The sequence below is a fragment of the Streptomyces sp. NPDC004065 genome (assembly GCF_044903565.1).
Classification (GTDB): Bacteria; Actinomycetota; Actinomycetes; order Streptomycetales; family Streptomycetaceae; genus Streptomyces.
Genome location: NZ_JBJDQT010000039.1, coordinates 1 through 57,671 on the forward strand (window position 1 = coordinate 1; position 57,671 = coordinate 57,671).

Genomic DNA, 57,671 nt, shown 5'->3' on the forward strand with positions numbered 1-57,671 from the left:
TCGACCACGTACTGGATCGCCGGCTTGTCCACGACCGGCAGCATCTCCTTGGGAGTGGCCTTGGTGGCCGGCAGGAACCGGGTGCCCAGGCCCGCTGCGGGAATGACGGCCTTGGAGGGTCGGAAGCCCATGTGATAGCTGGTTTCTCTCGTCGCTGGTGTGAGGGGTCAGGCGCCGATCAGGCCGCGCTCGTCCGCGCTCTCGCCGGTGCGCTGGCGCACGATGCGGGCCTTGAGCGCGCCGGGCGCGGGGGCCGGGGTCCGCTCGTCCAGCGGCAGCACCGCGGGGCTGGGCTCCTCGCCGAGGAACAGCCTGCGCACCACACGCTCCGCCGCGTGCCCGTCGTCGAACTGCACGAACCGCTCGCGGAACGCCGCTCGGAGCTCCGCGGACCGCTCGCTGTTCCAGGCGCCGGAACGGAACACCTCGATGAGTTCGTCCTCGCTGGTCGCGGTCGCCCCGGGGGTCTCGCCCGGCTGCCCGGAGAGGATGTCGAAGTAGACACCACGGGCCCGGCTGTAGACCTCCCAGTCGTCCGCGTAGGTGACGATCGGCCGGTCCAGGCAGGCGTAGTCGAACATGATGGACGAGTAGTCCGTGACCAGCACGTCCGCGGCGAGGCACAGATCCTCCACCACCGGGTAACGCGACACGTCCTTGATCAGGCCGCGCTCCTGCAGCGCCTCGAGCTCGGGGTCCGCGCCGTAGAAGTAGTGGGTGCGCACCAGCACGACGTGGTTCGGACCCAGTTCGCGGCAGAAGCGCTCCAGGTCGATGCGGGGCACGTAGCCCTTCTGGTAGTCGCGCACCGTGGGGCAGTAGAGGATCGCCGTCTTGCCCTCTTCGATGCCGAGCTCACCGCGGATCCGGACGACGTCCTCGGCGGTGGCCCGGAAGTACACGTCGTTGCGCGGGTAGCCGTACTCGATCGCCTCGAAGGCACAGGGGTAGACCCGCTCCCAGATCTCCGTGGAGTGCTGGTTGGAGGTCAGGCTGAGGTCCCACTTGTCGGCTCGCTCCAGCATCTTGCCGAAGCTCATGTTCTTCGCCGCGGCGGGGAACCTCTGCTGGTCGATTCCCATCTGCTTCAGTGGAGTGCCGTGGTGGGTCTGGAGGTGGACCTGCTCCCGGCGCTTGACGAAGTCGTTCGGGAAGTTGACGTTGTTGATGAGGTACTTGGCGCGGGCCAGGACCTCCCAGTAGCGAGGGGAGTTGGCCACGACGTAGTCCACGCCCGCGGGAACGGTGTCCACCGCGTCGGGCTTGACGACCCACACGCCGTGCACGTGCGGGGCGAGTTCCTTCGCCTTGTAGTAGACCGCCGCCGGATTGCAGGCGACACCGCGGTTCCAGTACGCCGCGTAGACGGCGAGGTTCTCGTCGACGGGGCGGCGCAGGTGCAGCCGGTACAGCCGGTTGTACGCGGTCTTGCCGAGCTTGGTCTTGGCCTTCCGGACCCGCTGGACCACCTCGCGGCGGGTGCTGGTGGCGTACGTCACCGCCGCGTACGCCGCGTAGGAACCCCGGTCCAGGAGCTGGAACCGGATGCCCTGGGGGCCCTCGGGAACCACGAAGCCCTGAGGCTTGAACCGCTTGTACTGCGCGGCCGACAGCTTGAAGAACTCGGCCCGGTCCTTCGGGACGATGCGGTCCTCGCGGGCCAGGGTGAACAGGAAGTGGCTGGCCATGCGCTCGAACAGCAGCGCCCGGACCGGTTCGAGGTGGGGGCGCTCGTCGAGGAACTCGAAGAGCCGCGCGTACTGCTCGAAGATGCCGAAGTGCTTGCGCCCGGGGGTGCGCATGGAGTTGCCCTGGCGGCGCTGGCGGTACTCGACGCAGACGTGGTCGGTGGCGGCGATGCGCTCCGCCGTCAGCATGGTCTTGTAGACCATGAGGGCGTCTTCGTAGATGCCGTCGGTGAACGTGAAGTTGTGCTCGTCGACGTAGAACGCGCGGCGGTAGGCGCGGTTCCACACCACGGCGAACATGTTCAGGTACTCGGGGCGCTCGAGCGCCGTGAAGACGTCGGTGCCGGCCGCGCTGAGCATCTCGCCGGCCGCGCTCGCCTGCACCCGGTTGTTCCAGTACGTGCGGACGTGGTTGAGCAGGAGTATGTCCGGGTTTCCGGTGACTTCGAGACGGTCGGCTATCGCCTGCAGGGCGCCCTCGGCCAGGGTGTCGTCGCTGTCCAGGAAGAGGATGTACTCGCCCCGCGACTTCAGCGCACCGGCGTCGCGCGCCTTGCCTATGCCCCTGTTCTCCTCGAAGTGCACGGGTATCACCCGGCTGTCCTGGGCCGCGTATTCGTCGAGTATGCGGCCGCAGGAGTCGGGGGAGTGGTCGTCGATGGCCACGATCTCGAAGTCGCCGAACGACTGCGAGAGGATGGAATCCAAGCATGCGCGTAGGTATCCCTGGACCTTGTAAACGGGGACCACAACGCTGATTTTCGGCGAAGCGCTTCCATTCGCGACGGACATGCTTGGGGCTCCTGGACTGGTGGTCAGACTCGACCGCGCCCCGCGGCGGCGAACCGAGCGGGTTGCGAGAGGCACAAGGAGTGCAGGTTAACGTGTGGAGAAGCGTAGCGTACGCCTCTGGGGAGCGGTCCGGACCAGTCGTTGCCCACTGCACGGACGTGGTGCGCGGTCTTCCGCCGAGGCGCTGGGCAGAGGCTCCGCGGTGCGCCGCGGGGTGCCCGACGGGTCTCCCGGACGCGTGATTCACCCCATACTGTCGCCGTTGTTCAGGTCCGCGGTCGGTTCCACAACCGTGACGCAGGCGTTGCGGCCCGGAGACGGTGCGCCGGGCGTGGTGCGCCCGCGGGCCCCGGCCGGGCCGGCGGGGCGGGCGGTGCCGGACCCGGCGGCCGGAAGCGGGGCCGCGGCGAATTCGCCGGTTCGCCCGCCGGTTTACCGGCAGTTCATTCCGTGGACACGCTCGGAAATGAATAGAGGGCAGAATTGCCCACCGCTTTGCGGCGGCCTTTTCCCTTTCCCGCCGGGTGGATTCGGTGGCGCTCCGGCCCCTGGGGGCCAGGGTCCCGCCAGGTGGACGGCCGGGCGCCCGGGGACCCTCTTGGCGTAGATTCGACCGGTCAGCGGACTCGGGCAAGGAGCGGACGGCAAGGTGGCAGAGGCGGCAGAGGCAAGGCGGGCCGTGCGCGAGGCCCGCAGGATCGTCGTCAAGGTGGGGTCCTCCTCGCTGACCACCGCCGCCGGCGGGCTCGACGCCGACCGGGTGGACGCGCTCGTGGACGTACTCGCCAAGAGCCGGGCCGCGGGGGACCGGGAGATCGTCCTGGTGTCCTCCGGCGCCATCGCCGCCGGCCTCGCCCCGCTGGGCCTGCGCCGCCGGCCCAAGGACCTCGCCCGTCAGCAGGCGGCGGCCAGCGTCGGCCAGGGCCTGCTCGTGGCCCGCTACACCGCCTCCTTCGCCCGCTACGGCGTCCGCGTCGGCCAGATCCTGCTGACCGGCGACGACACCAGCCGCCGCGCCCACCACCGCAACGCCTCCCGCACCCTGGACAAGCTCCTCGCGATGGGCGCCCTGCCCGTCGTCAACGAGAACGACACCGTCGCCACGGACGAGATCCGCTTCGGCGACAACGACCGCCTGGCCGCCCTCGTCGCGCACCTCGTCCGCGCCGACCTGCTGGTGCTGCTGTCCGACGTGGACGGCGTCTACGACGGCGACCCGAGCCGGCCGGGCACCTCCCGGATAGCGGAGGTCCGGGCGCCCGAGGACCTCGCACACGTCGAGATCGGCAGCGCGGGCAAGGCGGGCGTCGGCACCGGCGGCATGGTCACCAAGGTCGAGGCGGCCCGGATCGCCGCCGCCGCCGGCATCCCCGTCGTCCTCACCAGCGCCGTCCACGCGGCCGACGCCCTGTCCGGCGGGGACACCGGCACGTACTTCCACCCCACCGGCAGGCGCTCCGCCGACCGGCTGCTGTGGCTGCAGCACGCCTCCACCCCGCAGGGCTCGCTCACCCTCGACGACGGGGCGGTGCGCGCCGTCGTCGAGCGCCGCAAGTCGCTGCTGCCGGCCGGCATCGCCGGCGTCGACGGCGACTTCTCCGCGGGCGACCCGGTCGAACTGCGCGACGTCCGGGGACGCGCGGTCGCCCGCGGGCTGGTCAACTTCGACGCCAGGGAGATCCCCCGGCTGATCGGCCGCTCGACCCGCGAACTCGCGCGCGAACTGGGGCCGGCGTACGAACGCGAGGTCGTACACAGGGACGACCTGGTGCTCCTGGAGCCGTAATGGCCCGAAACGTCCGTGCGGCACGGTGCTGAAGGCGGGGGACGTTCCGTAAAACGGCCCCACGGAGCCGTGCGGCCTGCTCCACTTTGTTCCAGGGACCGATTCCGCAGGAGCACTGGGTAAAGGAGGCCGTCGTGAGACGAGTGCGCCCGGGGACGGGGTCCCGCGGTGCCCTGACCAGCGTCGCGGCCGGGGACGGCTACGAGGAGTCGCGGGACCTGCCCCGGCTGTGGCACGTCACCCTCAGCGTCTCCGGCGACGAGGCCCCGCTGCAGGAGGTGCGGCGCGGCCTGGAACAGCTCGCCCACGACCATCCCTTCCTGCTCACCAGTCGCTACGCGCGTGACCACGCGGAGATCCGCTACTGGGAGGAGGCCCGCGACCTGCACGACGCCGCCGCCGTCGCGCTGCGCCTGTGGGGCGAGCACCGGCAGAGCGCCAAGCTGCCGCCGTGGGAGATCGTCGGCCTGGAGGTCATCGACCGCGAGACCTACCACCAGCGCCTCGCCGCCGGCTACGGCCCCGCCCCCGCCACCCCGGTCGGCGTCCACCCGTTCTGACCTGCGGCCGGGCGCAACGGGTGGCGGGAAGTTTGGCCGATAACGCGGTTGCCGTCCGTTTTTGATCACCCATAGGGTCTGCGGCGTATTCGTACGTGTGTGTCAGGTGATGACCAGACGCCCGGCGCACAGCAGATCTCGCATGGGGGGAACACCAATGCGTTCGCGCACCTTCATCGCGGCCTGCCCCGACCAAGGAGTGCCCATGAAGCGCAGCACCATGAGGACGGCGGCCAAGGTCCTCACGGCCTCCGCCGCGGCCGTCGGTCTGGCCGTCGGTTTCACCGGCCAGGCCGCCGCGTCCAGCAGCGTGGAGATGACCGCCTACAGCCCCGACGGCTCCGTGGGCGGCTACGGCTACTTCAACGCCGACCCGAGCGGTTCGATCCCCGGCGACGCCATCCAGGCCTGCGACGTCAAGGCGGACGGCATCGGCATCGAGGTCCGGATGGACATCGACCCGGGCAGCAGCTGGCACACCGACCGCACCGCCAGCACCCGCGGGCACGACTCGCCGTACTGCTCACCGTGGAAGAGCGGCAACATCGCCGAGAACACCCTGGTCGGCCTGAAGATCTGTGTGGTCAAGGGCAGCTGGGAGGACTGTTCCCCGGTGCGCTACGCCCGCGCCTGACCGGCGGGACCGGGGCGGTTCCGGCGCCGGGCGGCCCGGCGACCGGAACCGCCCGCGGGCCGGCGCCCGGGCACGGTCCGACCGTGCCCGGGCCCGGGCGCCGGGCCGCCTTGAGCGCCGGTCCGGCCGGGACGCCGGTCGTCCCGGGTGTCAGGCCGTCTCGGGTGTCAGGCCGTCTCGGGTATCGGGACAATTGCCACCCCCGCCCCCGGGCGGACTAATCTGCGCACATGACGACGCTCTCGCCGTACGACTCGATGTCCCCGGTGGCCCGAGCCGCCTACCGCGCCAAGGCCGCCGCCGCCGACCTCGCGCCGCTGCCGCGTGCCGAGAAGGACGACGCCCTGCTGGCCGTCGCCGACGCCCTCGAGGTCCGTACCGGCGAGATCGTCGAGGCCAACGCCAAGGACGTCGCCAAGGCCCGCGAGGCCGGCACCGGAGAGGCCATCGTCGACCGCCTCACCCTCACCCCGGAGCGGGTCCGCGCCATCGCCTCCGACGTGCGCGACGTGGTCGCGCTGCCCGACCCGGTCGGCGAGGTCGTCCGCGGCAGCACCCTCCCCAACGGACTGGACCTGCGCCAGGTCCGCGTCCCGCTCGGCGTGGTCGGCATCATCTACGAGGCCCGCCCCAACGTCACCGTCGACGCCGCCGCGCTCTGCCTGAAGTCCGGCAACGCGGTGCTGCTGCGCGGCTCGGCCTCCGCCTACGAGTCCAACACCGCCCTGGTCCGGGTCATCCGCGACGCCGTGGGCGGCGCCGGGCTGCCCGCCGACGCCGTGCAGCTGGTGCCCGGGGAGAGCCGCGACAGCGTGCGCGAGCTGATGCGCGCCCGCGGCCTGGTCGACGTGCTCATCCCGCGCGGCGGCGCCTCCCTGATCCGCACGGTGGTCAACGAGTCCACCGTCCCGGTGATCGAGACCGGCACCGGCAACTGCCACGTCTACGTCGACGCCCACGCCGACCTCGACATGGCCGTCGACATCCTGGTCAACTCCAAGGCGCAGCGGCCCAGCGTCTGCAACGCCGCCGAGACGCTGCTGGTCCACCAGGACATCGCCGCCGACTTCCTGCCGCGCGCCCTGAACGCGCTCGCCCAGGCCGGTGTGACCGTGCACGCCGACGAGCGGGTCATGGCCTACGCCAAGGACTCCCGCGCGACCGTCGTCGAGGCCACCCCGGACGACTGGGACACCGAGTACCTCTCGTACGACATCGCCGCCGCCGTCGTCGACTCCCTCGACAAGGCCGTGGCGCACATCCGGCTGTGGAGCTCCGGCCACACCGAGGCGATCGTCACCACCTCCCAGCAGGCGGCCCGCCGGTTCACCCAGCTGGTCGACTCCACCACCGTCGCCGTGAACGCCTCCACCCGCTTCACGGACGGCGGCCAGTTCGGCTTCGGCGCGGAGATCGGCATCTCCACGCAGAAGCTGCACGCCCGCGGGCCGATGGGCCTGCCCGAGCTGACCAGCACCAAGTACATCCTCACCGGCGACGGCCACATCCGGCGCTGAGCCCACCGCACGGCGCGCCCGCCGCCTGCGCGGCGGCGGGACGGCGGGGGACGGCGGTGGAACCGGCGGCGGAACGGGTGTCTCACCAGGCGGATGAATTTCCATACCGTCTGCCCAAATTGACCCCCCGGGACTACTCTGGACCCGTGCCGGAGGACGTGGGGGGCACGCCGTTCCCTGACGGCTGGGAGCCCGACGACGACCACGACCGCGGGGTGTCGGACGAAGAGTTCGCCTCCGTGGTCTTCGACGAGGCCTTCGTACGGGCGGCCGTGATCCACGAGCCGACCGCGGTGGAGCGCCTCCTGGCCGCCGCGCAGGCCAGAGCCGAGGCCTCCGAGGCCGAGGCCCGCCGTGCCCATGCCAGAGGCGAGCGCTACGAGGACGCGTACGGCCCCGAGGCCCGCGGCTTCCGCGCCGGCCGCGACCCCGACGACCTGGACGACGCCGAGGTCCTGGAGGGCCGCTACGGCGCTCCCGGCGCGTTCGGCAGGCAGGTCCGCTGGCACCGGCCCGTCGCCTGGGTGCTCGCCCTGGTGATGGGCATCGGGATGGTCGCGCTGGCCTTCGCGGCCGTCTACCGGGGCGGCTCCTCGGGCAACCGCGAGCAGGTCCCCGCGCCCGCCTCCACGGGGCTCGGACAGGGCAGCGCCGCCGCCCCCTCCACGTCCGCCGACTACTCCCACCCACCGGTCCCGGCGGCTCCGCGCACCCCCTGAGAGCCCGCCCGCCGTCGTGGTGAGAACCTGTCAGAACTTGTCGTGCGGCCGGGCGTTTACCCGGGCTCCGGGAGACCTACCCTGAAGGTATGGGAGGGCCTGGAGACCCGCCTGAGGGGACACCCGAGGGAGCCCCTTCAGGAGCGGAGGACGAGTACCGATCCGTCGTCTTCGACGAGTCGTTCGTCCGCGCTGCCCGCCTCCAGGAGTACTCCGCGCAGGAGCGCATGACCGACCACACCCCGGCCGTACGGCGGCGCCCGCCGCTGCGCCGGAGCCTGTCCCGGCAGGCGCTGGTACTGGTGCTGCTGATCGTGCTGGCCTTCGGCACGGCGATCTACATGGGCGTACGGAACCCCTACCAGGCCCCCCGCGCCACACCGCCGCCCGAACCAGTGCGGATGACCGTCATCCCGCTCGCCCCCTCCGGCAAGGTGCCCGGGGCGACGGACCCCGGGCACCTGTACGCGCGCAGCCCCGCCGCCCAGTTCGAGGTCGGCGCCGAGGGCATCCCGCTGCCTGCCGTGCGGCGCACCGCGCACTTCAGCGAGAGCCAGGTCGTCGCCGCCCTGAGCACCGCGAAGGACTACATCGTCGCGTCCTCCCTCTACCCCGAGGTGCTCACCGGTGAGCAGGTCCACCCGGTGCGGGCGCTGCTGGACCCCGCCCAGTTCGACCAGTTCGACCGGAGCTTCGACCGCCCGGCCGCCGACGGCCGGCACGCGCCGACCGGATGGCTCGTCCGCTTCGACGCCGGCCGGACCCGGCTGGCCGACCGCGGGATCCGGGTGCGGGGCGACCTGCGGGCCACCGAGGCCGACGCGGCCACCCTCGAGGTCAGCGCCGACCACACCTTCGTCTACGCCCTGAAGCCCGCCGGCTCCGCCGCCAAGCCCGCGGCCTCGCTGTCCTCGCTGTTCACCGTGCGGCGCGAACTGCAGTTCCGCTTCAGCCGCGACGACCTGCGGCTGCACCAGGTGCAGCTCGTCGTCTCCTACGTCCAGGCAGGCCCGCTCTCCTGCACCGAGGACTCCGCCAACCGGTTCCGCCCGCTGCTGGCCGGCCAGACCGCCAAGGCGGGCGGCCCCGCCGGGACCGACCCGTACGCCACGGACGGCGCCACGGCCCTGTGCGGGTCGCTGGCACCGGGGGCCCAGCCGAGGATTTGACTCCCGGGTGGTGTGACCTCCGAGGGGTGGTGTGACCTCCGAGGGGTGGTGTGACCTCCGAGGGGTGGTGTGACCTCCGAGGGGTGGTGTGACCTCCGAGGGGTGGTGTGACCTACCGGGTGTTTCCGGGGTCAGTCCGTTTCGGGGGTGTCCGTCGGCGGGCGGTCCTTCGGCGAAGTGGGGGCGGTGAAGCCGTCGAAGCCGCGCCGGACCCGGCCGCCCAGACCGCCCGCGCTGTCCGCCAGGTCGCTGACCAGCTTCATCAGCGGGTCCTTGGAGCTCTTCACATGGTTGGCGTAGTGCGCCGCCGACTCGCGGAAGGAGTCGCCGACCGAGGTGTCCTTGTCCTCGGAGCGGCGCGGGTAGTGGCCGTCCATGATCCGCTGGTAGTCGCGGGAGGCGGCCCACTTCTTCAGCTCGGCCGCCCGCACGGTGGCGAAGGGGTGGGTGCGCGGCAGCACGTTCAGGATCTTCAGCACGGAGTCGCGCAGGTCGCCCCCGGCCTCGTACTCCTCGGCCTGCTCCAGGAACGCGTCCACGTTCATCTCGTGGAGGTGGTTGCCGCCCGCCATCTTCATCAGCCCGCGCATGGACGCCTTCAGGTCCTGCCCGGCCAGCAGTCCGGCCCGGTCGGCCGACAGCTCCGACTTGCGGAACCACTCGCGCAGGGCGGTCACGATCGCCATGACCGCCAGGTTGCCCAGCGGGATCCAGGCCACCCGGACCGCCAGAGAGGTCAGGAACAGCAGGATCGTGCGGTACACCGCGTGGCCGGACAGGGCGTGGCCCACCTCGTGGCCGACGACCGCCCGCATCTCCTCCTCGTCGAGCAGTTCGACCAGGCCCGTGGTGACGACGATGATCGGCTCGTCCAGGCCGATGCACATCGCGTTGGGCTGGGGGTCCTGGGTGACGTACATCGGCGGGACCTTCTCCAGGTCCAGGATGTAGCAGGCGTCCCGCAGCATGTCGTTGAGATGCGCGAACTGCTGGTCCGAGACGCGCACCGAGTCGGACAGGAACAGCAGCCGCAGGCTGCGCTCGGGCAGCAGGCCGCTGAGGGCCTTGAACACCGTGTCGAAGCCGCTCAGCTTGCGCAGCGCGACCAGGGCCGAGCGGTCGGCGGGGTGCTCGTAGGCGCGCGAGGAGATGCCGGGGAAGCGCCTGCGCTGCCGGCTCGGCACGCGCGCGTGCCCGTCGTGCTCGTTGCCGTCGTCGGACATTGGTCCCCCAGGTGCGTCTGTGTCGCCTGCGCGTCTGCGTGTGCGTGTACGTCTGCGTGTGCGTGTACGTCTGCGTGTGCGTTGCGTCTGCGTGCTTCCGTGCCCCCGAAACAAGGCCCAGCCTAGAGGCGATCGTGGGCTGTGCTGGCGGGCTGGGTTTTGCTTCGGGGATACAAGCGGAACGACGAGTGAGGGTGCGGGAAGGTTCCCGTTCCTTCGGGGCTGTGCCACCCGTCCCCCCTTTCGCCCACCCGCCCGCCCGACTCGGTGGGGTGAGGCGGCACCGTCCCCCGGGGCTCCGCCCCGGGACCCCGGCAGGGGGCTGCGCCCCCTGCACCCCCCTTGCCCCATCCGGCCCACCCGACTCGGTCGGCTGAGACGGCACCGCCACGGGGCTCCGCCCCGGACCCCATGCGGGGCTCCGCCCCTGCACCCCGGCGGGGCTGCGCCCCAGACCCCGGGCGGGGGCTGCGCCCCCTGCCCCCCTTCGCCCCATCCGGCCCGCCCGTCTCGGTGGGGAGAGGAGTGGCCGCCACGGGGCTCCGCCCCGGACCCCATGCGGGGCTCCGCCCCAGACCCCGCGCGGGGGCTGCGCCCCCACCCACCCTTCGCCCCATCCGGCCCGCCCGTCTCGGCGGGGAGAGGAGTGGCCGCCACGGGGCTCCGCCCCGGACCCCATGCGGGGCTCCGCCCCGAACCCTCCCGCAGGACTGCGCCCCTTCACCCCGCGCGGGGCTCGCCCCGGACTCCGCGGGGTCCGCCCGGCACCCGGGCCCGCCCCGCGCCCCGCACCCGGGCCGTACCCCCGCCCCCCTCGACGTCGTGCCTCCGTCCGCTTTGCCCCGGACTGCCGTCGTCGGTGGGTGTTCCGGTGGGGAACGTGCCGGCGGGGCTTGGGGCAACCGGCCTCTTCAACGGTGGAGTCGGGGTGAGGGCGGGGTGGGGTGGCCCTTACGATGGGCCGACGTCGTTGTCCCGCCCACACCTGGATAGGTTCAGCCGAAGATGAGCTTCCACAGCACCGCTGCCCAGTTGGTCAACCTCGCCGAGGCCGAGGGCGGCAGCCACGAGAGTCTCAACCCCGCGGTCACCGGAGGCAGCGCGCTGCTCATCCTGCTGCTCCTGCTGTGGATCACCACCCGCTTCAACCGCGACCGCTGAACCCCGCCGGGCCCCGTCCCGGGGCCGTGACGGGATCTGTGGGCCGGTGCCCTCAGGCCGGGCCGGTAGGGTCTGCACGCATGGGAGAGCAGGACATGCCTACCGGTCCGGCGAGCGAGACGGCGAAGCGCCCCGCGAACGGGCCCGGTCACGGACCCTCGGCGCGGGGCAAGCGCCGCCTCGGCGTCATGGGCGGAACGTTTGATCCGATCCACCACGGGCACCTCGTGGCGGCCAGCGAGGTCGCCGCGCAGTTCCACCTGGACGAGGTGGTGTTCGTGCCGACCGGCCAGCCGTGGCAGAAGAGCCACCGCCATGTCTCCTCGGCCGAGGACCGCTATCTGATGACGGTCATCGCGACCGCCGAGAACCCGCAGTTCTCCGTGAGCCGTATCGACATCGACCGCGGCGGCCCCACCTACACCGTGGACACGCTGCGCGACCTGCGCGCCCTCAACCCCGACACCGACCTCTTCTTCATCACCGGCGCCGACGCGCTCGGCCAGATCCTGACCTGGCGCGACTCCGAGGAGCTGTTCTCCCTCGCGCACTTCATCGGCGTCACCCGGCCCGGCCACCACCTGAGCGACCAGGGCCTGCCCGAGGGCGGTGTCTCGCTGGTGGAGGTTCCCGCCCTCGCCATCTCCTCGACGGACTGCCGTGCGAGAGTCGCCAAGGGGGACCCCATCTGGTACATGGTGCCGGACGGAGTCGTGCGCTACATCGACAAGCGCGAGCTGTACCGCGGCGAGTGAGCCGAGAGGGGCACCGGTGAACGACCGATACGACGCTGGGTACGGGGACGACCAGTACGAGCTCGTCGGGTACGACGAGTACGGGCGGCCTGTGTACCGGCAGGCGCCGGCGCAGCAGACTCCGCAGCAGAGCTATGACGCCTACGGGCAGCAGGACGGCGGCTACAGCCAGCAGCAGGACGGCGGGTACGGGCAGCGGGACGGCGGCTACAGCCAGCAGCAGGACGGCGGGTACGGACAGCAGGGGTACGGTCGCGGTCCGTACGGGCAGGAGGGGGCCCCGGGGTCCGCTCCGTCGTCGTACGGCGGTTACGACACCGGCCGGCAGCCGCCCGCCGCCCCCGCGTACGACCCGTACGGCACCGGTTCCTACGCCGCCTCCCAGGGCCCGTACGAGTCCTATGAGTCCTACGACCCCTACGGCTCGGGGGGCGCCGGTGACGGCGGTGGTCCGTCGGGGTCGTACGACGGCCACGGGCGGGCCGCGGCCGGCGGGCAGCGGCCGCGGGTCGCGGAGCAGACCGCCTACATCCCGCAGCAGACCGGACCCGCGGAGGCCGGCCGGGCGGAGTCCGCCCGCGCCGAGCAGCCCGCGCAGGGGACCGAGCCGGAGGAACGCGACTACCACACCGGGCAGTTCGCCTTCGTCGAGGAGCCGACCGACGACTCCGAGGACGTCATCGACTGGCTGAAGTTCACCGAGAACCGCACCGAGCGCCGCGAGGAGGCCAAGCGCCGCGCCCGCAGCCGGATCGTGGCCCTCGTCGTCGTGCTGGCGCTGGTCGCGGCCGGCGGCGTCGGCTACCTGTGGTACGCCGGGAAGCTGCCCGGACTGTCGTCGTCCGGCTCGAAGACGGACACCGCGACCCCCGTGGGAGCCCAGAAGCGCGACGTGATCGTCGTCCACCTGCACAACACCGCCAAGGGCGGCACCTCCACCGCGCTGCTGGTCGACAACACCACCACCAAGCAGGGCACCACCGTCCTGCTGCCCAACTCCCTCGCGCTGACCGCCGACGACGGCTCCACGACCACGCTGGCCAAGTCCGTCGGCGACGACGGCTCCTCCGGCACCCGCGACCAGCTCGACACCGTCCTCGGCACCAGCATCCAGGGCACCTGGCGCCTGGACACCCCCTACCTGCAGAACCTGGTCGACCTGGTCGGCAACATCGACGTCGACACCGACGCCGACGTGCCCGACCCGGACGCGAAGGACGGGAAGGACGGGAAGGACGCGAAGGGCGCGAAGAAGCAGGGCGCCCCGCTCCTCGTCCACCGGGGCGACGACCAGACCCTCAGCGGGAAGATGGCCGTCGCCTACGCCACCTACCGCGCCCCGGGCGAAGGGCAGAACGCCCAGCTCCAGCGGTTCGGCCAGGTGATGCAGGCCGTGCTGCGCAAGATCTCCAGCGACCCCCAGGCCGCCACCGTCACCGTGCAGACGCTCGCGCAGATCCTCGACCCCTCGCTCACCGACAAGGACCTCGGCGCCTTCCTGGCCAAGCTCGCCGACCTGGCCAAGGGCGGGGACTACCGGACGGCCCTGCTGCCCGTGCAGCCCGACGGCACGCTGTCCACCCGGACCAGCGCGAGCGTGGTCAAGGACATCCTGGGCGGCACCGCGAAGAGCCCCGACCAGGGAGCGGCCGTACGCGTCTCGGTGCAGAACGCCTCCGGCACCAAGGACAACACCGAGAAGGCCCGCGTCGTGCTCCTCAACGGCGGCTTCACCTTCCTGGAGGGCGGCACGGCGCCCACCCCGCGGGCGACGTCCGAGGTCGTCTACGCCGACGCCGCCGGCAAGCGGAACGCCACCGAGGTCGCCAAGACCCTCGGCCTGCCCGCGGGCTCCGTGAGGAAGGGCACGCCCACCTCCAACGCCGATGTCTCGGTCGTCCTCGGCCAGGACTACAGGCCCGCGTCGGCGCGGTGATCCCGTAATCGCGTGGGGGGCCGTCGGCGGTCCGTGAGACCCTTGGTGTCAAGTGACCGCCGACGGAAAGCCATGCAGTGACCGCGACCGACCGTTCCCTCGAGCTCGTCAGGACCGCCGCCCAGGCCGCGGCCGACAAGCTCGCGCACGACATCATCGCCTACGACGTGAGCGACGTGCTGTCGATCACGGACGCCTTCCTCCTGGCGTCCGCGCCCAACGACCGCCAGGTCAAGTCGATCGTCGACGAGATCGAGGAGCGCCTCCTCAAGGAGCTCGGCGCCAAGCCGGTGCGCCGTGAGGGCGACCGCGAGGCCCGCTGGGTGCTGCTCGACTACGTCGACATCGTCGTGCACGTCCAGCACAGCGAGGAGCGGGTCTTCTACGCCCTGGAGCGGCTGTGGAAGGACTGTCCCGAGCTGGAGCTGCCCCCGGACGCCAAGGCCACCCGGGGGCGGGCCGAGGAGCACGCCAGGCTGCAGGCCGCCGAGGGGCCGGTGGAGCCGGACGGTGAGTGGCGATGAGCGCCACCGTCCACGGCGGCGGCGCCAGGACGCCGGGCCGGGGCCGCCGCATCATCCTGTGGCGGCACGGACAGACCTCGTGGAACGTGGAGCGCCGCTTCCAGGGGTCCACGGACGTCGAGCTCACCGAGACGGGCGTGGGCCAGGCCCGCCGCGCGGCCCGGCTGCTGGCCTCCCTGGGCCCCGACGCCATCATCTCCTCGGACCTGCGCCGGGCCGCGCGCACGGCCGCCGAGCTGGCCGCCCTCACCGGCCTCGAGGTCGTCCAGGACGAGGGCCTGCGCGAGACCTACGCGGGCGTCTGGCAGGGCCTGACGCACGAGGAGATCATCGCCCGTCACGGCGAGGAGTACGCCGCCTGGAAGCGCGGTGAGCCGGTGCGCCGCGGCGGCGGCGAGCTGGAGACGGAGGTCGCCGACCGGGCCGCCCCCGTGGTGCTGCGGCACGCCGACAAGCTGCCCGAGGACGGCACGCTGGTCGTGGTCAGCCACGGCGGGACCATCCGCACCACCATCGGCCGGCTGCTGGGCCTCCAGGCGCGCGACTGGGAGAGCCTGGGCGGCCTGTCCAACTGCTGCTGGTCCGTCCTCGGCGAGGGCGCGCGCGGCTGGCGGCTGCTGGAGCACAACGCCGGCACCCTGCCCGAGCCGGTCCTGGGCGACGACGACTGAGCCGCGACGACCGAGCCGCGACGACCGAGTCCCGGCGGCGCACCGGCCCCGGATTCCGGCGCACGGACCCCGGATTTCACTTTCCGGCAGGTCGCAGGCTAAAGTTCTTCTTGTTCGCCCCGCCGGGCGGAGCGAACACCACGCGGCCGGGCCGTGTGGGACGAGGGGCTATAGCTCAGTTGGTAGAGCGCCTGCATGGCATGCAGGAGGTCAGGAGTTCAATTCTCCTTAGCTCCACGGACCGGCACTCGACGAAGTCGCCGAAGATCGGTCGGAGGATCCCGTTCCCACCAGGGGGCGGGATCTTCTGCGTTGCGGGCGGCGTCCTGTGCGTTCGCCGCCCCGCGTCCGTCCGGGGGCCGGGTGCGCCGCCCGGGTCGTTCCGGCCGACTGCCGACTGCCGACTGCCGACTGCCGACTGCCGTCGGTCGCCCGCCGACGGTCGACCGGCGATTGCGGCGGACCCGCTTGAGTCACTTGGGCCCCGCAGGCGTATACCTCTGCGAGGACGCCCTCGGCGTGCGGGTACGCGGCGGCCGGCCCGGCCGGCGGGGTGCCGTGGCCGGACTGGTACCGAGGCGTCGCTGACCGTATTGGCCCGGCCGTGGCAGAATCAAACGGCCGGAAGGGGGCGCGGCCCGACGGGAGGGAGTAGCGATGCCTGCGAGCATCCTCGAGGAGGTCGGCCACCTCCTCGATGCGGCGTTGATACGGGACACGGTCACCCGCCTCGTCTGCCCTTCCTGCGGTTCCCTCCACGTGGCCCAAGTCCTCGGCGACAACGGCGGGATCTCCTACGTGTGCACGGCCTGCGGCCACAGCTGGAGCTGATCGATGGGTGCACACAGGCGGAAGTGCGACTGGTGCGGCAGCGGTACGCCGATCGTCCGCGACATGGAACCGATCAACCCCGACTACCAGTACTGGTGCGAGGAGTGCGCCCGGGCGCTGATCATAAAGGGCGACCCCATCGAGACGTACCGCGAGCTGGAGGGCGAGCCGATCTACGGCCGGCTCCTGGAGGAGCACTGCACGCTCAAGCGGTTCTACTCGTTCGTCACCGCATAATTCCGGCATACAGTGCGAATCGGGCGCATGAAAAACCGATTTGGTGCTGCGCCGCCGGGGCCTGTAATGTTGGCGTCGCCGCCGGGGAAACCGGGCGGACACCGACGACATGCGGCTCGGCCGCGTGACGCACGGGGCTATAGCTCAGTTGGTAGAGCGCCTGCATGGCATGCAGGAGGTCAGGAGTTCAATTCTCCTTAGCTCCACAGAACAGAAGTCGAAGGGCGGTCATCCGGACGGATGACCGCCCTTCGGCGTATTCCGACCGCCCGGCCGGGCGTTACCGGCCGGGCGTTCCCGGCCGGGCGTTCTTCGCGGCCGGTTCCTCGATTCCGATTCCGTGAAAAGGCGCGCGGAGGACAGCAGGGAAAGCAGGGAAAGCAGGGAAAGCAGGGGGAAGCAGGGGGAAGCAGGGGGAAGCAGGGGAAAGCCGCCGAATGCGGGGGCGGGGCGGGAGCGGGAGAGAGCCGGGCGGAAACGGGGCGGCGGGCCACCCGGAACGGGCGGCCCGCCGTGCCTGCGGCTCAGCCGTGAGTGCGGCTCAGCGGCCCAGGGCGCGGCGTCCGCGGCCCTGGGAGAGCACCGGCAGGTTGCGCTGGGCGCCGCGGTCCCGGGCGGCCCCCTCCTCGATGCGCAGGGCCAGCGCCGGGCAGCGGCGCACGGCGCGCAGCGCCTTGGCCTCGGCGTACCGCGGCACCTGGGCCTGGGCGACGGTCGGGAAGCCGTCCGCGCCCAGTTCGAAGACCTCCGGCAGGATGTCCGCGCACAGGCCGTGCCCCCGGCACAGCGTCCAGTCGACGAAGATCTTCTGCCGGCTCGCGCCGGTCTCCTCCTGCGCCTCGCCGCCGCCCGGGATGCCCGTCGGGGCCCTGCCCCCCTCGAAGAGCGGCAGCACGCCCTCCACGGGCCGTCCGCAGCCGTTGCCGAGGACGTGGGCGGCCAGGTCGTCGGTGAACGCCTTGATGGTCGACTCGAGGAACATCGCCGAGCCGTCGGGGTGCGAGCAGGCGCCGCGCCGCTTGACGTTCTTGGCGACCTGCTTCAGCGCCTCCAGCGCGGCCGGCCCGCCGCCGTTGAGGATGTCCTCCATGCCGCGCGCCGCGGCCGGCAGCCCGAGGTAGCAGGGGCCGCACTGCCCGGCGCTCTCCTCCGCCAGCCACTTGGCCACCTGGAGCGACTCGCCCAGCGGGCAGGTCTCCTGGCTGATCGGCAGGATGGCGCCCGCGCCGAGCGAACCGCCCACCGCGTCCAGCGAGTTGCGGGAGACGATCGCCTCGTTGACGGTCGCCGCGTCGATCCACTTGCCGTGGTAGCCGCCGGTCAGCACGCCCTGCGGCACCGGCGGTGCGCCGGCCAGCTGCAGGACGTAGCGCAGCGGCACGCCCGTGGGGACCTCGATCACCATCGGGCGGGCGACGGCGCCGGAGACCGTCAGCATGACGGTGCCCGGCTCGTCGTACAGGCCGGTGTTGCCGTAGCGCTCGGGGCCGATCCGGGCGGCGATCGCGAGCTGGGCGAACGTCTCGGCGTTGGACAGCAGCGTGGGCGCGCCGCCCACGCCGTTCTGCGAGGCGCTGACCTTGCGGCCCGGCGGGATGGCCGGGCCGCCGTCGATGGAGCGGATCAGCGAGGCCGCGGCGCCGGTGACCATGCGCACCGGATTGCGCTGCACACTGGCGCGCAGCGCCGAGCGCCGGCTGTTGCTCAGGCCGCGCTCGGCGAGCGCGGCCTCCATCGAGCGCTGGGTGGACTCCCGGGTGACCCCCACCACGAGCGTGCGGGCACCGAGGGCCTCCGCGCACAGCAGCGCGCCGTCCAGGATGAGGTGCGGGGCACGGTTGATGAGCACCGTGTCCTTGCGGCAGGCCGGTTCGTCCTCGCTTCCGTTGACCACGACCACCGGCCGGACGCCGCGCTTGATCGCCGCCTCGGCGACCGAGCGCAGCTTCTTGTGGAAGGGGAAGCCCGCGCCGCCGCGGCCCTTCAGGTTGATGGCCTCGGAGAGCTGCGCGAGCTGCTCCCCGCCCATCGGTTCAAGCGGCCCGTGCACCTTCAGATGCATGGGCAGATCGAGTCGTTCGACAAGGTCGAAGCCAGACGTGAGCTGGGGAAGCCCGACCACGCGGACTTCCGGGACGTCGGGCAGGGCCTCGTTCACCTATAGCCTCCGGAAGGCATGTTCCAAGGTTCGCCCGAACCCGGGGCGTCGTAGGGCGCACCGGGGTTTGTTTCATTGGCGGGACCGCTCGTGTTGTACGTGTCGTTGGAGTTGTACGTGCCGTAGAGCGTGTTCGTCTCACCGGTGTCGTACACATCACGTCCGCCGTACCCGCCCGTGCCGGAATTGTTGTAGGCCGGGATGTTGTATCCCGTGTCGTTCAGCGGGTCGTAGGCCGACGGCGGCGCCTCGCCGACCGGCGGCGGGGAGGGGATCGGCCAGCTGCCCGAGGTGCTGGCGGAGCCCTCCACCCGGGGCATCGCCGCGGTGGCCTGGGCGTCGAAGGGCACGTCCATGCGCGCGGTCTGGTCGGCGGCGAAGGGCTGCCGGCCGTTCTGCGGGGTGGACACGGTCCGGTAGGCGGCGGCGAAGCCGGCGGGCTCGGCGCCCGCGGCCGCGGCGGTGTCGTACAGGGGGGAGGAGGGGCGCGGGACGCGGGGCAGGGAGCCCGTCGTGGCCGCGGCGGCCGGCCGGTCGGCGCGGGCGCCCTCGTAGCCGGGCAGCGCGGACTCGGTCCTCGCCCGGCTCGCGTCCAGGTCCTCCAGCTCGGGCCGCTCCCCGGAGCCGAAGACGGAGACCAGCCGGTCGGCGATCTTCCGCTTGACCGGGCGCGGAGCCGCGCGCAGGGCCAGGGCGGCCATGACCCCGAGCACGCACAGCTCGTAGGAGACCATGAAGAAGGTCTTCGCCGGGCGCCCGGCGAACAGGCCGTGGATCAGCGCGGCGCACCAGGCGGGGTAGGCGAGCATGTGCATCGCGCGCCAGCGCGCGGCGACCGGCGCGGGGGAGGCGAACTGGTTGCGCAGCGCCCCCGTGACGCCCACGAAGATCATCAGCAGGCCCGCCAGGGACCCGAGGCCGATGAGGCCGGCGCTGCCCGTGACGCCGAGCCCGAAGGGGATCACGGCAGCGAGGAAGACGGTGTGCGCCAGGGCCAGCTTGATGGTGATGTGCACCAGCAGGAAGGCGATGGAGGCCACGGCGGTCACCCGGTGGATGCCCTGGGCCACGATGCGCTGCCGGATGTTGAGGAAGATCCGGTCCTGGGCGACCAGACCCCAGATCACCGAGCAGGTCAGGCAGACCAGCGACAGAACGCCGGCTCCGAAGTTGAGGAACTCCTGGAGCCAGTTGCCGCCGAACAGCACGACCACGGGTATCAGGAGCAGGACGACAGCGGACGCGATCCCGTAGGCCGAGCGGCCGGGTTTGGGAAGCGAGCTGTTACTGCGACGAGGGTTCATGGGGGCGACTCCGAGCGGTTCGGGAAAGCGGTCCCGACGACGAACTCTAAGTGGAGTCGAACCAGGCAGTAGCCCGTTTGAGTTATTGCGTTGTTATCAAAGCGAGTCTCGGGGTTCACGATGTCCGCAAAGGGTCCGTTACGCCGGGTAACATTTGAACTTCGGTCAAGTTTTCGGAACCTCCACAACCGGATCCGGGCGCGCCAGGCCGCTCCGGCGGCCGCCGGGGATGTCCGTCGCGGCGCGTGCGGCGGCTGCGGTACCCTGACGCCATGCGTGCCGTACGCCTTCTGCTTAGCGAGCCGCGCTGATCAGTCCCGACCTCCGGACGACTCGGACGGTCGGCATCGGCGCGGCGTCCCCTCCTGTGCGAGGGGATTTTTCATTTCCGGAAGTCGCAGCGTCGGCGAAGACGATCGATGGAGCTTTGAGGATCATGAGCGAGACGAACCCCGCTGCCGCCGCCACCCCGGCGGAGGCAGCGCCGCACCGCTACACGGCCGCCATGGCGGCCGAGATCGAGGCACGCTGGCAGGACTTCTGGGACGCCGAGGGCACCTACGCCGCGCCCAACCCCACCGGGGACCTGGCCGGCGACCCGGAGCTGGCGGCCCGGCCCAAGAAGTTCATCATGGACATGTTCCCGTACCCGTCCGGTGCGGGCCTGCACGTCGGCCACCCGCTGGGCTACATCGCCACCGACGTCTACGCCCGGTTCCAGCGCATGACCGGCCACAACGTGCTGCACACCCTGGGCTTCGACGCCTTCGGCCTGCCCGCCGAGCAGTACGCCGTGCAGACCGGCACGCACCCGCGCGTGTCCACCGAGGCCAACATCGAGAACATGAAGTCCCAGCTGCGCCGGCTGGGCCTGGGCCACGACAAGCGCCGGTCGTTCGCCACGATCGACCCGGACTACTACAAGTGGACCCAGTGGATCTTCCTGCAGATCTTCAACTCCTGGTACGACGAGGAGGCCGGGAAGGCCCGGCCGATCTCCGAGCTGGTCGCCCAGTTCGAGTCCGGCGAGCGCGCCGTGCCCGGGCACACGCGCGGGTGGCACGAGCTGAGCGCCGCCGAGCGCGCCGACGTCCTGGGCGAGTTCCGCCTGGCCTACGCCTCCGACGCGCCCGTCAACTGGTGCCCCGGACTGGGCACCGTGCTGGCCAACGAGGAGGTCACCGCCGACGGCCGCTCCGAGCGCGGCAACTTCCCCGTCTTCAAGGCCAAGCTGCGCCAGTGGAACATGCGCATCACGGCCTACGCCGACCGGCTGCTGGAGGACCTGGAGGAGCTGGACTGGCCCGAGGCCATCAAGCTGCAGCAGCGCAACTGGATCGGCCGCTCCGAGGGCGCCCGCGTCGACTTCCCGATCGACGGCGAGCGGATCACCGTGTTCACCACGCGCCCGGACACCCTGTTCGGCGCGACGTACATGGTGCTGGCGCCCGAGCACCCGCTGGTGGAGAAGTTCACCCCCGAGGCCTGGCCCGAGGGCACCCACGAGGTGTGGACCGGCGGCCACGCGACCCCGGCGGAGGCCGTCGCCGCCTACCGCGCGCAGGCCGCGTCCAAGTCGGACGTCGAGCGCCAGGCCGAGGCCAAGGACAAGACCGGTGTCTTCATCGGCGCCTACGCCACCAACCCGGTCAACGGCGAGCGGATCCCCGTGTTCATCGCCGACTACGTCCTGATGGGCTACGGCACCGGCGCGATCATGGCCGTCCCGGCGCACGACACGCGCGACTTCGAGTTCGCGCGCGCCTTCGAGCTGCCGATCGCCTGCGTGGTCGAGCCGACCGACGGCCGGGGCACCGACACCTCGACGTGGGACGAGGCCTTCGTGTCGTACGACGCGAAGATCGTCAACTCCAGCGGCGAGGGCGTCAGCCTGGACGGCCTGGGCGTCGTCGAGGCCAAGGCGCGCGTCACCGAGTGGCTGGAGCGCAAGGGCATCGGCGAGGGCACCGTCAACTTCCGCCTGCGTGACTGGCTGTTCAGCCGACAGCGCTACTGGGGCGAGCCCTTCCCGATCGTCTACGACGAGGAGGGCGTCGCCCACGCGCTGCCCGAGTCGATGCTGCCGCTGGAGCTGCCCGAGGTCGAGGACTACAGCCCGCGCACCTTCGACCCGGACGACGCCGACACCCAGCCCGAGACCCCGCTGTCGCGCAACGAGGAGTGGGTCAACGTCACCCTGGACCTGGGCGACGGGCCGAAGAAGTACCGGCGCGAGACCAACACCATGCCCAACTGGGCCGGTTCCTGCTGGTACGAGTTCCGCTACCTGGACCCGCACAACACCGAGCGGCTGGTCGACCCGGAGATCGAGCGCTACTGGATGGGCCCGCGCGAGGGCATGCCGCACGGCGGCGTCGACCTGTACGTCGGCGGCGCCGAGCACGCCGTGCTGCACCTGCTGTACGCCCGCTTCTGGTCCAAGGTCCTGTACGACCTGGGGCACGTCTCCTCCGCGGAGCCGTTCCACAAGCTGTTCAACCAGGGCATGATCCAGGCCTACGTCTACCGGGACAGCCGCGGCATCGCGGTGCCGGCCGCCGAGGTGGAGGAGCGCGACGGCGCCTACTGGTACCAGGGCGAGAAGGTCACCCGGCTGCTGGGCAAGATGGGCAAGTCCCTGAAGAACGCGGTCACACCGGACGAGATCTGCGCCGAGTACGGCGCCGACACGCTGCGCCTGTACGAGATGGCGATGGGCCCGCTGGACGTGTCCCGGCCGTGGGACACCCGCGCGGTGGTCGGCCAGTACCGGCTGCTGCAGCGGCTGTGGCGCAACATCGTCGACGAGACCACCGGCGAGGTCACCGTCTCGGACGCCGAGCCCGACGAGGAGACGCTGCGCGCCCTGCACAAGGCGATCGACGGCGTGCGCCAGGACCTGGAGGGCCTGCGCTTCAACACCGCCATCGCCAAGGTCACCGAGCTGAACAACCACCTGACCAAGGCGGGCGGCCCGGTGCCCCGCTCGGTCGCCGAGCCGCTGGTGCTGATGATCGCGCCGCTGGCCCCGCACGTCGCCGAGGAACTGTGGCACCGGCTGGGCCGCACCGGCTCGGTCGTCCACCAGGACTTCCCGGTCGCCGACCCGGCGTACGTCGTGGACGAGACCGTGACCTGCGTGGTGCAGGTCAAGGGCAAGGTCAAGGCCCGCCTGGAGGTCCCGCCGTCCATCTCCGAGGAGGAGCTGGAGAAGGCCGCGCTGGCCGACGAGAAGGTCGTCGCGGCGCTGGGCGGCGCGGGGATCCGGAAGGTGATCGTGCGGGCGCCGAAGCTGGTGAACATCGTGCCGGCGTGAGGGTGTGACGGTTCGACGACCGGGGCCGGACACTTTTTCGGCTGGTCCGGGTGGTGCGGCCGTCTCCGGGTGGTCCCCTACGGGCAGGTTCGGGGTTTTTCTGGAACCCCGGCCTGCCCGCCGTCGTTTACCGTGGGGAAGCGGAGCGGCCCGTGCCGCCGGGACCGGAGGAGGAGCGCCGTGGAAGCAGTTCTCGCAGTGTTCGTGGTGCTCTTCGTGCTCTGCCTGGTGCTCGGTGTGTACGCGACCGTGAAGGCGGTGGGCGCCGCCAAGCGCGGCGTGGACCGCACCATCGAGCAGGCCCGCCGCACGGTGGAGGACCACACACTGCGGGCCCGGTCCCTCGTCCAGACCGGTCCCGCGGGCGAGCTCGCCCAGCTGCGGCTGTCGCTGCGCACCTCCATGCGCGCCACCCAGGACGCCCTGTACGCGGGGGCGCGCGAGGACGAGTCCCTGAAGGAGTCCGTGGCCCTGTTCGAGCGCCTCAGCGCGCACGGGCGGGAACTGGACGGCGAGCTCAGGCGCCTGGAGGCCGAGCCGGACCGGGCCACGCTCGCCGAGCGGCTTCCGGGGCTGCGCGAACGCACCCGGCGCATCACGGGGTCGGCCGACGCGCTGCGCTGGGCGGCCCGCGACCGCGCCCGCCGCTTCGCCGACGACGACCTGGACTCGCTGAGCGCCCAGATCGACCTGGAGGCCGGCGCCCTGCGCCACTGGACCGGCGTCGAGACCCCGGGCGCTACCCGGGCCGCCGCACCGCCGTGGCCCGAGGCCCCGGCCGGTGACCAGGCCGGGGCCGACGACCGGCGGTCCTGGCCCGAGGGCTCCCGTGCGGGCGCCGCCCCGGAGCAGCCCCGGCCCGCCATCACCCCGCCCGGACCCCGTTCCGCGTACCCCTGGCAGAAGAAGGCCCGCCCCGAGAGCACGACTTGATCCGGCCACCGGACCACCCGGTGGGCGGGGCTGGGCTGCCGCCGGGGCACTACGGCAGGTAACCTCCAGCTCATGTCCCGCCATGTCGCGATCGTCACCGATTCAACGGCCTACCTGCCGCCACGGACGATGGAGCGGCACGGCATCACCGCGGTACCCCTGACCGTGGTCCTCGGCGACCGGGCGCTCGAGGAGGGCACCGAGATCTCGACCCGCTCGCTGGCCCAGGCACTGCAGAAGCGCCGGCCCGTCACCACCTCGCGCCCCAGCCCCGAGCTCTTCGCCGAGACCTACCGCAGGGTCGCGGAGTCCGGAGCGAGCGGCATCGTCTCCCTGCACCTGTCCGCCGAGCTGTCGGGGACCTACGACGCGGCGGTCCTCGCCGCCCGCCGGGCGCCGGTGCCGGTGCGCGTGGTGGACACCGGGATGATCGCGATGGCGCTCGGCTTCTGCGCCCTGTCGGCGGCCCGCACGGCCGAGGCGGGCGGCACGGTGGACGAGGCGGTCATGGCCGCGGAGAAGCGCGCCGGGGGCACCTCCGCCTACTTCTACGTCGACACCCTCGACTATCTGCGCCGCGGCGGCCGTATCGGCGCGGCGCAGGCCCTGCTCGGTTCCGCGCTCGCCGTGAAGCCGCTGCTCCAGCTGCACGGCGGACGCATCGAGCCGCTGGAGAAGGTGCGGACGGCTTCGAAGGCGATCGCCCGGCTGGAGGAGATCGCGGCCGAGCGCGCGGCCGGCGGCGAGGTCGACATCGCCGTCCACCACCTCGCCGCCCCCGACCGCGCGACGGCCCTCGCGGACCGGCTGCGCACACGGGTGCCCGGGCTGGCGGACCTGCACGTCAGCGAGGTCGGCGCGGTCATCGGAGCGCATACCGGGCCCGGGCTGCTGGGCGTCGTGGTGTCGCCCCGTTAGCGGGGTGGGCGATGCGACGTGCCGATGGCTGATGTCTGTGACCGGTCGGCCGGTTTGCCGGTCGGCTGGTCGGCCGGTCGGCCGGTTCGCTGTCGGCGGGTCGGTCGGTCGGCCTGCCGGTCGGCGGTTGGCCGGTTGGCCGGACGATCAACAGGCCGGACGATCGGTTAGCTCGTACGGGTGACGGAGTTTTCCACAACCGGGCGGTAGTCCACCGGAATCGAGCAAGATCATCGCGAAGTGCGGAGGGTGCCCGATGCTGCCGGCATGGCACTTCGTTCACGCTCACGCACACCCACCGCGACCAGCGGCCCGGGCCGCGCCCCGGCCTCGGACGGCCGCACCCGCCACCGCCGCCCGGCCGTCGGGCGCGGCCCCCGCCACCGCCGTGAGCCGGCCGAGGACCTGCGCCGGCGCGCGGCCGCGCTCTTCTCCGAACACCCCGGCGGGCCGGCGGAGCCGGAGACGGCGGCACGGAGGCCGCCGCGGGAATCGGGGAGCGGCCCGCCGGTCCCGGCGGCGGACGCCCCGCCCGATGCCCGCCCCGAGCGGCCACGGCCGGGGCCTGTGCCCCCGTCCCGGCTACGACCCGCACGGCGCACGCCGTCCTGGGCGCGCCGGGGTACGCCTCCGGACGTGCAGCCGGGCGGGCGTGCGGGCACGGACGTGGATCCGGGTGCGGGCACGGCCGTGGGTGGAGGTGTGGGTGCGGGCACGAACGTGGGTGCAGGTCCGCGTCCGGACGCGCCTGCCGACACACGCGTGGACGTGGGTCCGGGTGCACATCCGGACACGCATCGGCACGTGTACGCGGACCCGCACCGTGCGGTGCGGCGGAAGGTCCTGCGAACGGCCGCCGCGCCGCCCGGAGCCGGGATGCGCGAAGTGGGAGCCGCCGTGGACGCCGACGGCCGACGTCCGGCCGGGGCTGCCGCCCCCGCGGTCCCGGGCGTGGCTCCCGAAGCCGGGACCCGGGCCACGGCCGCCACCCGCGTCGTGGCCGCCGCCCGGTCCGCGACGCCCGACGCCGGAACCCCCGCGGCGGGCGTCGGCCTGCCCACGGCCGTTGTCCGGGGGACGGCCGCCGCCCGGAAGCCGGATGCCCGCCGAGGTTCCCGGGAAGCGCCCTCCGGCCGGGTGGCGGACGCCGCCGCCCGGCAGCCCAATGCCGACGGTGGACCGGATGCCGACGGTGGACCGGATACCGGCCGGGAGACGGATCCCGGCCGGGGGCCGGAGGCCGTCCTTGGCGGGGACGTGCCGCGCGGAGCCGGGCCGGCCTCGGGCCCCGGGCCCCTGGAGGCCTGGCGGGCCCGGGCGGGACTCGCGGTGCGGGAGCGGCTGCCGCTGTGGCTGCAGACGCGGTGCGGCCTCGAGCGCAGGAGCGTGCTCGCCCTCACGGCCGTGCTGGTCCTGGCCGTCGCCCTGGCCGTGCAGCACTTCTGGACCGGCCGCACCCAGCCCGTGCCGGCCCCGGACGTCGTACGGGCCGCGGCGCCGCAGCCGGGAGGGCCCGGTGGCCGGGGCACCGCACCCGGCGCTCCGGCCACCGGCCCGCAGATCGTGGTGGACGTCAGCGGCAAGGTCCGCCGCCCCGGGATCCACCGCCTGGCGGCGGGTGCGCGGGTCGCCGACGCGTTGCGCGCGGCGGGCGGGGTGCGGCCCGGCACGCGCACCGACGGGCTCAACCGGGCCCGCTTCCTCGTCGACGGCGAGCAGATCGTCGTCGGCGGCCCGCCCGCGGCCGCGGGCGGCGCCGGTACGACGGGCGCCGGTACGACGGGCGCCGGTACGACGGGCGCCGGTACGGCGGGTGGCGGCGTGCCCGGCCCCACCGCTCCCGTCTCCCTGAACACGGCGACCGCGGAGCAGCTGGAAACGCTGCCGGGTGTCGGCCCGGTGCTGGCCCGGCACATCGTGGACTACCGCACCCGGCACGGCGGCTTCCGTTCGGTGGACGAACTCCGTCAGGTCAACGGCATCGGCAACCGCCGTTTCGCCGACCTGCGCGATCTGGTCGCACCATGACCCGCCGGCCCACGCTCCCCCGCCCCACGGTCCCCGCGCCCCGCGCGCGCCCGCCGGTGCACGCGGCTTCCGGCAGCCGGCTCGGCGCCGCCCATCCCCGGCAGGAGGGACCCGCGGACCTGCGGCTGGTCCCGCCCGCCCTGGCGGCCTGGGCGACGGCGGCCCTGGCACTGGACGCACCGCCGGCGGGGCTGACCGCCGTGGTGGTGTGCGCGGCCGTGGCCGGCGTGCTCCTGCTCGCCCGCCGTCGGCGACGCGCAGGGGACGCGGGGCGAAGGGCCCGGTTCGGCCGGGTGTCGCTGGCCGCCGTGCTGCTGAGCGCCGCCGCTGCCGGAGCCAGTGCCGGGCTGCACGCGGCGGACGTACGGCGCGGGCCGGTGCCCGGCCTGGCCCGGCAGTCCGCCACGGTGACCGCCGAGGTGGAGCTGACCTCCGACCCGCGTCTCGTCCACCCACGGGCGGGAGGCGACCGGACGCCACCCGCCGCGGTGCTGATCGGGGCCGAGGTGCGGCGCGTCGCGCGGGAGGGCGCGGCGGGGGCCACCGCGACCCGTACGCCGGTACTGATCCTCGTCAGCACCGGTGCCAGGGCCGGCCCCGGTACCAGGGGCAGCGGGGCCCGGTCCGGCGGCCTCCCGCCCCGGTTTCCGCCGCCCCACCCGCCACCGCCACCGTCACCTTCACCGCACTCGCCCTCGTCCTCGCCCTGGCTCGGACTGCTGCCCTCCACGCGCCTGAAGGTGACGGCCCGGCTGGTGCCGCCCACCACGGGCGGTGACCGGGTGGCGGCGGTGCTGCGGGTCCCGGACCGGGCGGCCCCCGAGATCGTCGAAGGGCCCTCCGCGCCGCAGCGGCTGGCGGGCCGGCTGCGCTCCGGACTGCGCGCGGCGACCGACGGACTCCCGGCCGACGCGCGGGCGCTGCTGCCGGGCCTGGTCGTCGGCGACACCTCGCGCATCCCGCCCGACCTGGACGAGGCGTTCAAGGAGACCGACCTCGCGCATCTGCTGGCCGTCTCCGGGAGCAACCTCACCGTCCTGCTCGCCCTGCTCATCGGCCCGCCGGGACTGGCATCGCGGGCCGAGCGCCGGGGGCTGGCGGCGGGGCTCGGTCTCCCGTTGCGGACGACCGCGCTGCTCGGGGGAGCACTGACCCTGGGATTCGTCGTCGTCTGCCGGCCGGACCCGAGCGTGCTGCGTGCCGCCGCCTGCGGAGCCGTCGTCCTGCTCGCCCTGGCGACCGGGCGCCGCAGATCGCTGATCCCGGCCCTGGCGACGGCCGTACTGCTCCTGGTGCTCAACGACCCCTGGCTCGCCCGTAGTTACGGCTTTCTGCTGTCGGTGCTGGCCACCGGCGCCCTGCTCACCCTCGCGCCCCGCTGGAGCACCGCGCTGCGCCGGCGCCGGGTGCCGGGCCGGCCGGCCGAGGCGCTGGCCGCGGCGGCTGCCGCGCAGGCGGTGTGCGCCCCGGTGATCGCCGTGCTGTCGGCCCGGGTGAGCCTGGTGGCCGTGCCGTGCAACCTCCTCGCGGAGGCCGCGGTGGCCCCGGCCACTGTGCTCGGCTTCACCGCCCTGGCGACCGCCCCGGCCGCGATGCCGGTGGCGAAGGCCCTGGCGTGGTGCGCGGGCTGGCCCACCCGGTGGATCGCGGACGTGGCCAGGGCGGGGGCGGCGTTGCCCGGTGGGGGAGTGGACTGGCCGGGGAGCTGGACCGGGGCGCTGCTGCTGGCCCTCGCCACGGTCGCGGTCGTGGCGGTGGGCCGGAGGCTGCCGCGGCATCCCTGGCTGTGCGGTGTCTGTGCGCTGCTGTTCCTGCTGGTCGTGGTCCAGCCCCCACCGCTGACCAGGGTGATCACGGGCTGGCCGCCCCCGGGCTGGCGGTACGCGATGTGCGACGTGGGCCAGGGTGACGCCACGGCGCTGGCCGCGGGGCCGGCCAGCGCGGTCGTCGTGGACGCCGGACCCGACCCGGTACGGGTGGACCGCTGCCTGCGCCGGCTCGGCGTCACGAGGATCCCCCTGCTCCTGCTCACCCACTTCCACGCCGACCACGTGGGCGGGCTGCCGGGTGTGCTGCGCGGACGCGCGGTCGCCGCCATCGCGGCCACCGGGTACGAGGAACCACCCGAACAGGCATGGTTCGTACGGAAGGAGGCCGCCGCGCGGGGCGTCCCGCTGACCCGTGCCGTCGCCGGAGAGGAGGCCCGCGCGGGCGGCGACCTGACCTGGCGGGTCCTGTGGCCGCCGCCGGACCCCGCACCCGCGCCGGACGACCCCAACGACGCCAGCGTGACGCTGCTGGTCGACTCCGGCGGACTGCGGCTGCTGCTGCTCGGCGACCTGGAACCCCCGGCCCAGCAGGCCCTGTTGCGCTCGCCCGCCGCCGCGGAGCTGGCCGGCGTGGACGTGCTGAAGGTCGCCCACCACGGCTCGGCCCACCAGGACCCGGACCTCATACGCCTGGTCTCACCGCGGCTGGCCCTGATCTCCGTGGGCGCCGACAACCCGTACGGGCACCCGGCGCCCCGCACCGTCGCCGCACTGCGCGCCCGGGGCGCCCTGGTGCTGCGCACCGACCGCGACGGCGCGGTCGCGGTCACGGGGGCGGGGGAGCGGATGCGGGTGGCGCGGGACTGAGGGCCTGCCTGCCGTACCGCGGTGGCCGGTCGCGTCCGGGGCGGCGCGGGACGGGAGACTGAGGGGATGGATGCCGCGACTGTCGACGACTACCTCCGCCGCCTCGGTGCCGGGCACCCGGCCGCGCCGACCTCCGCCGCGCTGCGGGAGCTGCAGCTGCGGCACCTGCGGGCCGTGCCCTTCGAGAACCTGTCGGTCCACCTCGGGGAGCCGATCGAGCTGGTGGAGGAGCGGCTGCTGGAGAAGGTGGTGGGGGCGCGCCGCGGTGGGTTCTGCTACGAACTCAACGGGGCGTTCGCGGCGCTGCTGGCCGCGCTCGGCTTCGAGGTGGCGCTGCTGGCGGGCCGGGTGTACGGGGAAGGGGGCAGGCTGGGGATCCCCTACGACCACCTCGCGCTGCGGGTGCGGACGGTGGACGGCGGGGACTGGCTGGCCGACGTGGGCTTCGGGGCGCTGAGCCACTACCCGCTCGCCTTCGGGGAACGGGGCGAGCAGGTGGACCCCGGCGGCACCCTGCGCATCGCCGCGGTGCCGGCCGGGGACGACCCGGCCTCCGGCGCCGCCGCGTCGTGCGGGGACCTGGACGTCGTACGCGACGGCGAGCGTCAGTACCGGCTGGAGCTGCGGCCGCGCGCCCTCGCGGACTTCGCCGCCGGGGCGTGGTGGCACAGCACCTCGCCGTCCTCGCACTTCACCCGCTCGCTGGTGTGCTCCCGCCTCACCGGGGACGGCGGGCGGATCACCCTCGGCGGCCGCACGCTGACCACGACGGCGCCCGACGGCTCCCGGGAGGCGCGGGAGCTCGACCGTGACGAGGAGGTGCTGGCGGTGTACCGGGACCGGTTCGGCATCGCACTCGACTCCGTCCCGGTGCTGAGGGCCCCACAACGGTGACCGGGGCCCTGCCGGAGAATGGCGGGCGTGAGCGATGTGAGACATGTGCTGGTGCTGCCCGACCGGGACGCCGCGGAGGAGGCGGCGCGGGCCCTCGAGGAGCGGTTCGCGGTCGCGGAGGAGCCGAGGATCGTCCGCGACGCGCTGGCCGGTGAGGACGACGCCGAGGACGCCCAGTGGCTCGTCCTCGTGCGCGACGAGGAGGGCCGGCTCGACCCGCGGCGGCTGGACGAGTTCGCCGGCGAGTGGGAGGGCTGGCGCGAGGAGCCGTAGCCGGGGGTTCCGCACCGCCCCCGCCCGTTGTCGGTGGTGCGTGGGATGCTTGTCGCGATGGCCAGGAAGAACGCGAACGACGACCCCCTCGCTCCCCTGACGCTCGCCGTCGGGCAGGAGGAGCTGCTGCTGGACCGTGCCGTGCGGGAGGTGGTGGCCGCCGCGCGGGCCGCCGACCCGGACACGGACGTGCGGGACCTGACCCCGGACCAGTTGCAGCCCGGCACCCTGGCCGAGCTGACGAGCCCCTCGCTGTTCGCCGAGCGCAAGGTCGTGGTCGTGCGCAACGCGCAGGATCTGTCGGCCGACACGGTCAAGGACGTGAAGGCGTACCTGACGGCGCCCGCCGAGGAGATCACGCTGGTGCTGCTGCACGCGGGCGGCGCCAAGGGCAAGGGACTGCTCGACGCCGCGCGCAAGGCGGGGGCGCGTGAGGTGGCCTGCCCGAAGATGACCAAGCCGGCCGACCGGCTGGCGTTCGTCCGGGGCGAGTTCCGGGTCCTCGGCCGGTCGGCGACGCCGGAGGCCTGCCAGGCGCTGGTGGACGCGATCGGCAGCGATCTGCGGGAGCTGGCGTCGGCGGTGGCCCAGCTGGTCGCGGACGTCGAGGGCACCGTCGACGAGGCCGTGGTCGGGCGGTACTACACCGGGCGCGCCGAGGCCTCCAGCTTCACCGTCGCCGACCGGGCCGTCGAGGGCCGGGCGGCGGAGGCGCTGGAGGCGCTGCGCTGGTCGCTGGCGACGGGCGTGGCACCGGTGATGATCACCAGCGCCCTGGCGCAGGGCGTGCGGGGCATCGGCAGGCTGATGTCCGCGCGGGGCGGCCGGCCGGCCGATCTGGCCCGGGAGCTCGGTATGCCGCCGTGGAAGGTGGACCGGGTGCGGCAGCAGATGCGGGGCTGGACGCCGGACGGGGTGTCCGTGGCCCTGCGCGCGGTGGCCGAGGCCGACGCGGGGGTGAAGGGCGGCGGCGACGACCCGGAGTACGCCCTGGAGAAGGCGGTCGTGACGATCGCCCGCGCGGCCCGTTCACGGGGCCGGGCCTAGAACCGGCGCGAGGGCCCCCGCGCCCCCGCCCGGCCCCACCGGGAACGCACCCGGAACACACCCGGAACGGCGGCATGCCGAAGGCCCCGGTGCCCGTCCCTGGGGAAGGGACGGGCACCGGGGCCCACGGTTCACGCCGTCTGGATCCGCGCCCGCGTGGCGAACGCAGGCCGCGCGCGGATCCGGGATGCCGGTCGGGGGCGGATGAGAGAGGGCCCGCCCTTGCTCCTCCCGGCGGTCAGATCAAGGAAGGGGTTCAGCCCTTGAGGGACGCGACCTTGGAAGCCAGCGCCGACTTCTTGTTGGCGGCCTGGTTCTTGTGGATGACGCCCTTGGAGACGGCCTTGTCGAGCTGACGCGCGGCGGCGCGCTGGTACTCGGTGGCCTTCTCCACGTCACCCGCGGCAGCGGCCTCGCGGGCCTTGCGGATCGCGGTCTTCAGGGAGGACTTGACGGCCTTGTTGCGCAGCCGGGCCTTCTCGTTGGTCTTGATCCGCTTGATCTGGGACTTGATGTTCGCCACGAATGAGCCTTTTCAGGTCTGGCACGGGGCCGCGAGGGACCCGTAACCGGTGATTTCTTGAGGGGTGTCTCGCGCTGAGAGGGCATGAGACACAGCCCCCCACACTAGCAGCGGCCCGTCCGGTGGCCCAAACCCGTCCCCGGTCCCCGTCCGTGGGACCATGGAGACTACGTATCGATCCGACCCGAGACCGCAGACGCACAAGCACACGTATGCGGACGCCTCAAGAATCAGGACCCTGCGTGCCCGCGACCCCAACCCATGTGCCCGAGCCGAGCCGTACCGACCCGGCTCTGATCCGCAATTTCTGCATCATCGCGCACATCGACCACGGCAAGTCCACGCTCGCCGACCGGATGCTCCAGCTGACCGGCGTGGTGGAGCAGCGGCAGATGCGCGCTCAGTACCTCGACCGCATGGACATCGAGCGCGAGCGCGGCATCACGATCAAGTCCCAGGCGGTGCGGCTGCCGTGGGCCCCCACCCACGACCCCGGCAGCACGCACATCCTGAACATGATCGACACCCCGGGGCACGTGGACTTCACGTACGAGGTCTCGCGGTCGCTGGCCGCCTGCGAGGGGACCATCCTCCTCGTCGACGCCGCCCAGGGCATCGAGGCGCAGACCCTTGCCAACCTCTACCTGGCGATGGAGAACGACCTCACGATCATCCCGGTGCTCAACAAGATCGACCTGCCGGCCGCGCAGCCGGAGAAGTTCGCCGAGGAGCTGGCGAACCTCATCGGCTGCGACCCGGACGAGGTGCTGAAGGTCTCCGCCAAGACCGGACTGGGCGTCGAGGCGCTGCTGGACCGGGTGGTGGAGAAGATCCCCGCCCCGGTCGGCGTCGCGGACGCCCCCGCCCGCGCGATGATCTTCGACTCGGTCTACGACTCCTACCGGGGCGTCGTGACGTACGTCCGGGTGATCGACGGGCAGCTCAACAAGCGCGAGCGGATCCGGATGATGTCCACCGGCGCCACCCACGAGCTGCTGGAGATCGGCACCAACTCGCCCGAGATGCTGCCGGCCGACGGCCTGGGCGTCGGCGAGGTGGGCTACCTCATCACCGGTGTGAAGGACGTCCGCCAGTCCAAGGTCGGCGACACCGTCACCAGCCAGGCCAAGGGCGCCCAGGAGGCCCTCGGCGGCTACAAGGACCCCAAGCCGATGGTGTTCTCGGGCCTGTATCCGCTGGACGGCTCCGACTACCCCGAGCTGCGCGAGGCACTGGACAAGCTCCAGCTCAACGACGCCGCGCTGGTCTACGAGCCGGAGACCTCCGCGGCCCTCGGCTTCGGCTTCCGCGTCGGCTTCCTCGGCCTGCTGCACCTCGACGTGATCCGCGAGCGCCTCGAGCGCGAGTTCGGGCTCGACCTGATCGCCACCGCCCCCAACGTGGTCTACCGCGTGATCATGGAGGACGGCACCGAGCACACGGTGACGAACCCGAGCGAGTTCCCCGAGGGCAAGATCGCCGAGGTGTACGAGCCGGTCGTGCGGGCCACGATCCTCGCGCCCACCGAGTTCATCGGCGCGATCATGGAGCTGTGCCAGACCCGGCGCGGCACCCTCCTCGGCATGGACTACCTCTCCGAGGACCGGGTCGAGATCCGCTACACCCTGCCGCTCGCCGAGATCGTCTTCGACTTCTTCGACCAGCTGAAGTCCAAGACCCGCGGCTACGCCTCCCTCGACTACGAGCCCACGGGCGAGCAGTCCTCGAGCCTGGTCAAGGTCGACATCCTGCTGCACGGCGACAAGGTGGACGCCTTCTCCGCGATCACCCACAAGGACCAGGCGTACGCCTACGGGGTCCGGCTCGTCGCCAAGCTCAAGGAGCTCATCCCGCGGCAGAACTTCGAGGTGCCGGTGCAGGCCGCCATCGGCTCCCGGGTGATCGCCCGCGAGACCATCCGCGCCATCCGCAAGGACGTCCTCGCCAAGTGCTACGGCGGTGACATCTCCCGCAAGCGGAAGCTGCTGGAGAAGCAGAAGGAGGGCAAGAAGCGGATGAAGATGGTGGGTTCCGTGGAAGTTCCGCAGGAGGCCTTCATCGCGGTGCTCTCCAGCGATGACAGCGCGGGACCGGCCAAGGGCAAGAAGTAACCGGCGGCCGTCCCTCCGTGGAGCGCGACGCCCGGGCAAACCGGTGGAAAAGGGGCCCGTCGCACGAAAGTGCGGCGGGCCCCTGTGCGTGCGGGCGGTCGCTGTCTGTAGGAAGTGACAGGCCACAGACCCTTACGCGGTGGCCGGACGGCCTTTACTCTGATCCCTGCTCGATAGTTACTCGCGAGTTAAACAACGAGCCAGAACCCGTGAGTCAACCCAGCCGCACTGAGCCAGCCGCACTGTCGCGGGCCCCGGAGGATGTCGTGAGCGACGCACAGACCCTGATCGAGAACCGTCCGCCGTCCGTGGCGGCCCTCTTCCTGGAGCGTGTGGCGGCCACACCGGACGCGGAGGCCTACCGCTACCCCGTGCCTCCGGCGTCCGGCGAGGGGCCGGACGAGTGGAGGTCGCTGAGCTGGGCGCAGACCTCCGAGCGGGTGCAGGCGATCGCCGCCGGCCTGATCGAACTGGGCGTACGGCCCGAGGAGCGGGTCGCCCTCGCCTCCTCCACCCGGGTGGAGTGGCTGCTGGCCGACCTCGGCATCATGTGCGCCGGCGCCGCCACCACCACCATCTACCCGCAGACCAACGCCGAGGAGTCCGCCTTCATCCTCTCCGACTCGCAGAGCAGGGTGCTGATCGCGGAGAACGCCGACCAGCTGGCCAAGGCCCTGGAAAAGCGCGCCGAGCTGCCCGACCTGCACCATGTCGTCGTCGTCGACGCGGCCGGCGTGGAGAGCGACGAGTGGGTGCTCACCCTCGCCGAACTGGAGCGCCGGGGCGCCGCCCACCTGGAGAAGAACCCCTCGCTGATCAAGGAGCGGGTCGGCGCGATCACCAGGGACCAGCTCGCCACCCTCATCTACACCTCCGGCACCACGGGCCGCCCCAAGGGCGTGCGCCTGCCGCACGACAACTGGTCGTACATGGCCAAGGCGATCGCCGCCACCGGCCTGGTCGGCAGCGACGACGTGCAGTACCTCTGGCTGCCGCTCGCGCACGTCTTCGGCAAGGTCCTCACCTCCGGGCAGATCGAGGTCGGCCACGTCACCGCCGTCGACGGCCGCGTCGACAAGATCATCGAGAACCTGCCGGTCGTCCAGCCCACCTACATGGCGGCCGTGCCGCGCATCTTCGAGAAGGTCTACAACGGCGTCGCGGCCAAGGCCCGGGCCGGCGGCGGCGCCAAGTACAAGATCTTCCAGTGGGCCGCCGGGGTCGCCCGCGAGTACGCCAAGGTCACCCAGGACAACTTCCAGCGCACCGGCACCCACTCCGCGCCCTTCGGGCTGGCCGCGAAGCACAAGGTCGCCGACACCCTCGTCTACGCCAAGATCCGCGAGGCGTTCGGCGGGCGGCTGCGCGCCTGCGTCTCGGGCAGCGCCGCCCTCGCCCCGGAGATCGGCTACTTCTTCGCCGGCGCCGGCATCCACATCCTGGAGGGCTACGGCCTCACCGAGTCCTCCGCGGCCTCCTTCGTCAACCCGGGCGAGGCCTACCGCACCGGCACGGTCGGCAAGCCGCTGCCCGGCACGGAGGTCCGGATCGCCGAGGACGGCGAGATCCTGCTGCGCGGCCCCGGCATCATGCAGGGCTACCACAAGCTGCCCGACAAGACCGCCGAGGTGCTGGAGTCCGACGGCTGGTTCCACACCGGCGACATCGGCGAGCTCTCCCCGGACGGCTATCTGCGCATCACCGACCGGAAGAAGGACCTGATCAAGACCTCCGGCGGCAAGTACATCGCGCCCGCCGAGGTCGAGGGCCAGTTCAAGGCGGTGTGCCCGTACGTCTCCAACATCCTGGTGCACGGCGCCGACCGGAACTTCTGCACCGCGCTGATCGCCCTGGACGAGATCGCGATCCTGGAGTGGGCGAAGGAGAACGGCCTGGGGGGCAAGTCCTACGCCGAGGTGGTCGCCGCCCCGCGGACCGTGGAGATGGTCGACGGCTACGTCAAGCAGCTCAACGAGGGGCTGCAGCGCTGGCAGACCATCAAGAAGTTCCGGCTGCTGCCGCGCGACCTCGACGTCGAGCACGGCGAGATCACCCCGAGCCTGAAGCTGAAGCGGCCGGTGGTGGAGCGGGAGTACAAGCACCTGATCGACGAGATGTACGCGGGCACCCGCGAGGTGTAGGCGCAGGCGTAGGCGCCTCCGGCGGCCCGGCGGGCGGCCGGGGGCGCCCGTTCCCGCCTGACGGGCAGCCGTCCCCGCCCCGCTCGCCCCGCCGGCTGGGGCTCCCGTTCCCGTCCGGCGGGCAGCCGTTCCCGCCCCGCCCGGCGGGGCAGCCGTCTTGGTCCGGCGGGCGCCGGTCCCTGCCGGGCGGGCGGCCGCTCAGGACTCGGGTCCTCCGTGCGCACGCCCTCCGTCCGCCGGTGTGCAGTCCGCCCGTGCCACGTCCGCGCGTCCCCCGTCCGCCCGTGCCGCCTCCACGAGTCGCCGCAGTTCCCTGACCTGTGCGCGCAGGCGGTGCAGTTCCAGGAACACCTCCACCTTGGCGCGCAGGACCCAGGGGTCGAACGGCTTGGCCAGGAAGTCGGCGGCGCCCGTCGCGTAGCCGCGGAAGGCGTAGCGGGAGTCGTCCGCGCCGGTCAGGAAGATGATCGGGACGTCCCCGGCCCGGTCCAGGCGCCTGATGCCGGCGGCGGTCTCGAAGCCGTCCATGCCGGGCATGCCGACGTCCAGCAGGACGACGGCGAAGCGCTGCCCGAGCAGTGCCCGCATCGCCTCCTGGCCCGAACGCGCCCTCACGATCGACTGGCTCAGGGGCGCCAGGACGGCCTCCAGCGCGGTCAGGTTGTCCTCCATGTCGTCGGCGAGGAGGATTCCGGCGCGCTCGTGCGCCGTCCCGGGGCGGCCACGGGCCGGTGTCCCGGCGCTCATGCCGCCCGGGCCCGCCGCCGCGCCCCCTTCGCTTCCTCCCGCCGCGGTCCGTGGCCGCGGCGCGCGTCCGGGCCCGGACCCGGACGCGGCGCCCGGCCGAGGGCGCCGTCCCTCCCGGCCGCCGCCCTGGCGGGCGGGGCGGGCGGGGCGAGCGGAAAGGTGTACCGGACGTTCGGATCTGGTCCGGTTTCCGACCGGATCCGATCACGCGCGTACCACTGTTCTCACTCATGACGGCCCACTTCGGTAACTCGGCGCTTATGGGCGCAGTCAGTCTGTCACTCTGTCCGCATCGACCGAGGCGTATTCGTCCGAACTGCTCGGGAGCTGTGATGAGGGCCATTCCGACGCAACGGGAGACCGCCTCCCGTGCCTCGCACGTGCCCGCGCACGCCTCCGGCGCCTGTCTGCCCCCGGACCCCGGGGCCCCCGAGCCGGCGCAGGCGACCCTGCCCGGCAGCCCCCTCGCGCCCGGCTCGGCCCGCGCCCTGGTGCGCAAGGCGCTGGGGGAGTGGACCGGGTCGGGGCTCGCCGTCACGGACCGGCTGGCCGAGGACGTCCTCGTCGTCGTCAGCGAACTCGTCACCAACGCCGTCGTGCACGCGGGCACCGAGGTGGAGCTGGTCTGCCGGCTGGAGCCGGAAACCGGCGCCTGCGTCGTCGAGGTGTCCGACCACCATCCCTCGCGCGCCCCCCGCGGCCACGGCGGCGAGCCGTCGTACGAGGCGCCGGAGTACGGCCGCGGCCTGCGCCTGGTCGCCGCGCTCTCCGAGGCCTGGGGCATCACCTACCGGACCGGGGCCAAGACGGTGTGGGCCCGGCTGCCCGCCGAGGACGCCGAGGCCGGTGACGGCACGCGGGCGTACGGCGCGGAGCCCGGGCTCGACGTAGCCGAGATCCTCGCCCCGGAGCCGCAGCGCGCCGAGCGGGACCGCGAGTGGCTGGGCCGCGGCGCGCTCTCCTTCCTGGCGGAGGCCTCCGACCTGCTGGCCGGGCAGCTCGACGAGGACCTGGTCGCCGCGCTCACCGGGCAGCTGATCGTGCCCCGGCTGGCCGACTGGTGCGCGGTGTGGCTGGAGGACGAGTCCACGGCCCGCTGGTCCTCCACCGCCTGGGGCGGGACGGACGGCACGGCGGGCTGGAGCGACGGCGGCGGCGCGGCCGGACCGCGGCTCGCCCGGGTCTGGCACGGCAGCGAGAACCGCATCGAGGAGCTGCGCCGGGCGCTGGAGAAGGACCCGCCCCGCCCGTCCGCCGGCCCGCAGGCCGGGCCCGCCGCCTACCCGTGGCCCGGCGAGGCCCTCGGCCCGCGCGCCGCGGAGGGCTCCGCGCTCGCCTACCGCCTGAGCGCCGGCGGCCGGCCGCTCGGCACGCTCGTCATCGGCCGGGCCGGGCTGCCGCGCTTCCCCGACGAGATCACCGGCCTGGTGGAGGACCTCAGCCGCCGTGTCGCCCTCGCCATCGGCGCGGCCCGGCAGTACGCCCGCCAGGCCACCATCAGCGCGGTCCTCCAGCGCGGCCTGCTGCCCGGCGCGGTCGCCGAGATCCCCGGGATGCGCAGCGCGCTCGTGTACGAGCCGCGCGACAAGGGCGGGCCCAGCGGCGACTTCTACGACCTGTTCCCGGCCGGTGACGGCCGCTGGTGCTTCGCCCTGGGCGACGTGCAGGGCAAGGGCCCCGAGGCCGCCGTCGTCATCGGGCTCGCCCGGCCCTGGCTGCGGCTGCTCGCCCGCGAGGGATACGGCGTGGCCGACGTGCTCGACCGGCTGAACCAGCTCCTCCTCGACGACGCCACCGAGGCCGCCGACGCCGCCGCGCGCGTCCTGGTCGCCGCCGGCGGGCGCACCCCCGCCCCCGGCGACGGCCCCCAGACCCGCTTCCTCTCCCTGCTGTACGGCGAACTCGCGCCCTTCGACGGCGGCGTCCGCTGCACCCTGGCCTGCGCCGGGCATCCGCTGCCGCTGGTCCTCGCGCGCACCGGCGAGGTGCACCCGGTCGCCCGGCCGCAGACCCTGCTCGGGGTGATCGAGGACGAGACGTACACCTGCGAGAGCTTCGAGCTGCACGCCGGCGACACCCTGCTGTGCGTCACCGACGGGGTCACCGAGCGGCGCTCGGGCTCCCGCCAGTTCGACGACGGCGACGGGCTCGCCGAGGTGCTCGCCGGATGCACCGGACTCGACGCGGACCTGATAGCCGACCGCATCCGCCACCTGGTGCACGAGTTCGGCGACGGGCCGCCCCAGGACGACCTGGCGCTGCTGGTACTGCAGGCGGAGTGACCGCACGGTCTGCGGTGCCGTACGGCGCGCGGCGGCCGTACGGTGCGACGGCGGTCTGCGGTGCCGTACGGCGCGCGGCGGCCGTACGGTGCGACGGCGGCCGTACGGCTCTCAGCGCGCCGTACGGCCCTCAGCGCGCCGCACGGCCCGCGGTGCCGCCACGGCCGTGGCGACCGCACGGCTCGCAGCGACCCGCGCGCCCGCACGGCGGCGCCCGCGCCGGCCGGCCGCGCGGCTTCCCTGCCGCCTGCCGCCTGCCGCCCCGGTCGTCTGACCGTCCCCGGTCGCCCGGCCGCCTGCCGCAAGCCGCCCGGCCGGACGGCCGTCCGCGCGGGCTCCTGCGCCGGTGCTGGACAATGGAGGGCATGCCTTCCGCACTTCCCGACGGCGAGCCCGTCCCCGACGACGGCGCACTGCCCGCGCAGGCGCTCGCCGGGGCACCCGGGCGGCCCCTCGGGTTCTACCTGCACGTCCCCTACTGCGCGACCCGCTGCGGCTACTGCGACTTCAACACCTACACCGCCACCGAGCTGCGCGGCAGCGGCGGGGTCCTGGCCTCCCGCGACAACTACGCCGCGACGCTCACCGACGAGATCCGCCTCGCCCGCAAGGTCCTCGGCGACGACCCGCGCGAGGTGCGCACCGTGTTCGTCGGCGGCGGTACGCCCACCCTGCTCGCCGCCGACGACCTGGTACGGATGCTGGGGGCGATCCGCGACGAGTTCGGGCTCGCGCCCGACGCGGAGGTCACCACCGAGGCCAACCCGGAGTCGGTCGGCCCGGCCTATCTGGAGACGCTGCGCGAGGGCGGCTTCAACCGGATCTCCTTCGGCATGCAGAGCGCCCGCCGGCACGTTCTGCGGATCCTCGACCGCACCCACACGCCGGGACGCCCCGAGGCGTGTGTGGCCGAGGCCCGCGGGGCCGGGTTCGACCACGTCAACCTGGACCTGATCTACGGCACCCCCGGCGAGTCCGACGACGACTGGCGCGCCTCGCTGGACGCGGCGCTGGGCGCCGGGCCCGACCACGTCTCCGCCTACGCGCTGATCGTCGAGGAGGGCACGCAGCTCGCCCGGCGCATCCGCCGGGGGGAGATCCCCATGACGGACGACGACGTGCACGCCGACCGCTATCTGATCGCCGAGGAGACGCTGTCCGCGGCGGGCCTGGAGTGGTACGAGGTCTCCAACTGGGCGACCTCGGAGGCGGCGCGCTGCCTGCACAACGAGCTGTACTGGCGGGGCGCGGACTGGTGGGGCGCGGGCCCCGGAGCGCACAGCCATGTGGGCGGTGTGCGCTGGTGGAACGTCAAGCACCCGGGGGCGTACGCGGCGGCGCTGGCGGCGGGCCGCTCGCCCGGGGCCGGGCGGGAGGTGCTCACGGAGGAGGACCGCCGGGTGGAACGCGTCCTGCTGGAGCTGCGGCTGCGCGAGGGCGTCCCGCTGGACGTGCTGCGCCCGGCCGGCCTGTCCGCCTCCCGCCGCGCACTCTCCGACGGCCTGCTGGAACAGGAACCGTACGAGAAGGGGCACGCCGTACTGACCCTGCGCGGCCGGCTGCTGGCGGACGCGGTGGTACGGGACCTGGTCGACTGACCCGGCGCCCCGGCGCCCCGGCGCCCCGGCGCCCCGGCGCCCCGGCACTCGGCGAGGGCCGGGTCGGCGACCCTTCACCGGCGGCCCGCAGCGCGGCGGGGCGGCACCCCGCGTAGCCCGGCGTCGCCGGCAGGGCGGGCCCCCGCGGCCCGGAGAGTGCGGCGGGGCGGGCCCCCGCGCCGCCCGGAGTCTGGCGGGACGATCCTCGTTGCCTGCAGTGCGGCGGGGCGGGCCCTGTGGCCCGGCGTTGCAGTGGGGCGGGCTGTCTGTGGCCCGGTGTCCGGTGGGGCGGACCTCCGTGCACCGCAGCCGCGGCAGGACGGCCCCTCGCGGCCCGGAGTCCGGTGGGGCGACCCCCGCCGCCCGCAGCGCGGCGGGGCGGGCCCCCGTGGCCCCGAGTCGCAGCGGGGCGCGCCTCTGGCGGCCCGGCGTCGCGGCAGGGCGGGCCCCGCGACCCGGAGTGCGGCGGGGCGGGCCCTGTGGTCCGGCGTTGCAGTGGCGCGGGCTGCCTGTGGCCCGGAGTGCGGTGGGGCGGCACCCCGCGTAGCCCGGCGTCGCGGCAGGGCGGGCCCCGTGGCCCGGAGCTGCGGTCGGGCGGGCCCCCGCGCCGCCCGGAGCCCGGTGGGGCGACCCCCTCCGCCGCCGCGCGGCGGGGCGGGCGGCCGTGGCCCGGAGTTGCAGTGGGGCGGGCTGCCTGTGGCCCGGAGTCCGGTGGGGCGGGCCCCGCGTGGTCCGGAGTGCGGCAGGGTGGGCCCCCGCGCGGCCCCGCGTCGCGGCAGGGCGGACCCCCGCCGCCCGCAGCGTGGTGGGGCGGAACCCCCGTGGCCCGGAGCGGCGGGGCGGAACCCTTGGGCCCCCGAGCGGTGGGCCTGGGGGCCCCAGGGCCCGAACGGGCCCCCGGCCCGCCCTGTGCCGTCGCCGGCCCGAACGGGCCCCCGGCCCGCCCTGTGCCGTCGCCGGCCCGAACGGGCCCCCGGCCCGCCCTACGGCGCCGTCGGCGCCGTCACGAAGTCGATCAGTTCCTCCACGCGTCCCAGCAGCTCCGGCTCCAGGTCCTTGTACGAGCGCACCCGGGACAGGATGCGCTGCCAGGCCGCGCCGGTGTTCTCCGGCCAGCCCAGGGCCCGGCACACGCCCGTCTTCCAGTCCTGGCCGCGCGGGACGCGGGGCCAGGCCGCGATGCCGAGCGCCGACGGCTTCACGGCCTCCCACACGTCGATGTACGGGTGGCCGACCACCAGGGCGTGCTCGCTGGTGACCGACTCGGCGATGCGCCACTCCTTGGTGCCCGGGACCAGGTGGTCCACCAGGACGCCGAGGCGGGCGTCCGGGCCCGGGGCGAACTCCGCGACGATCGACGGCAGGCCGTCCACGCCCTCCAGGTACTCCACCACCACGCCCTCGACGCGAAGGTCGTCGCCCCACACCTTCTCGACGAGCTCGGCGTCGTGCCGGCCCTCCACGTAGATGCGCCCGGCGCGGGCCACCCGTGCGCGCGCGCCGGAGACGGCCACCGACCCGGACGCCGTACGGGTGGGACGCGCCGGACCCGCCGGCGGCCTGACCAGGGTCACCGCCCTGCCCTCCAGCAGGAAGCCGCGCGGCTGGAGCGGGAACACCCGGTGCTTGCCGAAGCGGTCCTCCAGGGTCACCGTGCCCGCCTCGCAGCGGATCACCGCCCCGCAGAAACCGGTGCCCGGCTCCTCGACCACGAGCCCGGGCTCCGCCGCCACCTCCGGCACGGGCTGCCGCTTCTTCCAGGGCGGGGTCAGGTCCGGTGAGTACTGCCGCATTCGGGTGACGATAAGCAGAACGCCGCGCGCGATCAGTCCGACACGCCGCAGCGGGCCGCCAGCGTGTCGCGTTGCGCACGGACGAAGGCCGCGTCGACCACCGCTCCGTGACCGGGGACGTACAGCGCGTCCTCGCCGCCCAGCGCCAGCAGCCGGTCCAGCGCGGCCGGCCACCGGGACGGCACCGCGTCCGGGCCCGCCTGGGGCTCGCCGGACTCCTCCACCAGGTCGCCGCAGAACACCACGGCCGGCTCGCCCGGCACCACCACCGCGAGGTCGTGCGCGGTGTGGCCGGGGCCCGCGTTCACCAGCAGCACCTCCCGGCCGCCGCCCAGAGCGATCCCCAGCACGTCGTGCACCTCACGTCCGGCACGGCGGGGCAGGGCCGCCACCGCCTCGTCCGCCGCCCGGGGGTCCAGTCCGTGGCGCACCGCGTCCGCGCGCAGTTCCGCCCGCCCCCGCTCGTCGCCGAGCACGGCGGACATCCCCTCGGCGGCGTGGATCCGCGCGTCCACGAACTCTCCCGCACCGAGGACGTGGTCGAAGTGGGGGTGGGTGAGCGCGAGAAGTGTCACACGGTCACCGGTGAGCGCCCGCGCCCGCGCACGCAACCGCGCGCCCTCCGCACGGTGCGACCCCGCGTCCACGAACAGCGCCCGGTCCGCCCCGAGGACCAGCCCCACCGTGCAGTCCCACACCGGCAGCCGGACCCGGCCGGCCCCGTGCGCCAGCCGCTCCCAGCCCAGCTCTTCCCAAGTCACCGTCATACCGGGACGCTAAACGGTGACCGGACCGTGGCGGGACCGGCCTTGCCCGGTGCGTACCCGACCGCCGTACACTGGGCGCGACAGAGCTGGCACTCGAATGCGCCGAGTGCCAGGCCGGAGCCGAGGGACCACTCTGGAGGTGCGCGCGATGCTCAGCGAGCGAAGGCTTCAGGTGCTGCGCGCCATCGTCCAGGACTACGTCGGCACCGAGGAGCCGGTGGGCTCCAAGGCCCTCACCGAGCGGCACAACCTGGGCGTCTCCCCGGCCACCGTCCGCAACGACATGGCGGCCCTCGAGGAGGAGGGCTACATCGCCCAGCCGCACACCAGCGCGGGCCGTATCCCCACCGACAAGGGCTACCGGCTGTTCGTCGACAAGCTCGCCGGGGTCAAGCCGATGACCGCGCCGGAGCGCCGGGCCATCCAGAACTTCCTCGACGGCGCGGTCGACCTGGACGACGTGGTGGCCCGCACGGTCAGGCTGCTGGCCCAGCTGACCCGGCAGGTCGCCGTGGTGCAGTACCCCTCGCTGACCCGTTCCACCGTGCGGCACGTGGAGCTGCTGTCGCTGGCGCCCGCCCGCGTGATGCTCGTGCTGATCACGGACACCGGCCGGGTCGAGCAGCGGATGGTCGACTGCCCGGCCCCGTTCGGCGAGAACTCGCTCGCGGATCTGCGGGCGCGGCTGAACAGCCGGATCGCCGGCCGCCGCTTCGCGGACGTGCCGACGCTGGTGGAGGATCTGCCCGAGGCCTTCGACGCGGAGGACCGCGGCACGGTCTCGGCGGTGCTGTCCACCCTGCTGGAGACCCTGGTGGAGGAGAACGAGGAGCGGCTGATGATCGGCGGCACCGCCAATCTCACCCGCTTCGGGCACGACTTCCCGCTCACCATCCGGCCCGTGCTGGAGGCGCTGGAGGAGCAGGTCGTGCTGCTGAAGCTGCTCGGCGAGACGCAGGATCCGGGCATGACCGTGCGCATCGGTCACGAGAACGCCCACGAAGGACTCAACTCCACGTCCATCGTGTCGGTGGGCTACGGTTCGGGCGGCGAGGCAGTGGCCAAGCTCGGCGTGGTCGGACCGACCCGCATGGATTACCCGGGAACGATGGGAGCGGTACGCGCAGTGGCACGGTACGTCGGACAGATCCTGGCGGAGTCGTAAGTGGCCACGGATTACTACGCCGTTCTCGGCGTGCGCCGCGACGCGTCGCAGGATGAGATCAAGAAGGCCTTCCGGCGGCTCGCCCGCGAGCTGCACCCGGACGTCAACCCCGATCCCAAGACGCAGGAGCGGTTCAAGGAGATCAACGCCGCCTACGAGGTGTTGTCGGACCCGCAGAAGAAGCAGGTCTACGACCTCGGCGGCGACCCGCTGTCGCAGGCCGGCGGCGGCGCCGGCGCGGGCGGCTTCGGGGCCGGGGCGTTCGGCAACTTCTCCGACATCATGGACGCCTTCTTCGGCACGGCCTCCCAGCGCGGCCCGCGTTCGCGCACGCGCCGGGGCCAGGACGCCATGATCCGGCTCGAGGTCGAGCTGGACGAGGCGGCCTTCGGCACGACGAAGGACATCCAGGTCGACACGGCCGTCGTCTGCAACACCTGCAACGGCGAGGGCGCGGCGCCCGGCACCAGCGCCCAGACGTGCGACATGTGCCGCGGCCGCGGTGAGGTCTCCCAGGTCACCCGGTCCTTCCTGGGCCAGGTCATGACCTCCCGCCCCTGCCCGCAGTGCCAGGGCTTCGGCACGGTGGTGCCCACCCCGTGCCCCGAGTGCGCCGGCGACGGCCGTATCCGCGCCCGCCGCACGCTGACCGTGAAGATCCCGGCCGGTGTCGACAACGGCACCCGCATCCAGCTCGCGGGCGAGGGCGAGGTCGGCCCCGGCGGCGGCCCGGCCGGCGACCTGTACGTGGAGATCCACGAGCTGCCGCACGCGACGTTCCAGCGGCGCGGCGACGACCTGCACTGCACGGTCACCATCCCGATGACGGCGGCGGCCCTCGGCACCAAGGTGCCGCTGGAGACCCTGGACGGCCTGGAGGAGGTCGACATCCGCCCGGGCACCCAGTCCGGCCAGTCGATCCCGCTGCACGGCCGGGGAGTGACCCACCTGCGCGGCGGCGGCCGGGGCGACCTCGTCGTCCACGTCGAGGTGCAGACCCCGACCAAGCTGGACCCGGAGCAGGAGAGGCTGCTGCGCGAGCTGGCCAAGCTGCGCGGCGAGGAGCGCCCCCAGGGGCAGTTCCAGCCCGGGCAGCAGGGACTGTTCTCGCGGCTGAAGGACGCGTTCAACGGCCGCTGAGCGGCCGCCCGGCGGCGCCGGGAGGCGGGCCGCGCGGGCCGTGGCCGCCCCCGGCCCGGCCCGCCCCCGCCCGGGGCCGGGCCGGTTCGGACAGGTCCGGCGGACGTGACACCATGCCGTCATGTCCTCCGCAGTGACCGATCTCCTCCAGCACCCGATCGTGCAGGCCCCGATGGCGGGCGGCGCCTGCGGGCCCCAGCTCGCCGCCGCGGTGTCCGACGCCGGCGGGCTGGGCTTCCTCGCCGCCGGTTACAAGACCGCCGACGGCATGTACCAGGAGATCAAGCAGCTGCGCGGACTGACCGGCCGCCCCTTCGGCGTCAACGTGTTCGTGCCGCAGCCGGAGTACGCCGAGTCCGGCAGCGTCGACCTGTACGCCCAGCAGCTCGCCGGCGAGGCCGGCTGGTACGACACCGAGCTCGGCGACCCCGAGCACGGCCGCGACGACGGCTACGACGCCAAGCTCGCCGTCCTCGTCGAGGACCCGGTCCCGCTGGTCTCCTTCCACTTCGGCGTCCCCACCCGTGACGTCGTCGACTCGCTGCACCGCGTCGGCACCTTCGTCTGGGTCACCGCGACCACCGCCGAGGAGGCGCTCGCCGTGGAGCGCTCCGGCGCCGACGCGGTGATCGCCCAGGGCCTGGAGGCCGGCGGCCACCAGGGCAGCCACCGCGACTCGCCGGACGGCCCCTGCGGCGGCACCGGCCTGCTCTCCCTCGTCGCGCAGGTCCGCGAGACGGTGCCGCTCCCGGTCGTCGCCGCCGGCGGCATCATGCGCGGCAGCCAGATCGCCGCCGTGCTCGCCGCCGGCGCGAGCGCCGCCCAGCTGGGCACCGCCTTCCTCGCCACCCCCGAGTCCGGCGCGCACGCCCTGCACAAGCAGGCCCTGACCGACCCGCTGTTCTCCCACACCGAGCTGACCCGGGCCTTCTCCGGACGGCCGGCCCGCGGCCTGGTCAACCGGTTCATGCGCGAGCACGGCCCGTACGCGCCCGCCGCCTACCCCGAGGTGCACCACCTCACCGCGCCGCTGCGCAAGGCCGCGGCGAAGACCGGTGACCCGCAGGGCATGGCGCTGTGGGCGGGCCAGGGCCACCGGATGGCCCGGGCACTGCCCGCCGCCCAGCTCGTGGAGGTCCTGGCCGCGGAACTCGACGCGGCCACGGCGGCGCTGTCCGCCGGCCGCCCGGCGGGAGGCGGTCCGCGATGACGGCACCGGTGTTCGTGGTCGGGCAACTGGAGGCGATCGGCCCCGAGTTCGTGCTCGACGGCCCCGAGGGCCGGCACGCGGTCTCGGTGAAGCGGCTGCGGCCCGGCGAGGACGTGGTGCTCACCGACGGGCGCGGCCGCTGGGCCGAGGGCGTGGTGAAGGCCACCGAGGGCAAGGACCGCCTGGTCGTCACGGACCTGGAGACGGTCGTCGAGGAGCCCGAGGAGTCGCCCCGCATCACCGTCGTGCAGGCGCTGCCCAAGGGCGACCGGGGCGAGCTCGCCGTGGAGACCATGACGGAGGTCGGCGTCGACGCGATCGTGCCGTGGGCCGCGTCCCGCTGCATCACCCAGTGGCGCGGCGAGCGCGGCCAGAAGGCGCTCGGCAAGTGGCGGGCCACCGCCCGCGAGGCGGGCAAGCAGTCCCGCCGGGTCCGCTTCCCCGAGGTCGCCGACGCCGCGACGACCAAGCAGGTCGCCGCGCTGCTCGCCGCGGCCGACTTCGCCGCCGTACTGCACGAGAGCGGCGGTGAGCCGCTGGCGACCGCGGACCTTCCCGCCGAGGGCGAGATCGTGCTCGTCGTCGGCCCCGAGGGCGGCATCTCCCCGGAGGAGCTGGCCCAGTTCGCGCAGGCGGGTGCGAGCGCATGCGTGCTGGGGCGTACGGTGCTGCGTACATCGACCGCGGGGACCGCCGCCGCGGCCCTGCTCATGGGCCGTACCGGCCGCTGGTCCTGAGTGAACGCGGTCCCGACCCAGGGGGATGCGATGGAACTGGCCCAGGTCCGGCTGCTCGTCACCGACTTCGCCGCCTGCTACCGCTTCTACGCCGAGGTGCTCGGCCTCAAGCCGCAGTCGGGCGCGGCCGGCGGGCCGTACGAGAAGTTCAGCCCCGCCACCGGGTCCGCGGGCATCGCCCTGCAGGACCGGGCGATGATGGCCGAGGTGCTGGGCGAGCTGGCCGGCCCGGCGAGCGGGCACCGCTCCCTGGTGGTGCTGCGGGTGGACGACCTCGACCGCTACTGCGCCGAGATCACCGCCCGCGGCGCGGCCCTGCTGCACGGCCCCGCGCCGATGACCGACCGCATGCGCGTCGCCCACCTCAAGGACCCCGAGGGCAACCTCGTCGAACTCCAGGAGTGGCTGCTGCTGCGCACCTGACCGTGCGGGTGCGGTGCGCCTGAGGCGCACGGGTGGCCGTGCGGGTGAGTGCGCGAGGGGCGCATGGGTGGCCGTACGGGCGGGCGTGCGCGGCGCGCGGGTGGCCGTATGCGCTCTTCCGTCCGCGGCGCCGGGGTGGCACGCTGCCATGCATGGGGGCACTGGGGCGCATCCGGCAACTGCCGCTGCCGCGGCGGGCGATGGCCGTGACGGGACTCGTGGCTGCCGGTGTGGCCGGGGCGGTCGCCTGCGACCCGGGCGGGCTGAGCTCCGCGGCCGTGGCGTACACCACCGACAAGACGGCGACCGCCGAGCTGAACCGGCGGGACGCGGCCGTGCGTTGGCTCAGCTGCACGGCCGGTTACGACGGCGGCGGCACCCGCACGCCCGGCGGGGCGGCGCCCACGGCCTCCGAGACCACCGTCGTCTCCGTCGACTGCCAGGGGCAGACCAAGGACGGGCGCAGGATCACCGTCACCGGGAAGGTGACCCGCGCCGTCAACGGCGCCTGTGTGCGCGGGAACCTGACCGCGAAGGTGGGCGGCCGGGTGCTGTTCCACGTCTCGGGCCTCGGCGACTGCGGCGCGACCGGCGGGCCCACCCGGGGCCGGCCCGGCGGGCCCGGCCCGACGGTCACCGTCACCGTCACCCGCACCCTCTGGTGCCAGGGCGACCCCACCTGCTGGCCCGTCCAGGGCAAGTGAGCCGCCCTCACAGGCCGCCGCCCTCACCGGCCGCGCGGGGCGCGGAAACCGGCCCGTGGTGATCTCCGGCGACTCCGCCCCCTGTCCGCGACCGGCGTCGCTGCGTAATGTGATCGCGTGACCAAGCCGCCCTCTTCTTCCTCCTCCGCATCGCCCGCCTACCTCCGGTTTCCGCACCTGCACGGCGAGTTGGCCGCCTTCACCGCCGAGGACGACGTCTGGCTCGCCCCGCTGGACGGCGGCAGGGCCTGGCGGCTCAGCGCGGACAACGTGCCGGTGAACCACCCCCGTATCTCGCCCGACGGCACCACCGTCGCCTGGACCTCCACCCGTGACGGCGCCCCCGAGGTGCACATCGCCCCGGTCGACGGCGGCCCCGCACGGCGGCTGACGCACTGGGGAAGCCGGCGGACCCAGGTCCGCGGCTGGACGCCGGACGGCCGGGTCCTGGTGACCAGCACCCACGGGCAGGCGAGCCTGCGCCGCACCTGGGCGCGCGCCGTCCCGCTCGACGGCGGACCCGCCGAGACCCTGCCGTACGGCCCGGTCGGCGACGTCGCCCACGGCCCGCACACCGTGCTGCTGTCCGCGCCCATGGGCCGCGAGGCGGCCTGGTGGAAGCGCTACCGGGGCGGCACCGCGGGCAAGCTGTGGATCGACCGCGAGGGCGACGGCGAGTTCGTACGGCTGCACGAGGAGCTGGACGGCAACATCGAGTACCCGCTGTGGATCGGGGACCGGCTCGCCTTCCTCTCCGACCACGAGGGCACCGGCGCGCTGTACTCCTCCCTCGCCGACGGCTCCGACCTGCGCCGGCACACCCCCCTGGACGGCTTCTACGCCCGGCACGCCGCCGGCGACGGCACCCGCGTCGTCTACGCCTGCGCCGGTGAACTCTGGGTCCTGGACGACCTCGACGGCGCCGAGCCGCGCCGGCTCGGCATCCGGCTCGGCGGCCCCCGCGCCGACCTCCAGCCCTACCCGGTGAACGCCGCCCACTGGTTCGGCTCCGCCGCCCCCGACCACACCGCACGCGGCAGCGCGGTCGCCGTGCGCGGCGCCGTGCACTGGGTCACCCACCGCAACGGCCCCGCCCGCGCGCTGGCCGCCGAGCCCGGCGTCCGCGCCCGGCTGCCGCGCACCTTCCGCGCCGAGGGGGAGGAGTGGGTGGTGTGGGTGACGGACGCCGAGGGCGAGGACGCCCTGGAGTTCGCCCCCGCGACCGGGCTCACCCCGGGCGCGACCCCGCGCCGGCTCGCCGCGGGGCAGCTCGGCCGGGTCCTGGAGCTCGCCATGGCGCCCGACGGCAGCCGGGCCGCCGTCGCCGCGCACGACGGACGGCTGCTGCTCGTCGAGCGGGAGACCGGCGAGGTGCGCGAGGTGGACCGCAGCGAGGACGGCGACGTGTCCGACCTCGCCTTCTCGCCCGACTCCGGCTGGCTCGCCTGGTCCCACCCCGGCCCGCGCCCGCTGTGCCAGCTCCGCCTCGCCAACACCACCGACCTGTCGGTCACCGAGGCGACCCCGCTGCGCTTCCAGGACTTCGCGCCGGCGTTCACCCTCGACGGCAAGCACCTGGCCTTCCTCTCCCACCGCTCCTTCGACCCGGTCTACGACGAGCACGTCTTCGACCTGGCCTTCGTCGAGGGCGCCCGCCCGCACCTGATCACCCTCGCCGCGACCACCCCGTCCCCGTTCGGCCCGCAGCGGCACGGCCGCCCCTTCGAGGCCCCCGACAAGGACGAGACGCCGGACAGCGAGGGCACCCCGACGACGCGGATCGACCTCGACGGCCTCGCCGACCGCATCGTGCCCTTCCCGGTCGAGGCCGCCCGCTACTCCAACCTGCGTGCCGCCCGCGACGGCGTGCTGTGGCTGCGCCACCCGGTGCGCGGTGTCCTCGGCGCCGGCCGCGCCACGCCCGACGACCCCGACCCCAAGACCGAACTCGAGCGCTACGACCTCGCCCAGCAGCGCATCGAGCACCTCGCCGCGGACGCCGACCACTTCGAGGTCAGCGGCGACGGCAAGCGGGTCCTGCTGTGGACCGACGGCAAGCTGAAGGTCGTGCCCAGCGACCGGCGCGCCTCCGGCGACGAGGACAGCGACTCCAACATCACCGTCGACCTGGGCCGGGTCCGGCAGAGCGTCGACCCGGCCGCCGAGTGGCGGCAGATGTACGAGGAGACCGGCCGCATCATGCGGGACCAGTTCTGGCGGGCCGACATGAGCGGCGTCGACTGGGACGGCGTCCTCGACCGCTACCGCCCCGTCCTGGAGCGCGTCGCCACCCACGACGACCTGATGGACCTGCTGTGGGAGGTGCACGGCGAGCTCGGCACCTCGCACGCCTACGTCGTGCCGAACGGCGGCCACGGCCACGGCCCCCGCCAGGGCCTGCTGGGCGCCGACCTCTCCCGCCACGAGGACGGCGGCTGGCGCATCGACCGCATCCTGCCCTCGGAGACCTCCGACCCCGACGCGCGCAGCCCGCTGGCCGCGCCGGGTGTCGCGGTGCGCGCCGGGGACGCGATCGTCGCGGTGGGCGGCATCCCGGTCGACCCGGTCACCGGCCCGGGTCCGCTCCTGGTGGGCACCGCGGGCAAGCCGGCCGAGCTGACGATCTCCCCGTCCGGCGGGGGAGAGGCGCGCCACGCGGTCGTGGTGCCGCTCGCCGACGAGGAACCGCTGCGGTACCACGCCTGGGTCGCCGACCGCCGCGCCTACGTCCACCAGCTCTCCGGCGGCCGGCTCGGCTACCTCCACGTGCCCGACATGCAGGCGCCCGGCTGGGCCCAGATCCACCGCGACCTGCGCGTGGAGGTGGCCCGCGAGGGCCTCGTCGTCGACGTCCGCGAGAACCGCGGCGGCCACACCTCGCAGCTGGTCGTGGAGAAGCTGGCCCGGCGGATCGTCGGCTGGGGCGTGCCCCGCGGCATGCGGCCCTACAGCTACCCGCAGGACGCGCCCCGGGGCCCCGTGGTCGCCGTCGCCAACGAGTTCTCCGGCTCCGACGGCGACATCGTCAACGCGGCCATCAAGGCGCTGGGCCTCGGGCCCGTGGTCGGCACCCGCACCTGGGGCGGTGTCATCGGCATCGACAGCCGCTACCACCTGGTCGACGGCACCCTGATCACCCAGCCGAAGTACGCGTTCTGGCTGGAGGGTTACGAGTGGGCCGTGGAGAACCACGGCGTCGACCCGGACGTGGAGGTCGTGCAGCGCCCCCAGGACTACGCGGCGGGCCGCGACAGACAGCTGGACGAGGCCGTGCGCATCGCCCTGGCCGCCCTGGAGGAGACCCCGGCGAAGACCCCGCCGCCGCTGCCCTAGCAGCCGTCGCTTCCCCAGCGGCGGAGGACGGCGCAGGAAGCGGACGGCAGGCACAGGAAGACAACGGCACCAGAAGACAACGGCACCAGAAGACAACGGCACCAGAAGACAACGGCACCAGAAGACAACGGCACCAGAAGACAACGGCACGAGAAGAGAACGGCACAAGAAGACAACGGCACAGGGCGAGCCGGGCGGCGCACGGGCGCCGCTCGGTACCATGCCCTGGACGAAGATCGCCACCGCCGGGAGGAAGCCCATGGCAGGGGAACCGCAGGACGACTGCCTGTTCTGCAAGATCGTCGCAGGTCACGTCCCCGCGACGGTCGTCCGCGAGACCGACACCACGGTCGCCTTCCGCGACATCAACCCCCAGGCGCCCACCCACGTCCTGGTGATCCCGAAGGCCCACTACAAGGACGCCGCGACGCTCGCCGCGGCCGCCCCCGAGCTCGCCGCGGACGTGCTGCGCGAGACCCAGGCGGTCGCCGACGAGGACAAGCTCGACAGCTACCGCGTCGTCTTCAACACCGGCCACGGCGCCGGCCAGACCGTGTGGCACGCCCACGCGCACGTCCTCGGCGGCCGCGGTCTCGAGTGGCCCCCCGGGTAGGCCGCCGTGTCCGTCCGTGAACTCGTCGTCCTCGGCACCGCCAGCCAGGTCCCCACCCGGCACCGCAACCACAACGGCTATCTGCTGCGCTGGGACGGCGAGGGCATCCTCTTCGACCCCGGCGAGGGCACCCAGCGGCAGATGCTGCGCGCCGGGGTCGCCGCGCACGACATCCACCGCATCTGCGTCACCCACTTCCACGGCGACCACTCCCTCGGCCTCGCCGGGGTGATCCAGCGCATCAACCTGGACCGGGTGCCGCACGGGATCACCGCGCACTACCCGCGTTCCGGCCGGCGCTTCTTCGAACGGCTGCGGTACGCCACCGCCTACCGTGAGACCGTCGGCCTCACCGAGGCCCCGGTGCACGCCGACGGCCCGCTCGCCCAGACACCGGCGTACACGCTTCAGGCCCGCAGGCTCTCGCACCCCGTCGAGTCCTACGGCTACCGGCTCCTCGAGCCCGACGGTCGCCGGATGCTGCCCGAACAGCTCGCCGCACACGGCATCACGGGCCCGGACGTGGGCCGCATCCAGCGCGAGGGGTCCCTGCGCGGAGTGCCGCTGGAGGCCGTCAGCGAGGTGCGGCGCGGGCAGCGGTTCGCGTTCGTCATGGACACCCGGATGTGCGACGCGGTGCACGCCCTCGCCGAGGGCTGCGACATGCTGGTCATCGAGTCCACCTTCCTCGACGAGGACGCGGCACTGGCCGAGGAGCACGGTCATCTGACGGCCGGGCAGGCGGCGCGGGCGGCACACGAGGCCGGCGTGCGGCACCTGGTCCTCACCCACTTCAGCCAGCGCTACACCGACTCCGACGAGTTCGAGCGGCAGGCCCGGGCGGCGGGCTTCGAGGGGGAGCTGACCGTGGCCCACGACCTGCTGCGAGTGCCTCTCCCGAAACGCCGGTGAACCGGCCGTACGATGCTGTGATGCCCCTGCCGAAAGCCGAACTGCACCTCCACGTCGAAGGCACCCTGGAGCCCGACCTGGCCTTCGAGCTGGCCGCGCGCAACGGCGTGGAACTGCCGTACCCGGACACCGGCGCCCTGCGCGACGCCTACCGGTTCGAGGACCTGCGGTCCTTCCTGGACCTGTACTACGCGCTCATGGCCGTACTGCGCACCGAGCGGGACTTCGAGGACCTGGCGAACGCCTATCTGGCCCGGGCCGCCGCGCAGGGCGTGCGGCACGCGGAGATCTTCTTCGACCCGCAGGCCCATACGGCCCGGGGCGTGGAGATGGGCACGGTCGTCGAGGGGCTGTGGCGGGCGCTGGGCCGCAGCGAGGAGAACCACGGCGTCTCCACCCGGCTGATCCTGTGCTTCCTGCGCGACCAGCCGGCCGAGTCGGCGCTGGAGACCCTTCGGGCCGCCCGGCCTTACCTGGACCGGATCACCGGGGTCGGGCTGGACTCGGCCGAGGCCGGGCACCCGCCGGTGGAGTTCCGCGAGGTCTACCAGGCCGCTGCCGCCCTCGGCCTGCGGCGCGTGGCGCACGCCGGTGAGGAGGGCCCGCCGGAGTACATCACCCAGGCGCTCGACGTGCTCGGCGTCGAGCGCGTGGACCACGGGCTGCGCTGCATGGAGGACCCGGCCCTGGTGGAGCGGCTGGTGCGCGAGCGCGTCCCGCTGACGGTGTGCCCGCTGTCCAACGTACGGCTGCGCGCCGTCCCCGCCCTGGAGGCGCACCCGCTGCCCGCCATGCTCGACGCGGGGCTGCTGTGCACGGTCAACTCCGACGACCCGGCCTACTTCGGCGGGTACGTGGGCGACAACTTCGACGCGGTGCGCTCGGCGCTGGGCCTGGGCGAGGAGCGGCTGCGGGAGCTGGCCCGCAACTCCTTCCTGGCGTCCTTCCTCGAGGACGACGAGGAGCGGCGCCGCCGCTGCCTGGCCGAGGTGGAGGCGTACGAGTTCTCCTAGCCGGGCGCTCCCCGGCCCCCCTGATCCTCTACTCGCCTGATCCTCTACTCTCCCCGCTCCTCCGGCTCCGCCGCGGCGCGCAGTTCGCCGGCCGCCTCGCGGTAGGCCCGCGCGGCCCGTGCGAAGTAGTCGAAGAGCACGTCGAGCTGCTCGGCCGAGTAGCCGCCGAGGATCTCCGCGATCCGCCGCCGGGCGGGGGCCATGACGCGGTCCAGGCCGGCGGGCTCGCCGAGCGGCTCCACGATGACCCGGCGCCGGTCCCCGGGGTCGGGGGTGCGGCGGACGTAGCCCGCCCGTTCCAGCCGGTCGACCAGGCGGGTGGTCGGTCCCGTGGTCAGGCCGGTGCGCCCGCCCAGCTCGCCGGGGGTCATCGGCCCCTCCAACTGGAGGATGTTGAGCGCGTACAGATCGGTGGCGCCGAGCTCGCAGGCCCGGGCGCTCGCGTGCGCGTGCATCAGGACCGCGCTCAGATAGCGGCGGTAGACCTCACTCGCGTCGGATCCCGTCGGCGGCGTTGACACGGGGTGCCCCTCTCCCTAATCTCTTCTTCAAAGAAGAGAAATCTTCCATGAAGATACTTCACTGGAGAAGTTACCATGAGGGGGCCATCATGACCGCCACGCGCGCGGCGGACGCCGCCGCCATCCGTACCCTGCTGGAGGAGAGCCGTGCCGCCTGGGACCGGGGCGACGGGGCGGCGTACGGCGGGTGCTTCACCCGCGACGCCACGGACGTGACCTACGCCGGCACCGTCTATCGCGGCGGGGCGGAGATCGGACGCGCCCACCAGGCCCTGTTCGACGGGTTCCTGAAAGGGAGCCGGCTGACGGTGGAGATCGACGAGATCCGCTTCCACGGGACCGGCACGGCCGTCGTCGTCACCCGCGGCGAGGCCGGCAAGGGCCGGCCGAGGCGCCTGGGCAAGGTCGCCACGTACACGGTGGTCCGCGAGGACGACGGGCGGTGGCGGATCGCCGCCGTGCAGAAGACCCGGCGGCGGCGCCTGCTGGAGGCCGTCTCCTTCCGCTTCCAGCCCGCGACCAGGCCCGCGACCCGGCCCGCCGTCCACTGAACGCCGTGCCGGCAGCCGTTCGGGCCCTGTCGGCACCGTCCGGAGCCGTGCCGGCAGCCGCTCCGGCCGCAGCGGTCGCGTCGGCCGCGGGAGCCGCCCCGTCCGGGGCGGGCGCGCGGCGCCGTCCGGCGTGACGGCCGACCCCTTGTCGGCGCTCTGGTGCACACTGGCCTGATCCGCACCATGCCAGGGAGCGCACCGTGACCGCGTCCACCACGCCCGCCGGGAAGGGGCCGCACGACCCGCAGGACCAGGAGTACCCGCAACCCGACGACCCGCGGGGCCCGGAGGCCGAGTACCCCCAGGACCGCGAGTACATCGTCGGCGCGCCGCACACCCCCGTCCCGCCGCAGGTCGACCCGCTGGCCGCGCTGCGCACGCCGGACGACCCGCCCTGCGACGTCTACCTCACGGGCACCGTCTTCCTCGACATCGTCTTCACCGGGCTCGACTCGGCCCCGGTCCGCGGGACCGAGTCCTGGGCGCGCGGGATGGGTTCGAGCCCCGGCGGCGTGGCGAACATGGCGACCGCGCTGGCCCGTCTCGGCCTGCGCACCTCCCTGGCGGCCGCGTTCGGCGACGACCACTACGGGGAGTACTGCTGGGACGCGCTCGAGCAGGGCGAGGGCATCGACCTCACCCCGTCGCGCACCGTCCCCGGCTGGCACTCGCCGGTCACCGTCTCCATGGCGTACGAGGGGGAGCGCACCATGGTCTCCCACGGCCACGAACCGCCCCCCGAGGAGCCCGCACCCGACTGCCCGCCCCGCGCGCGGGCCGCCGTCGCCTCACTGACGCCGGGCCGCAGCGCCCCCTGGATCGCGGAGGCGGCACGCAGGGGCACCCGGATCTTCGGCGACGTCGGCTGGGACGAGACCGGCGCCTGGGACCTGGCCGGCCTGACCGACCTTCAGCACTGCGAGGCGTTCCTGCCCAACGCCGAGGAGGCGATGCGCTACACGGGCACCGGCTGCCCGCGCAGCGCCGCGCACCGGCTCACCGAGTACGTCCCGGTCGCCGTGGTGACCCTCGGCGCCGAGGGCGCCTACGCGGTCGACCGGCGCACCGGGGAGACCGCCGAGGTGCCCGCGATCGCCGTGGAGGCGCTCGACCCGACCGGCGCGGGCGACGTGTTCGTGGCCGGGTTCGTCACCGGCTCGCTCGCCGGCTGGCCGCTGGCCGACCGGCTCGCCTTCGCCGGGCTCACCGCGGCGCTGTCGGTGCAGGAGTTCGGCGGCTCGCTGTCGGCGCCCGGCTGGTCGGAGATCGCGGCCTGGTGGCGCCGGGTGCAGTCGGTGCCGGGCCAGGACCCGGCGGCCCTGCGCCGGTACGCGTTCCTGGAGGGCCTGGTGCCGGAGGCCGACGTGGAGCCCTGGCCGCGGCGCAGGGCGGTGCCGACCATCGGCTTCGGCAGGTCGGCGTGACCGGGCGGCGGTCCTGGCGTCCGGGGGGCGGGGTGTTCGGTCGTTCGGGGGCCGGGGTGTTCCGGCGTCCGGGGGGCGGGGTGTTCGGTCGTTCGGGGGCCGGGGTGTTCCGGCGTCCGGGGGGCGGGGTGTTCGGGCGTTCGGTGGCCGGGGTGTTCCGGCGTCCGGGGGGCGGGGTGTTCGGGCGTTCGGTGGCCGGGGTGTTCCGTTGTCCGGCGAGCGGGTCGTTCCGCCGTACGGCGCGCGGGTCGTT

At 73.8% G+C, this 57,671-nt stretch carries 47 protein-coding genes and 2 tRNA genes; 39 read left to right on the forward strand and 10 right to left on the reverse strand.

All coding sequences use genetic code 11. From position 1 onward, the window contains the following. Together ACI2LW_RS30570 and ACI2LW_RS30575 are read right to left on the reverse strand one after the other, a co-directional pair. Positions 1 to 131 (reverse strand): sugar phosphate nucleotidyltransferase (locus ACI2LW_RS30570; RefSeq protein ID WP_404734536.1); only part of this gene is annotated, 131 nt, incomplete at its 3' end. Positions 132 to 167: 36 nt separating this feature from the next. Then, entirely contained in the window at positions 168 to 2,480 is a 2,313-nt protein-coding gene (locus ACI2LW_RS30575) for a CDP-glycerol glycerophosphotransferase family protein (protein WP_404734494.1), read from the reverse strand. A 679-nt stretch (positions 2,481 to 3,159) separates the two neighbouring features. Here ACI2LW_RS30575 and proB point away from each other — a divergent pair. From proB to ACI2LW_RS30605, 6 genes are all read left to right on the forward strand, one after another. Next, the gene (gene proB, locus ACI2LW_RS30580) at positions 3,160 to 4,266 is read left to right on the forward strand and encodes a glutamate 5-kinase (protein ID WP_404734537.1); all 1,107 of its coding nucleotides are present in this window, start codon (positions 3,160 to 3,162) and stop codon (positions 4,264 to 4,266) included. A gap of 134 nt (positions 4,267 to 4,400) precedes the next feature. After that, positions 4,401 to 4,826 (forward strand): hypothetical protein, encoded by a 426-nt coding sequence (locus ACI2LW_RS30585; protein WP_404734495.1) that lies wholly within the window; start codon positions 4,401 to 4,403, stop codon positions 4,824 to 4,826. Positions 4,827 to 5,031: 205 nt separating this feature from the next. Next, the gene (locus ACI2LW_RS30590) at positions 5,032 to 5,460 is read left to right on the forward strand and encodes a hypothetical protein (RefSeq protein ID WP_404734496.1); all 429 of its coding nucleotides are present in this window, start codon (positions 5,032 to 5,034) and stop codon (positions 5,458 to 5,460) included. A 230-nt stretch (positions 5,461 to 5,690) separates the two neighbouring features. Next, a complete protein-coding gene (locus ACI2LW_RS30595; protein ID WP_404734497.1) occupies positions 5,691 to 6,977 on the forward strand; it encodes a glutamate-5-semialdehyde dehydrogenase in 1,287 nt (428 codons plus the stop codon). Positions 6,978 to 7,096: 119 nt separating this feature from the next. Then, on the forward strand, positions 7,097 to 7,696 hold the full coding sequence (locus ACI2LW_RS30600; RefSeq protein WP_404734498.1) for a hypothetical protein: 600 nt from the start codon (positions 7,097 to 7,099) through the stop codon (positions 7,694 to 7,696). Positions 7,697 to 7,785: 89 nt separating this feature from the next. Continuing rightward, positions 7,786 to 8,865 carry a hypothetical protein gene (locus tag ACI2LW_RS30605; protein ID WP_404734499.1) on the forward strand — a complete coding sequence of 360 codons (1,080 nt, stop codon included), beginning with the start codon at positions 7,786 to 7,788 and terminating at the stop codon, positions 8,863 to 8,865. Between the two features lie 131 nt (positions 8,866 to 8,996). On the opposite strand, the gene ACI2LW_RS30610 is transcribed toward ACI2LW_RS30605, so the two are convergent. Beyond that, a complete protein-coding gene (locus ACI2LW_RS30610; protein ID WP_404734500.1) occupies positions 8,997 to 10,088 on the reverse strand; it encodes a M48 family metallopeptidase in 1,092 nt (363 codons plus the stop codon). 1,005 nt (positions 10,089 to 11,093) lie between these two features. Here ACI2LW_RS30610 and ACI2LW_RS30615 point away from each other — a divergent pair. The 9 genes from ACI2LW_RS30615 to ACI2LW_RS30655 all read left to right on the forward strand — a co-directional run bounded on the left by ACI2LW_RS30615 (position 11,094) and on the right by ACI2LW_RS30655 (position 16,409). Further along, entirely contained in the window at positions 11,094 to 11,249 is a 156-nt protein-coding gene (locus ACI2LW_RS30615; RefSeq protein WP_404734501.1) for a hypothetical protein, read from the forward strand. Positions 11,250 to 11,329: 80 nt separating this feature from the next. Beyond that, positions 11,330 to 12,004, forward strand: a complete 675-nt coding sequence (gene nadD, locus ACI2LW_RS30620) for a nicotinate-nucleotide adenylyltransferase (RefSeq protein WP_404734502.1) — start codon at positions 11,330 to 11,332, stop codon at positions 12,002 to 12,004. Between the two features lie 16 nt (positions 12,005 to 12,020). Next, positions 12,021 to 13,940, forward strand: a complete 1,920-nt coding sequence (locus ACI2LW_RS30625) for an LCP family protein (RefSeq protein WP_404734503.1) — start codon at positions 12,021 to 12,023, stop codon at positions 13,938 to 13,940. A gap of 77 nt (positions 13,941 to 14,017) precedes the next feature. Beyond that, complete coding sequence (rsfS, locus tag ACI2LW_RS30630; protein ID WP_404734504.1) at positions 14,018 to 14,464, forward strand: ribosome silencing factor; 447 nt, start codon at positions 14,018 to 14,020, stop codon at positions 14,462 to 14,464. Then, positions 14,461 to 15,135, forward strand: coding sequence for a histidine phosphatase family protein (locus tag ACI2LW_RS30635; RefSeq protein ID WP_404734505.1), 675 nt, complete (start codon positions 14,461 to 14,463; stop codon positions 15,133 to 15,135). The genes rsfS and ACI2LW_RS30635 overlap by 4 nt, the downstream gene beginning before the upstream one ends. A gap of 164 nt (positions 15,136 to 15,299) precedes the next feature. Then, positions 15,300 to 15,372: transfer RNA gene (locus ACI2LW_RS30640), tRNA-Ala, on the forward strand. Positions 15,373 to 15,792: 420 nt separating this feature from the next. Continuing rightward, entirely contained in the window at positions 15,793 to 15,966 is a 174-nt protein-coding gene (locus tag ACI2LW_RS30645; protein WP_107473306.1) for a hypothetical protein, read from the forward strand. Positions 15,967 to 15,969: 3 nt separating this feature from the next. Beyond that, complete coding sequence (locus tag ACI2LW_RS30650) at positions 15,970 to 16,203, forward strand: hypothetical protein (protein WP_006136074.1); 234 nt, start codon at positions 15,970 to 15,972, stop codon at positions 16,201 to 16,203. Positions 16,204 to 16,336: 133 nt separating this feature from the next. Further along, a tRNA-Ala gene (locus ACI2LW_RS30655) sits at positions 16,337 to 16,409 on the forward strand. Between the two features lie 335 nt (positions 16,410 to 16,744). Here ACI2LW_RS30655 and ACI2LW_RS30660 read toward each other — a convergent pair. Both ACI2LW_RS30660 and ACI2LW_RS30665 read right to left on the reverse strand, forming a co-directional pair. Beyond that, positions 16,745 to 18,361, reverse strand: a complete 1,617-nt coding sequence (locus ACI2LW_RS30660; RefSeq protein ID WP_404734506.1) for an NADH-ubiquinone oxidoreductase-F iron-sulfur binding region domain-containing protein — start codon at positions 18,359 to 18,361, stop codon at positions 16,745 to 16,747. Next, positions 18,358 to 19,665, reverse strand: coding sequence for a cytochrome b/b6 domain-containing protein (locus ACI2LW_RS30665; protein ID WP_404734507.1), 1,308 nt, complete (start codon positions 19,663 to 19,665; stop codon positions 18,358 to 18,360). The genes ACI2LW_RS30660 and ACI2LW_RS30665 overlap by 4 nt, the downstream gene beginning before the upstream one ends. A gap of 436 nt (positions 19,666 to 20,101) precedes the next feature. On the opposite strand from ACI2LW_RS30665, the gene leuS reads away from it, so the two are divergent. From leuS to holA, 8 genes are all read left to right on the forward strand, one after another. After that, positions 20,102 to 22,981, forward strand: coding sequence for a leucine--tRNA ligase (gene leuS / locus ACI2LW_RS30670; protein WP_404734508.1), 2,880 nt, complete (start codon positions 20,102 to 20,104; stop codon positions 22,979 to 22,981). A gap of 180 nt (positions 22,982 to 23,161) precedes the next feature. Continuing rightward, positions 23,162 to 23,914 carry a hypothetical protein gene (locus ACI2LW_RS30675; protein WP_404734509.1) on the forward strand — a complete coding sequence of 251 codons (753 nt, stop codon included), beginning with the start codon at positions 23,162 to 23,164 and terminating at the stop codon, positions 23,912 to 23,914. Between the two features lie 72 nt (positions 23,915 to 23,986). Then, positions 23,987 to 24,832: a DegV family protein gene (locus tag ACI2LW_RS30680; protein ID WP_404734510.1), complete on the forward strand. Its 846-nt coding sequence runs from the start codon at positions 23,987 to 23,989 to the stop codon at positions 24,830 to 24,832. A 1,257-nt stretch (positions 24,833 to 26,089) separates the two neighbouring features. Further along, entirely contained in the window at positions 26,090 to 26,860 is a 771-nt protein-coding gene (locus ACI2LW_RS30685) for a helix-hairpin-helix domain-containing protein (protein WP_404734511.1), read from the forward strand. Next, complete coding sequence (locus tag ACI2LW_RS30690) at positions 26,857 to 29,496, forward strand: ComEC/Rec2 family competence protein (protein WP_404734512.1); 2,640 nt, start codon at positions 26,857 to 26,859, stop codon at positions 29,494 to 29,496. Before ACI2LW_RS30685 ends, ACI2LW_RS30690 begins: the two co-directional genes overlap by 4 nt. A gap of 66 nt (positions 29,497 to 29,562) precedes the next feature. Continuing rightward, entirely contained in the window at positions 29,563 to 30,390 is an 828-nt protein-coding gene (locus ACI2LW_RS30695; protein WP_404734513.1) for an arylamine N-acetyltransferase, read from the forward strand. A 27-nt stretch (positions 30,391 to 30,417) separates the two neighbouring features. Beyond that, complete coding sequence (locus ACI2LW_RS30700) at positions 30,418 to 30,663, forward strand: hypothetical protein (protein WP_404734514.1); 246 nt, start codon at positions 30,418 to 30,420, stop codon at positions 30,661 to 30,663. 57 nt (positions 30,664 to 30,720) lie between these two features. Beyond that, positions 30,721 to 31,710, forward strand: coding sequence for a DNA polymerase III subunit delta (gene holA, locus ACI2LW_RS30705; RefSeq protein WP_404734515.1), 990 nt, complete (start codon positions 30,721 to 30,723; stop codon positions 31,708 to 31,710). A 256-nt stretch (positions 31,711 to 31,966) separates the two neighbouring features. Here holA and rpsT read toward each other — a convergent pair whose 3' ends face one another. Continuing rightward, positions 31,967 to 32,233, reverse strand: a complete 267-nt coding sequence (gene rpsT / locus ACI2LW_RS30710) for a 30S ribosomal protein S20 (protein WP_015660447.1) — start codon at positions 32,231 to 32,233, stop codon at positions 31,967 to 31,969. Between the two features lie 242 nt (positions 32,234 to 32,475). Between rpsT and lepA the strand changes: the two genes are divergently transcribed. Continuing rightward, positions 32,476 to 34,344 carry a translation elongation factor 4 gene (lepA, locus tag ACI2LW_RS30715; RefSeq protein WP_404734516.1) on the forward strand — a complete coding sequence of 623 codons (1,869 nt, stop codon included), beginning with the start codon at positions 32,476 to 32,478 and terminating at the stop codon, positions 34,342 to 34,344. 266 nt (positions 34,345 to 34,610) lie between these two features. Continuing rightward, on the forward strand, positions 34,611 to 36,485 hold the full coding sequence (locus ACI2LW_RS30720) for an AMP-dependent synthetase/ligase (protein WP_404734517.1): 1,875 nt from the start codon (positions 34,611 to 34,613) through the stop codon (positions 36,483 to 36,485). Between the two features lie 198 nt (positions 36,486 to 36,683). On the opposite strand, the gene ACI2LW_RS30725 is transcribed toward ACI2LW_RS30720, so the two are convergent. Beyond that, positions 36,684 to 37,232 carry a two-component system response regulator gene (locus ACI2LW_RS30725; RefSeq protein WP_404734518.1) on the reverse strand — a complete coding sequence of 183 codons (549 nt, stop codon included), beginning with the start codon at positions 37,230 to 37,232 and terminating at the stop codon, positions 36,684 to 36,686. Positions 37,233 to 37,564: 332 nt separating this feature from the next. On the opposite strand from ACI2LW_RS30725, the gene ACI2LW_RS30730 reads away from it, so the two are divergent. After that, entirely contained in the window at positions 37,565 to 39,514 is a 1,950-nt protein-coding gene (locus ACI2LW_RS30730; RefSeq protein ID WP_404734519.1) for a SpoIIE family protein phosphatase, read from the forward strand. A 365-nt stretch (positions 39,515 to 39,879) separates the two neighbouring features. After that, positions 39,880 to 41,112, forward strand: a complete 1,233-nt coding sequence (gene hemW, locus ACI2LW_RS30735; RefSeq protein ID WP_404734520.1) for a radical SAM family heme chaperone HemW — start codon at positions 39,880 to 39,882, stop codon at positions 41,110 to 41,112. Between the two features lie 983 nt (positions 41,113 to 42,095). Here the strand turns inward: hemW and ACI2LW_RS30740 are convergent. Both ACI2LW_RS30740 and ACI2LW_RS30745 read right to left on the reverse strand, forming a co-directional pair. After that, positions 42,096 to 42,905: a DUF3097 domain-containing protein gene (locus ACI2LW_RS30740; protein WP_404734521.1), complete on the reverse strand. Its 810-nt coding sequence runs from the start codon at positions 42,903 to 42,905 to the stop codon at positions 42,096 to 42,098. Between the two features lie 32 nt (positions 42,906 to 42,937). Then, a complete protein-coding gene (locus ACI2LW_RS30745; RefSeq protein ID WP_404734522.1) occupies positions 42,938 to 43,672 on the reverse strand; it encodes an MBL fold metallo-hydrolase in 735 nt (244 codons plus the stop codon). A gap of 148 nt (positions 43,673 to 43,820) precedes the next feature. Between ACI2LW_RS30745 and hrcA the strand changes: the two genes are divergently transcribed. The 10 genes from hrcA (at position 43,821) to ACI2LW_RS30795 (ending at position 54,922) form a co-directional block, all read left to right on the forward strand. Then, complete coding sequence (gene hrcA / locus ACI2LW_RS30750; RefSeq protein ID WP_404734523.1) at positions 43,821 to 44,837, forward strand: heat-inducible transcriptional repressor HrcA; 1,017 nt, start codon at positions 43,821 to 43,823, stop codon at positions 44,835 to 44,837. After that, complete coding sequence (gene dnaJ, locus ACI2LW_RS30755; protein WP_404734524.1) at positions 44,838 to 45,977, forward strand: molecular chaperone DnaJ; 1,140 nt, start codon at positions 44,838 to 44,840, stop codon at positions 45,975 to 45,977. A gap of 121 nt (positions 45,978 to 46,098) precedes the next feature. Further along, positions 46,099 to 47,187 carry a nitronate monooxygenase gene (locus ACI2LW_RS30760; RefSeq protein ID WP_404734525.1) on the forward strand — a complete coding sequence of 363 codons (1,089 nt, stop codon included), beginning with the start codon at positions 46,099 to 46,101 and terminating at the stop codon, positions 47,185 to 47,187. Continuing rightward, positions 47,184 to 47,924 (forward strand): 16S rRNA (uracil(1498)-N(3))-methyltransferase, encoded by a 741-nt coding sequence (locus ACI2LW_RS30765; RefSeq protein ID WP_404734526.1) that lies wholly within the window; start codon positions 47,184 to 47,186, stop codon positions 47,922 to 47,924. The genes ACI2LW_RS30760 and ACI2LW_RS30765 overlap by 4 nt, the downstream gene beginning before the upstream one ends. A gap of 30 nt (positions 47,925 to 47,954) precedes the next feature. Further along, positions 47,955 to 48,347 (forward strand): VOC family protein, encoded by a 393-nt coding sequence (locus tag ACI2LW_RS30770; RefSeq protein ID WP_404734527.1) that lies wholly within the window; start codon positions 47,955 to 47,957, stop codon positions 48,345 to 48,347. Positions 48,348 to 48,499: 152 nt separating this feature from the next. Further along, positions 48,500 to 49,051, forward strand: a complete 552-nt coding sequence (locus ACI2LW_RS30775; RefSeq protein WP_404734528.1) for a hypothetical protein — start codon at positions 48,500 to 48,502, stop codon at positions 49,049 to 49,051. A 117-nt stretch (positions 49,052 to 49,168) separates the two neighbouring features. Beyond that, positions 49,169 to 52,384, forward strand: coding sequence for a S41 family peptidase (locus tag ACI2LW_RS30780; protein ID WP_404734529.1), 3,216 nt, complete (start codon positions 49,169 to 49,171; stop codon positions 52,382 to 52,384). Between the two features lie 259 nt (positions 52,385 to 52,643). Next, complete coding sequence (locus ACI2LW_RS30785) at positions 52,644 to 52,997, forward strand: histidine triad nucleotide-binding protein (RefSeq protein WP_404734530.1); 354 nt, start codon at positions 52,644 to 52,646, stop codon at positions 52,995 to 52,997. Positions 52,998 to 53,003: 6 nt separating this feature from the next. Beyond that, a complete protein-coding gene (locus ACI2LW_RS30790; protein ID WP_404734531.1) occupies positions 53,004 to 53,909 on the forward strand; it encodes a ribonuclease Z in 906 nt (301 codons plus the stop codon). A gap of 20 nt (positions 53,910 to 53,929) precedes the next feature. Further along, entirely contained in the window at positions 53,930 to 54,922 is a 993-nt protein-coding gene (locus ACI2LW_RS30795; RefSeq protein ID WP_404734532.1) for an adenosine deaminase, read from the forward strand. Positions 54,923 to 54,966: 44 nt separating this feature from the next. Here ACI2LW_RS30795 and ACI2LW_RS30800 read toward each other — a convergent pair whose 3' ends face one another. Then, positions 54,967 to 55,443: a MarR family winged helix-turn-helix transcriptional regulator gene (locus ACI2LW_RS30800; protein WP_404734533.1), complete on the reverse strand. Its 477-nt coding sequence runs from the start codon at positions 55,441 to 55,443 to the stop codon at positions 54,967 to 54,969. A gap of 89 nt (positions 55,444 to 55,532) precedes the next feature. Here ACI2LW_RS30800 and ACI2LW_RS30805 point away from each other — a divergent pair, with 89 nt between their 5' ends. After that, on the forward strand, positions 55,533 to 55,994 hold the full coding sequence (locus ACI2LW_RS30805) for an SgcJ/EcaC family oxidoreductase (RefSeq protein ID WP_404734534.1): 462 nt from the start codon (positions 55,533 to 55,535) through the stop codon (positions 55,992 to 55,994). A gap of 317 nt (positions 55,995 to 56,311) precedes the next feature. Beyond that, complete coding sequence (locus tag ACI2LW_RS30810; RefSeq protein WP_404734538.1) at positions 56,312 to 57,418, forward strand: carbohydrate kinase family protein; 1,107 nt, start codon at positions 56,312 to 56,314, stop codon at positions 57,416 to 57,418. Positions 57,419 to 57,671 lie beyond the last annotated feature (253 nt).

Bases quoted from the DNA above. Each gene is read 5' to 3' on its own strand.
- ACI2LW_RS30575 (WP_404734494.1), bottom strand. From the start codon at position 2,480: ATGTCCGTCGCGAATGGAAGCGCTTCGCCGAAAATCAGCGTTGTGGTC.
- ACI2LW_RS30590 (WP_404734496.1), top strand. From the start codon at position 5,032: ATGAAGCGCAGCACCATGAGGACGGCGGCCAAGGTCCTCACGGCCTCC.
- ACI2LW_RS30595 (WP_404734497.1), top strand. From the start codon at position 5,691: ATGACGACGCTCTCGCCGTACGACTCGATGTCCCCGGTGGCCCGAGCC.
- ACI2LW_RS30605 (WP_404734499.1), top strand. From the start codon at position 7,786: ATGGGAGGGCCTGGAGACCCGCCTGAGGGGACACCCGAGGGAGCCCCT.
- ACI2LW_RS30610 (WP_404734500.1), bottom strand. From the start codon at position 10,088: ATGTCCGACGACGGCAACGAGCACGACGGGCACGCGCGCGTGCCGAGC.
- ACI2LW_RS30615 (WP_404734501.1), top strand. From the start codon at position 11,094: ATGAGCTTCCACAGCACCGCTGCCCAGTTGGTCAACCTCGCCGAGGCC.
- nadD (WP_404734502.1), top strand. From the start codon at position 11,330: ATGGGAGAGCAGGACATGCCTACCGGTCCGGCGAGCGAGACGGCGAAG.
- ACI2LW_RS30635 (WP_404734505.1), top strand. From the start codon at position 14,461: ATGAGCGCCACCGTCCACGGCGGCGGCGCCAGGACGCCGGGCCGGGGC.
- ACI2LW_RS30645 (WP_107473306.1), top strand. From the start codon at position 15,793: ATGCCTGCGAGCATCCTCGAGGAGGTCGGCCACCTCCTCGATGCGGCG.
- ACI2LW_RS30650 (WP_006136074.1), top strand. From the start codon at position 15,970: ATGGGTGCACACAGGCGGAAGTGCGACTGGTGCGGCAGCGGTACGCCG.
- ACI2LW_RS30665 (WP_404734507.1), bottom strand. From the start codon at position 19,665: ATGAACCCTCGTCGCAGTAACAGCTCGCTTCCCAAACCCGGCCGCTCG.
- leuS (WP_404734508.1), top strand. From the start codon at position 20,102: ATGAGCGAGACGAACCCCGCTGCCGCCGCCACCCCGGCGGAGGCAGCG.
- ACI2LW_RS30680 (WP_404734510.1), top strand. From the start codon at position 23,987: ATGTCCCGCCATGTCGCGATCGTCACCGATTCAACGGCCTACCTGCCG.
- ACI2LW_RS30690 (WP_404734512.1), top strand. From the start codon at position 26,857: ATGACCCGCCGGCCCACGCTCCCCCGCCCCACGGTCCCCGCGCCCCGC.
- ACI2LW_RS30695 (WP_404734513.1), top strand. From the start codon at position 29,563: ATGGATGCCGCGACTGTCGACGACTACCTCCGCCGCCTCGGTGCCGGG.
- holA (WP_404734515.1), top strand. From the start codon at position 30,721: ATGGCCAGGAAGAACGCGAACGACGACCCCCTCGCTCCCCTGACGCTC.
- ACI2LW_RS30725 (WP_404734518.1), bottom strand. From the start codon at position 37,232: ATGAGCGCCGGGACACCGGCCCGTGGCCGCCCCGGGACGGCGCACGAG.
- ACI2LW_RS30730 (WP_404734519.1), top strand. From the start codon at position 37,565: ATGAGGGCCATTCCGACGCAACGGGAGACCGCCTCCCGTGCCTCGCAC.
- hemW (WP_404734520.1), top strand. From the start codon at position 39,880: ATGCCTTCCGCACTTCCCGACGGCGAGCCCGTCCCCGACGACGGCGCA.
- ACI2LW_RS30740 (WP_404734521.1), bottom strand. From the start codon at position 42,905: ATGCGGCAGTACTCACCGGACCTGACCCCGCCCTGGAAGAAGCGGCAG.
- ACI2LW_RS30745 (WP_404734522.1), bottom strand. From the start codon at position 43,672: ATGACGGTGACTTGGGAAGAGCTGGGCTGGGAGCGGCTGGCGCACGGG.
- hrcA (WP_404734523.1), top strand. From the start codon at position 43,821: ATGCTCAGCGAGCGAAGGCTTCAGGTGCTGCGCGCCATCGTCCAGGAC.
- ACI2LW_RS30760 (WP_404734525.1), top strand. From the start codon at position 46,099: ATGTCCTCCGCAGTGACCGATCTCCTCCAGCACCCGATCGTGCAGGCC.
- ACI2LW_RS30765 (WP_404734526.1), top strand. From the start codon at position 47,184: ATGACGGCACCGGTGTTCGTGGTCGGGCAACTGGAGGCGATCGGCCCC.
- ACI2LW_RS30770 (WP_404734527.1), top strand. From the start codon at position 47,955: ATGGAACTGGCCCAGGTCCGGCTGCTCGTCACCGACTTCGCCGCCTGC.
- ACI2LW_RS30775 (WP_404734528.1), top strand. From the start codon at position 48,500: ATGGGGGCACTGGGGCGCATCCGGCAACTGCCGCTGCCGCGGCGGGCG.
- ACI2LW_RS30785 (WP_404734530.1), top strand. From the start codon at position 52,644: ATGGCAGGGGAACCGCAGGACGACTGCCTGTTCTGCAAGATCGTCGCA.
- ACI2LW_RS30795 (WP_404734532.1), top strand. From the start codon at position 53,930: ATGCCCCTGCCGAAAGCCGAACTGCACCTCCACGTCGAAGGCACCCTG.
- ACI2LW_RS30805 (WP_404734534.1), top strand. From the start codon at position 55,533: ATGACCGCCACGCGCGCGGCGGACGCCGCCGCCATCCGTACCCTGCTG.